Source organism: Nitrobacter sp. NHB1 (assembly GCF_036964665.1).
GTDB lineage: Bacteria > Pseudomonadota > Alphaproteobacteria > Rhizobiales > Xanthobacteraceae > Nitrobacter.
The window spans coordinates 2,130,062-2,187,335 of record NZ_JBAMDA010000001.1 but is presented as its reverse complement, the minus strand read 5'-3'; the positions used below and the strand labels follow the sequence as shown (position 1 = coordinate 2,187,335).

The 57,274-nt window shown below is 63.6% G+C and carries 51 protein-coding genes and 1 other RNA gene (2 of these 52 cut by a window edge); 22 read left to right on the top strand and 30 right to left on the bottom strand.

What is annotated here, in order from left to right; translation table 11 throughout:
* From V4R08_RS10170 to V4R08_RS10160, 3 genes are all read left to right on the top strand, one after another.
* Positions 1-889, top strand: the final stretch of a protein-coding gene (locus V4R08_RS10170; RefSeq protein ID WP_335579246.1) for an amylo-alpha-1,6-glucosidase. It extends 1,316 nt beyond the left edge of the window; 889 of the gene's 2,205 nt are visible here — the last part of the coding sequence; its start codon lies off the left edge, out of view; the stop codon is at positions 887-889.
* Between the two features lie 81 nt (positions 890-970).
* A complete protein-coding gene (locus tag V4R08_RS10165) occupies positions 971-1,480 on the top strand; it encodes a PRC-barrel domain-containing protein (RefSeq protein WP_442935648.1) in 510 nt (169 codons plus the stop codon).
* Positions 1,481-1,537: 57 nt separating this feature from the next.
* A complete protein-coding gene (locus V4R08_RS10160) occupies positions 1,538-2,815 on the top strand; it encodes an MFS transporter (RefSeq protein ID WP_335579245.1) in 1,278 nt (425 codons plus the stop codon).
* A 252-nt stretch (positions 2,816-3,067) separates the two neighbouring features.
* Here V4R08_RS10160 and V4R08_RS10155 read toward each other — a convergent pair whose 3' ends face one another.
* A complete protein-coding gene (locus V4R08_RS10155; protein WP_335579244.1) occupies positions 3,068-3,226 on the bottom strand; it encodes a hypothetical protein in 159 nt (52 codons plus the stop codon).
* Between the two features lie 343 nt (positions 3,227-3,569).
* On the opposite strand from V4R08_RS10155, the gene V4R08_RS10150 reads away from it, so the two are divergent.
* On the top strand, positions 3,570-5,195 hold the full coding sequence (locus tag V4R08_RS10150) for an FMN-binding glutamate synthase family protein (protein ID WP_335579243.1): 1,626 nt from the start codon (positions 3,570-3,572) through the stop codon (positions 5,193-5,195).
* 111 nt (positions 5,196-5,306) lie between these two features.
* Here the strand turns inward: V4R08_RS10150 and V4R08_RS10145 are convergent, their stop codons facing one another.
* Together V4R08_RS10145 and V4R08_RS10140 are read right to left on the bottom strand one after the other, a co-directional pair.
* On the bottom strand, positions 5,307-7,322 hold the full coding sequence (locus V4R08_RS10145; RefSeq protein ID WP_442935647.1) for a carbohydrate porin: 2,016 nt from the start codon (positions 7,320-7,322) through the stop codon (positions 5,307-5,309).
* A 464-nt stretch (positions 7,323-7,786) separates the two neighbouring features.
* Complete coding sequence (locus V4R08_RS10140) at positions 7,787-8,605, bottom strand: creatininase family protein (protein WP_335579242.1); 819 nt, start codon at positions 8,603-8,605, stop codon at positions 7,787-7,789.
* A 238-nt stretch (positions 8,606-8,843) separates the two neighbouring features.
* Between V4R08_RS10140 and V4R08_RS10135 the strand changes: the two genes are divergently transcribed.
* The 5 genes from V4R08_RS10135 (at position 8,844) to V4R08_RS10115 (ending at position 13,225) form a co-directional block, all read left to right on the top strand.
* Positions 8,844-9,866 carry an ABC transporter substrate-binding protein gene (locus tag V4R08_RS10135; RefSeq protein ID WP_335580238.1) on the top strand — a complete coding sequence of 341 codons (1,023 nt, stop codon included), beginning with the start codon at positions 8,844-8,846 and terminating at the stop codon, positions 9,864-9,866.
* Positions 9,867-9,878: 12 nt separating this feature from the next.
* Positions 9,879-10,685: an ABC transporter ATP-binding protein gene (locus V4R08_RS10130; protein ID WP_335579241.1), complete on the top strand. Its 807-nt coding sequence runs from the start codon at positions 9,879-9,881 to the stop codon at positions 10,683-10,685.
* Entirely contained in the window at positions 10,682-11,518 is an 837-nt protein-coding gene (locus V4R08_RS10125; protein ID WP_335579240.1) for an ABC transporter permease, read from the top strand. Before V4R08_RS10130 ends, V4R08_RS10125 begins: the two co-directional genes overlap by 4 nt.
* Positions 11,518-12,501 (top strand): 2-hydroxyacid dehydrogenase, encoded by a 984-nt coding sequence (locus tag V4R08_RS10120; protein ID WP_335579239.1) that lies wholly within the window; start codon positions 11,518-11,520, stop codon positions 12,499-12,501. Before V4R08_RS10125 ends, V4R08_RS10120 begins: the two co-directional genes overlap by 1 nt.
* 67 nt (positions 12,502-12,568) lie before the next feature.
* Complete coding sequence (locus V4R08_RS10115; protein ID WP_335580237.1) at positions 12,569-13,225, top strand: AprI/Inh family metalloprotease inhibitor; 657 nt, start codon at positions 12,569-12,571, stop codon at positions 13,223-13,225.
* A gap of 147 nt (positions 13,226-13,372) precedes the next feature.
* On the opposite strand, the gene radC is transcribed toward V4R08_RS10115, so the two are convergent.
* Together radC and map are read right to left on the bottom strand one after the other, a co-directional pair.
* Complete coding sequence (radC, locus tag V4R08_RS10110) at positions 13,373-14,083, bottom strand: RadC family protein (RefSeq protein ID WP_335579238.1); 711 nt, start codon at positions 14,081-14,083, stop codon at positions 13,373-13,375.
* Positions 14,084-14,212: 129 nt separating this feature from the next.
* Positions 14,213-15,037 carry a type I methionyl aminopeptidase gene (gene map / locus V4R08_RS10105; protein WP_335579237.1) on the bottom strand — a complete coding sequence of 275 codons (825 nt, stop codon included), beginning with the start codon at positions 15,035-15,037 and terminating at the stop codon, positions 14,213-14,215.
* A gap of 301 nt (positions 15,038-15,338) precedes the next feature.
* Here map and V4R08_RS10100 point away from each other — a divergent pair, with 301 nt between their 5' ends.
* Positions 15,339-17,132: a potassium/proton antiporter gene (locus tag V4R08_RS10100; RefSeq protein ID WP_335579236.1), complete on the top strand. Its 1,794-nt coding sequence runs from the start codon at positions 15,339-15,341 to the stop codon at positions 17,130-17,132.
* Positions 17,133-17,237: 105 nt separating this feature from the next.
* On the opposite strand, the gene modC is transcribed toward V4R08_RS10100, so the two are convergent.
* From modC to V4R08_RS10045, 11 genes are all read right to left on the bottom strand, one after another.
* Positions 17,238-17,903: a molybdenum ABC transporter ATP-binding protein gene (gene modC / locus V4R08_RS10095; RefSeq protein ID WP_335579235.1), complete on the bottom strand. Its 666-nt coding sequence runs from the start codon at positions 17,901-17,903 to the stop codon at positions 17,238-17,240.
* Between the two features lie 2 nt (positions 17,904-17,905).
* Entirely contained in the window at positions 17,906-18,601 is a 696-nt protein-coding gene (gene modB, locus V4R08_RS10090) for a molybdate ABC transporter permease subunit (protein ID WP_335579234.1), read from the bottom strand.
* Between the two features lie 224 nt (positions 18,602-18,825).
* Positions 18,826-19,650, bottom strand: coding sequence for a molybdate ABC transporter substrate-binding protein (gene modA, locus V4R08_RS10085; protein ID WP_335579233.1), 825 nt, complete (start codon positions 19,648-19,650; stop codon positions 18,826-18,828).
* A gap of 177 nt (positions 19,651-19,827) precedes the next feature.
* Positions 19,828-20,421: a hypothetical protein gene (locus V4R08_RS10080; RefSeq protein ID WP_335579232.1), complete on the bottom strand. Its 594-nt coding sequence runs from the start codon at positions 20,419-20,421 to the stop codon at positions 19,828-19,830.
* Positions 20,422-20,567: 146 nt separating this feature from the next.
* The gene (mepA, locus tag V4R08_RS10075; RefSeq protein ID WP_335579231.1) at positions 20,568-21,572 is read right to left on the bottom strand and encodes a penicillin-insensitive murein endopeptidase; all 1,005 of its coding nucleotides are present in this window, start codon (positions 21,570-21,572) and stop codon (positions 20,568-20,570) included.
* Positions 21,573-21,742: 170 nt separating this feature from the next.
* A complete protein-coding gene (gene lepA / locus V4R08_RS10070; RefSeq protein ID WP_335579230.1) occupies positions 21,743-23,575 on the bottom strand; it encodes a translation elongation factor 4 in 1,833 nt (610 codons plus the stop codon).
* Between the two features lie 247 nt (positions 23,576-23,822).
* Positions 23,823-24,164: an HPr family phosphocarrier protein gene (locus tag V4R08_RS10065; protein ID WP_335579229.1), complete on the bottom strand. Its 342-nt coding sequence runs from the start codon at positions 24,162-24,164 to the stop codon at positions 23,823-23,825.
* Positions 24,161-24,562, bottom strand: coding sequence for a PTS sugar transporter subunit IIA (locus V4R08_RS10060; protein ID WP_011509034.1), 402 nt, complete (start codon positions 24,560-24,562; stop codon positions 24,161-24,163). The genes V4R08_RS10065 and V4R08_RS10060 overlap by 4 nt, the downstream gene beginning before the upstream one ends.
* A 151-nt stretch (positions 24,563-24,713) precedes the next feature.
* The gene (locus V4R08_RS10055; protein ID WP_335579228.1) at positions 24,714-25,220 is read right to left on the bottom strand and encodes an HPr kinase/phosphorylase; all 507 of its coding nucleotides are present in this window, start codon (positions 25,218-25,220) and stop codon (positions 24,714-24,716) included.
* Entirely contained in the window at positions 25,217-27,052 is a 1,836-nt protein-coding gene (locus V4R08_RS10050; RefSeq protein WP_335579227.1) for a sensor histidine kinase, read from the bottom strand. Before V4R08_RS10050 ends, V4R08_RS10055 begins: the two co-directional genes overlap by 4 nt.
* Before the next feature lie 221 nt (positions 27,053-27,273).
* Positions 27,274-27,975, bottom strand: coding sequence for a response regulator transcription factor (locus V4R08_RS10045; RefSeq protein ID WP_335579226.1), 702 nt, complete (start codon positions 27,973-27,975; stop codon positions 27,274-27,276).
* 214 nt (positions 27,976-28,189) lie between these two features.
* Between V4R08_RS10045 and V4R08_RS10040 the strand changes: the two genes are divergently transcribed.
* The 3 genes from V4R08_RS10040 to bla all read left to right on the top strand — a co-directional run bounded on the left by V4R08_RS10040 (position 28,190) and on the right by bla (position 31,773).
* Positions 28,190-28,933: a HugZ family pyridoxamine 5'-phosphate oxidase gene (locus tag V4R08_RS10040; protein WP_335579225.1), complete on the top strand. Its 744-nt coding sequence runs from the start codon at positions 28,190-28,192 to the stop codon at positions 28,931-28,933.
* 174 nt (positions 28,934-29,107) lie between these two features.
* Positions 29,108-30,724 carry a phosphoenolpyruvate carboxykinase gene (locus V4R08_RS10035; protein ID WP_335579224.1) on the top strand — a complete coding sequence of 539 codons (1,617 nt, stop codon included), beginning with the start codon at positions 29,108-29,110 and terminating at the stop codon, positions 30,722-30,724.
* Positions 30,725-30,879: 155 nt separating this feature from the next.
* A complete protein-coding gene (gene bla / locus V4R08_RS10030; RefSeq protein ID WP_335579223.1) occupies positions 30,880-31,773 on the top strand; it encodes a class A beta-lactamase in 894 nt (297 codons plus the stop codon).
* A gap of 22 nt (positions 31,774-31,795) precedes the next feature.
* On the opposite strand, the gene rocF is transcribed toward bla, so the two are convergent.
* From rocF to V4R08_RS09995, 7 genes are all read right to left on the bottom strand, one after another.
* Positions 31,796-32,773: an arginase gene (gene rocF, locus V4R08_RS10025; protein ID WP_335579222.1), complete on the bottom strand. Its 978-nt coding sequence runs from the start codon at positions 32,771-32,773 to the stop codon at positions 31,796-31,798.
* Entirely contained in the window at positions 32,770-35,505 is a 2,736-nt protein-coding gene (gene ligD / locus V4R08_RS10020; protein ID WP_335579221.1) for a DNA ligase D, read from the bottom strand. The genes rocF and ligD overlap by 4 nt, the downstream gene beginning before the upstream one ends.
* A 65-nt stretch (positions 35,506-35,570) precedes the next feature.
* Positions 35,571-35,759: a hypothetical protein gene (locus V4R08_RS10015; RefSeq protein WP_335579220.1), complete on the bottom strand. Its 189-nt coding sequence runs from the start codon at positions 35,757-35,759 to the stop codon at positions 35,571-35,573.
* Positions 35,760-35,771: 12 nt separating this feature from the next.
* A complete protein-coding gene (ku, locus tag V4R08_RS10010; protein ID WP_335579219.1) occupies positions 35,772-36,746 on the bottom strand; it encodes a non-homologous end joining protein Ku in 975 nt (324 codons plus the stop codon).
* 185 nt (positions 36,747-36,931) lie between these two features.
* On the bottom strand, positions 36,932-37,495 hold the full coding sequence (gene pyrE / locus V4R08_RS10005) for an orotate phosphoribosyltransferase (protein WP_335579218.1): 564 nt from the start codon (positions 37,493-37,495) through the stop codon (positions 36,932-36,934).
* 256 nt (positions 37,496-37,751) lie between these two features.
* The gene (gene polA / locus V4R08_RS10000) at positions 37,752-40,835 is read right to left on the bottom strand and encodes a DNA polymerase I (RefSeq protein ID WP_442935646.1); all 3,084 of its coding nucleotides are present in this window, start codon (positions 40,833-40,835) and stop codon (positions 37,752-37,754) included.
* Between the two features lie 170 nt (positions 40,836-41,005).
* Complete coding sequence (locus tag V4R08_RS09995) at positions 41,006-42,052, bottom strand: acyltransferase family protein (RefSeq protein ID WP_335579217.1); 1,047 nt, start codon at positions 42,050-42,052, stop codon at positions 41,006-41,008.
* A 189-nt stretch (positions 42,053-42,241) separates the two neighbouring features.
* On the opposite strand from V4R08_RS09995, the gene hrpB reads away from it, so the two are divergent.
* From hrpB to V4R08_RS09975, 4 genes are all read left to right on the top strand, one after another.
* Positions 42,242-44,731 (top strand): ATP-dependent helicase HrpB, encoded by a 2,490-nt coding sequence (gene hrpB / locus V4R08_RS09990; RefSeq protein WP_335579216.1) that lies wholly within the window; start codon positions 42,242-42,244, stop codon positions 44,729-44,731.
* A gap of 87 nt (positions 44,732-44,818) precedes the next feature.
* On the top strand, positions 44,819-45,529 hold the full coding sequence (locus tag V4R08_RS09985; protein ID WP_335579215.1) for an MgtC/SapB family protein: 711 nt from the start codon (positions 44,819-44,821) through the stop codon (positions 45,527-45,529).
* Between the two features lie 156 nt (positions 45,530-45,685).
* The gene (locus tag V4R08_RS09980; RefSeq protein ID WP_335579214.1) at positions 45,686-46,213 is read left to right on the top strand and encodes a TIGR02281 family clan AA aspartic protease; all 528 of its coding nucleotides are present in this window, start codon (positions 45,686-45,688) and stop codon (positions 46,211-46,213) included.
* A 167-nt stretch (positions 46,214-46,380) separates the two neighbouring features.
* The gene (locus tag V4R08_RS09975) at positions 46,381-47,880 is read left to right on the top strand and encodes a phosphomannomutase/phosphoglucomutase (protein ID WP_335579213.1); all 1,500 of its coding nucleotides are present in this window, start codon (positions 46,381-46,383) and stop codon (positions 47,878-47,880) included.
* Between the two features lie 3 nt (positions 47,881-47,883).
* On the opposite strand, the gene V4R08_RS09970 is transcribed toward V4R08_RS09975, so the two are convergent.
* From V4R08_RS09970 to V4R08_RS09950, 5 genes are all read right to left on the bottom strand, one after another.
* Entirely contained in the window at positions 47,884-48,795 is a 912-nt protein-coding gene (locus V4R08_RS09970; protein ID WP_335579212.1) for a LysR family transcriptional regulator, read from the bottom strand.
* A gap of 10 nt (positions 48,796-48,805) precedes the next feature.
* Positions 48,806-49,846, bottom strand: a complete 1,041-nt coding sequence (locus tag V4R08_RS09965; protein WP_335579211.1) for a YeiH family protein — start codon at positions 49,844-49,846, stop codon at positions 48,806-48,808.
* Between the two features lie 164 nt (positions 49,847-50,010).
* A complete protein-coding gene (locus V4R08_RS09960) occupies positions 50,011-50,520 on the bottom strand; it encodes an Lrp/AsnC family transcriptional regulator (RefSeq protein WP_335579210.1) in 510 nt (169 codons plus the stop codon).
* A gap of 82 nt (positions 50,521-50,602) precedes the next feature.
* A complete protein-coding gene (locus V4R08_RS09955; protein ID WP_335579209.1) occupies positions 50,603-51,526 on the bottom strand; it encodes a sugar kinase in 924 nt (307 codons plus the stop codon).
* A gap of 90 nt (positions 51,527-51,616) precedes the next feature.
* On the bottom strand, positions 51,617-52,033 hold the full coding sequence (locus V4R08_RS09950; RefSeq protein WP_335579208.1) for an HIT domain-containing protein: 417 nt from the start codon (positions 52,031-52,033) through the stop codon (positions 51,617-51,619).
* Positions 52,034-52,171: 138 nt separating this feature from the next.
* On the opposite strand from V4R08_RS09950, the gene ffs reads away from it, so the two are divergent.
* The 4 genes from ffs to recR all read left to right on the top strand — a co-directional run bounded on the left by ffs (position 52,172) and on the right by recR (position 55,261).
* Positions 52,172-52,268: signal recognition particle sRNA small type (gene ffs / locus V4R08_RS09945), an RNA gene on the top strand.
* 107 nt (positions 52,269-52,375) lie between these two features.
* Entirely contained in the window at positions 52,376-54,217 is a 1,842-nt protein-coding gene (locus V4R08_RS09940) for a DNA polymerase III subunit gamma/tau (RefSeq protein WP_335579207.1), read from the top strand.
* A 16-nt stretch (positions 54,218-54,233) separates the two neighbouring features.
* The gene (locus V4R08_RS09935) at positions 54,234-54,554 is read left to right on the top strand and encodes a YbaB/EbfC family nucleoid-associated protein (RefSeq protein WP_335579206.1); all 321 of its coding nucleotides are present in this window, start codon (positions 54,234-54,236) and stop codon (positions 54,552-54,554) included.
* A 101-nt stretch (positions 54,555-54,655) separates the two neighbouring features.
* Complete coding sequence (gene recR, locus V4R08_RS09930) at positions 54,656-55,261, top strand: recombination mediator RecR (protein WP_335579205.1); 606 nt, start codon at positions 54,656-54,658, stop codon at positions 55,259-55,261.
* Between the two features lie 179 nt (positions 55,262-55,440).
* Here recR and V4R08_RS09925 read toward each other — a convergent pair whose 3' ends face one another.
* Together V4R08_RS09925 and gloB are read right to left on the bottom strand one after the other, a co-directional pair.
* Positions 55,441-55,851 (bottom strand): cupin domain-containing protein, encoded by a 411-nt coding sequence (locus V4R08_RS09925; RefSeq protein WP_335579204.1) that lies wholly within the window; start codon positions 55,849-55,851, stop codon positions 55,441-55,443.
* Between the two features lie 12 nt (positions 55,852-55,863).
* Entirely contained in the window at positions 55,864-56,631 is a 768-nt protein-coding gene (gloB, locus tag V4R08_RS09920) for a hydroxyacylglutathione hydrolase (RefSeq protein WP_335579203.1), read from the bottom strand.
* A 139-nt stretch (positions 56,632-56,770) separates the two neighbouring features.
* On the opposite strand from gloB, the gene V4R08_RS09915 reads away from it, so the two are divergent.
* Positions 56,771-57,274: the 5' portion of a methyltransferase domain-containing protein gene (locus tag V4R08_RS09915; protein ID WP_335579202.1), read on the top strand. 237 nt of this gene lie beyond the right edge of the window; only the first 504 of its 741 coding nucleotides appear in the window; the start codon lies at positions 56,771-56,773; the stop codon falls past the right edge of the window.

The window sequence follows — 57,274 nt, the reverse complement described above, 5'->3', positions numbered from 1 at the left end:
CAATCAGGGCTGGAAGGATTCGTTCGACGCGATCTTCCATGCCGACGGCGCGCTTGCGGAAGGCGATATCGCGCTGGCCGAGGTGCAGGGTTACGTCTTTGCCGCCAAGCGATCGGCGGCGCGATGCGCGCTTGCGCTCGGCCTGAGCGACCGTGCGAGGGAACTGGAGCGCGCGGCGGAGCGCCTGGCGTCGCGCTTCGAAGAGGCGTTCTGGCTGCCGGATCTGCGCACCTACGCGCTGGCGCTCGACGGGAAGAAACGGCCCTGCAAGGTACGGACATCGAACGCCGGACAGTTGCTGTTCACTGGCCTGATTCGCGAGGAGCGGGCGCGGATGGTCGCCGCCGACCTGATGCGGTCGTCGTTCTTCACCGGATGGGGGATCCGCACTGTTGCCTCCGGCGAGGCGCGTTACAATCCGATGTCCTATCACAACGGTTCGATCTGGCCGCATGACAACGCGCTGATCGCGCTCGGGCTCGCGCGATACGGCCTCAAGCATTCGGTCGAACATGTCTTCAAGGGACTGTTCGATGCAGCCACCTATATGGATTTGCGGCGGCTGCCGGAACTGTTCTGCGGCTTCCGGCGCGAACCGCGGCGCGGGCCCACGCTCTATCCTGTTGCCTGCTTGCCGCAGGCATGGGCGAGCGCGACGCCGTTCACGCTGCTGGAAGCGACGCTGGGTCTGGAGTTCGATGCCGCAAGGAGCGAGATCAGGCTGCGCAACCCGCGGCTTCCCGCATTCCTCAACGAGGTGATTCTGCGCGGGCTGCATCTTGGCGAATCCAGTGTCGATCTGCGGCTGCGCCGTCATGATGAGGACGTGTCGCTCGAAGTTTTGCGGACGCGAGGCCACATTCAGGTGTCGATCGTGCTGACGCGCTAGCGCCTCGATTCCGAAGTTCGCATAGCCTTGCCACACTGGATGGCGTTTCGCGCGGCATGGCTCATTTGGCAGCGAGGATTCATGTTTCGAAAAGGCTCGACCAATGCCGTTCTTTCGCTGGCCGTCCTGGTTTTTGCCGCCACGCATGTGATGGCTGACGACACGGCTCAGTCGCAGGCCAATCCCGTCCCCGCCAACCCGCCAGCGGCTGCCAAGCCCTCGGGCGAGAAGACAGCGCCTCCGCCCTCGATCACCGTGATCAGTCCAGCCGATGCCCACGGCGTGCTGGGACGCGACGTGCGGAGCATGAGCGGTCAGAACATGGGGCGGATCGTCGAGGTGATCGTGGACCGGGCGGGCGTGGTTCGCGCCGCCGTGATCGATTTCGGCGGCTTCCTTGGGGTCGGCAGCCGGAAGATCGCGGTTGACTGGAATGCGCTCCGCTTTGGCAAGGTAAAGGGCGCGAACGACAGCATCAGCCTCGAATTGACGCAGGACCAGGTGAAGGCGGCCCCCGAATACAAGGCAGGCGCGCCTGTCGTGGTGCTGGGCGCGTCGGGAACGCTTCAACCTCTCAATTTCGGTCCTTGATCAGGGAGGATATCCGATCTGCGCGACGGGCCCCGACGATCGTCCGATCCGGATAGCGTGCGCCAGCGGCGCGCGCGCGGGGGGGATGCGAATCCGCCGCCGGCCGGCGAGCAGGGCCGTCATCCTTCGGCGCAAAGCCAGCGCGGCCTCGACTGGTTCATTTTCTTCCTTGCCGACGTGCAGACCGGATTTGGTCCCTTCGTCGCGGTCTATCTCACCACGCAGAAGTGGACACAGTCCGAGATCGGACTGATCCTGTCGATCGGCGGGGTCGTCGGTCTGATCGGTCAGATGCCGGGCGGCGCCATTATCGACGCGGCCCGCTCGGAGCGTTTGGTCGCGGGGCTCGCCGTCGCCACGATCGGCGTCAGCGCGCTCGCCTACGCGGCCTGGCCGATCTTTCCGGTTATCGCGCTGGCGGCGATCCTGCATGCCGCCGCGAGTTGCGTGCTCGGACCTGTGATCGCCGCCATCAGCCTCGGCCTTGTGGGACCGAGAGCGATCGGCGAGAGGCTCGGACGCAATGCCCGCTACGCATCCCTTGGCAATGGCGTGGCGGCGGGCGTGATGGGTGTCGTCGGATACCTGCTGTCGAGCCGTGCCGTGTTCGTGGTGAGTTTTGCGTTTGCGGTCGCGACGCTGCTTTCGCTGACGCGAATCCGCGACCGGGAAATCGATCCGGAGCAGGCCCATGGGGCGATTGCGCGCGCGGAGCCGGATCCCGATGCGACCAGCGTGGTCCAGCTTCTGCATCAGCGGCCGCTGGTCATTTTTGCCTGTACGGTTTTCCTGCTCCAATTTGCCAATGCGGCCATGCTGCCGTTGATGGCGGGCATCGTGACCGAACGTTCAAGCCAGGGGGCGCCGGCGTTGATCGCGCTCTGCATCATCGTCCCGCAGGCGATCGTCGCCTTGGTGTCGCCTTCCGTCGGCCGCAAGGCGCAGCTTTGGGGACGTCGCCCGCTGCTCATGATCGCCTTCGCCGCGCTGGTGCTTCGGGGAGCGTTGTTCGCGATGGTCCACGATCCGTCGCTGCTGGTCGCCGTGCAGGTGCTGGACGGCATCACGGCCGCGGTCTTCGGCGTCATGACCCCGCTCATTGTCGCCGACGTCGCCTTCGGCTCCGGTCATTTCAACCTCGCGCAAGGCCTCATTGGCACGGCGGTTGGAATAGGCGCGTCGCTCAGCACCGTGGTTGCCGGCTATGTGAGCGATCATTTCGGACATGGCGTCGCGTTCATGGCGTTGGCTGCCGTCGCATTATCGGGTCTGCTGGTGGTCTTGACCCTTATGCCGGAAACCCGTCTCGCGGAGGGACCGGAGCGAAGGTCGTAAGCTGAAAATCCGATCCCGCGACGGAGACGCCCCTCGAACGCTGGCAAAGAGGTGCGCCTGGTAATGAACTGTAGGTCCCGGCAGATCAGATCGACCGGCGCCGTTTCCCCTTTTTTCGCCGTGTGAGTGCGAATAGCGCGGCGGGCCACTTAGAGCGTTTTCGAGCGAAGTGGGTACCGGTTCGCGTGAAGAAAACGCGTCAATTCAAAATCATAGAGCCTCGCTTCTGATTCCGTCAGAAGCGAAAAAGCTCTAATGGCTGCAGGGTTCTGGGCCGCGTTTCTCAAGCTCCTTGATCTGCGCTTCGTATTCTTCGGCGAGCTTAAGCAGGCGCTTTTCGGTGAATGGATCAGTCCCCTTTAAGAGACGGCGGCAGCGTTCTGCCTGTTGCTTTAGGAACTCGATATCCATGATGCCATCGAATCTTGTGAAGTTCCTGGAGTCGATCCGCCTTCAGTGCTCGTCATCAAAGCCCGTCGGCGACCTGAAACGAAAAAGGAAGGAAGGCTACGATCCCCGAAATCAATGCGCACGCTTGGTAACCCGCGCCGGGGTTTTGCGTTCCCGGTTATGCACAAGAGTTGCGGTGGCTTGAGGAAGGGCAGCGCGTCCAAACGCCGCGGATGTCGTGTAATATCCGGGAGACTCGGGGCCTGCAAACCGCCACCTTCGCGGCGCTGGCCGGACCCGAGGGGGCGTCGTCCTGCCGGCTCGCAGCGGATTTGCCAGCGAGGATTGGTTTCAGCGAGGACTCATGGAAACGTTACTGCTTCCCTTTTCGCCGCGCTTCATCGTCCTGACGATCTGCGCCGTGGTCACGGCGTTGCTGATCGGCCTCGGGATCGCGGACCACGAAATCCTCACCGTGGTCGTCGTTCCGATCTTGATCTTCGGCGCGCTGACCGTGCTCGGTGTCCACGACCTCCTGCAAAAGAGCCACGCTATCCTGCGCAACTATCCGATCTCGGCGCATATCCGGTTCCTGCTCGAGGAAATCCGCCCCGAAATGCGGCAGTATTTCTTTGAGAGCGAAAAGGACGGCATGCCGTTCAGCCGCGACACCCGTTCCGTAATCTACCAGCGCGCGAAAATGGTGCTCGACAAGCGTCCGTTCGGCACCCAGGAAAAGGTCTATGCCGAAGGCTACGAATGGATGCATCATTCGATGGCGCCGAAGCCCCATGCCGAGGAGACATTCCGCATTGCCATCGGCGGGCCGGATTGCAAGCAGCCCTATTCGGCGTCGATCTTCAACATTTCCGCGATGAGCTTTGGCGCGCTCAGCCCCAATGCGGTGCGCGCGCTCAACGCCGGCGCCAAAATGGGTAACTTCGCCCATGACAGCGGCGAGGGCGGCGTCAGTCCCTATCATCGCGAAAATGGCGGCGACCTCATCTGGGAAATCGGCTCCGGCTATTTCGGCTGCCGCAACCGTGACGGCAGCTTCAATGCCCGTGAGTTTGCCCGCGTCGCGGCCGACGACCAGATCAAGATGGTCGAGCTCAAGATCAGCCAGGGAGCCAAGCCCGGTCATGGCGGTGTCTTGCCGGCCGCCAAAGTCTCCGAGGAAATTTCCAGGATTCGCGGCATCGGCATGGGCGAGGATTGCATTTCGCCATCCCATCACAAGGCGTTCTCGACGCCGGTCGGCATGATGACATTCATTGCCGAGATGCGGCGGCTATCGGGCGGCAAGCCGGCCGGGTTCAAGCTCTGCGTCGGACACAAATGGGAGTTTCTCGCCATCTGCAAGGCGATGGTGCAAACCGGCATCTATCCCGATTTCATCGTCGTCGACGGCAATGAGGGCGGCACCGGCGCCGCGCCGCTGGAATTCATGGATCATCTCGGAATGCCGATGCGCGAGGGCGTCAACTTCGTCCACAATGCGCTGATCGGCATCGATGCACGCGGCCGCATCAGGATCGGCGCATCCGGCAAGATCGCGACCGCCTTCGACGTCGCGCGCGCCATGGCGCTCGGCGCCGACTGGTGCAATTCGGCGCGCGGCTTCATGTTCGCGCTCGGTTGCATCCAGTCGCTGAATTGCCACACCGATCGCTGCCCGACCGGGATCGCCACGCAGGACCCGACGCGCAACCGCGCTTTGGTGGTCCCGCACAAGCTCGAGCGGGTCTACAACTATCATCAGGCCACGCTGCTGGCACTGACCGAACTGATCGCGGCGGCGGGGCTGGAGCATCCGCAGGAACTGCGCCCGGTCCACTTCTCGCAGCGCGTGTCGAACACCGAGGTTGCGTCGTTCGACAAGCTCTATCCGACGCTGCGGCCCGGCGAGCTGCTCGACGGCACCGCCGATCCGCGCTTCCGCGACGCCTGGGCGCAGGCGCAGGCGGGTACGTTTGCGCCGGCTGGGTGAGGGGAGTGCTTTATCGCGATCACCGGGCGTCATTGCCGGACTTGATCCGGCAATCTATCAAACTTTCATGAAAGATGGATGCCCGGGTCAAGCCCGGGCATGACGAGGCCTTCAAAACTCCCCGTGCAGCCGCCCGGAGAACACATGCACGGGGCCGCGGTCGGCGTTGTAGGCGGGGTTGGCAATGAACTGATAGTCCGCGGTCAGCGTGAACTGCTTGTTGAGCGCATAGGCATAGTACGTCTCCAGCACGTGCTCGTTTCGGTAGTCGAGCTGGCCGTCGCCGACGAGAACGCCGAGGCCGCCGGCGGCGATGAAGTCGCGATGATCTCGTGACAGCGCGTTGATCGCGCCGCCGATGCCGATCACGTCGTCCGGCCGGCTCCAGCGCGTGCCCTTGATCGAGGTCCCGAGTGCGAGGCTGGCATCGATGTCGGTGAACGCCATGATCTCGGTCTTGCCGTCGTTCCAGCTCCAGCGGCCGAACAGCCCGATGTCGTCGGTGACCGCCTGCTCGACATTGACGACGTAACCGTACTTGATGCGGCCGGTGCGGGTCTGGGCGATGTCGAGATTGAAAGCAGGATTGTTCAGCGTGTCGCGATAGCTGCCCATGTAAGCGCTGTTGAGCCAGCCGAGGGTGCGGAGCTTGCCGGGTTGGCCCAGTAGCGAATAGCGCGTCTCCAGTTCCAGCACGTACTCGCCGCGCCGGAACAGGCGGGTGTCGAAGCTGTTCGAGTTCGATTCCGAATCCATCAGGAAATAGCCGCCGCGCAGCGCCCATTGTTTCTGGTTGAGCTCGGCGGTGACGCCGTAACTCAGCCCCACCCTGTCGGCGGAATAATCGAAGGCGCCGGGCGCCCACAGCGACCAGTTCATGAAGTCCGAGCGGGTATCCTTGGCATAGGCGTTGCCGTCGAACACGTCGGTGACGGCGAACTTGCCGGCCTGGATAGTCAGCCGCGAGATGTCGGCCTTGCCCGCGAGTTGCATCGGTCCGCTCGCCAGCTCTTCCTGCTCGCCGCCGAAGCCGAAGGTCTGGCGCACAAACAGCCGTGAGGTGTTGTAGTGCGGATAGGGGAAGTTGGACTTTTGCGCCTCGCCGCTCGGAAAGCCCGCGACTCCGACGGTGTCGCTGAGGCCAAAGCCCTGAAGCAGTTCGGGATTGTAGTAGACTTCGCCGCCGTCCCAGAGCCGCGCGTTCAAGAACAGGCTGTTGCTCCAGGTCGCCTGATACTGCGCGCCCGGCGTCAGGCTGTTGGCGCCGCTGTAGGGCGCGCGGAAGGACGGGTAGCCCTGGCCGAGATAGGTTGTCTGGCCATGAATCTCCCAGCGATCGGATTCGGGATCGGTCAGGGACTTCAGCGAGAGATCGGCGATGTCGGCCGACCCGCCGAGCTTGCGGTTGAGGCCGACGCGGATCGACTGCATGTCCATCGTCGCGGCGTATTGCGCGGCCGATGGAAACTGAACGTTCGTCTTGTCAAACTGGTAGTAAAGATATTCCAGCCGGGCGCTCCAGTGCGGCGCGAAGGCGTATTCAAGCCCTGCGCCGGCGGCCCAGCCAAGGCGCATGTCCAGCGCCTTCTCCTGCTCGCCCGACGGCAGATTGTTGAGATAGCGGCCGCCGGTAAAGGCGAGGCCGCCGCTGGCATAGGCGAGCCATGGGCCTGTTGCGTAGCCGATCCGTCCGCGCGCCGTTCCGATGAAGTCCCACTGCTGCATGACGTCGGAGCGTGCGGTCGCGAGCTTTGAGACGAGCGAATTGGACTCGATGTAGCTGGGGAATGAGATATCGGCTTCGAGGCCGAGCAGCAGTCCCGAGCGAAGCTGGATATTGTAGCCCGCCTGAACACCGCCGATCAGCCCGCCGAAATCGTTGCGGCCCATGGTCAATGCGGGATCGAAGAGCGTTGCTGTGGATCGGCCGCCGCCGAACCCGGCATGGGCGCCAAAATAGAGGCCGGTCCAGTCCATCACCGGGCGGGGCATGGCCTTGGCCGGCGGGAGAGATGCACCGACATCGGCGGCGACGGCCGGGCCATCCAGCGCCAGCGCGCTCAAGGCCATGCCGGCCAGCACAATATGCCTTCCGCACCGCAGCCGGAATGGCCGGATCGCGCTCATCGGACCGTCCGCTTGGACTGGCAAGGTCCCGTATTGGTCATTTGTCGCCCCGTTCGATCGCAACGTGTCACCTGGTTCTCCCGGTCCGCAGGGCGACCGCCGATCCGCGACCGGTTTGATATCGCCATTTCTCTCGTCGATCTGCCCGCGGATCAGGTCCAGGTGAGATTATTCCCGACTATTATTGCAACTAATTCGCAATTGCAACTGATATCGACAGGCGAACGGCACCCGCATCCCATTGCCCGATGACACCAGCGCGACAGCGGTCAGATGGCTGTCGCGCCACACCGGACGGATCGTTTTCCAGCGGAGGAGTGATGTGCTGTACGGCGTGTTCGGCTGCGGACAACCGACCGATTGATCGCAGATCCGAACGCGACCGGCGGCGTTGCCGAAGCCCTCATATTGGCGGACCCGGCCGCGGCGGCGATAGCTGTCGTGAGGTCGTCGCCGGTCGAGGTTCAGGCGCGGCCGCGCGGGCCGTCTGTCAGCGCCGCCGGATCGAACCTGGCCATGTCGGCTAGCAACTCGCAGAACGCACGCGCGCCGTGATCGAGCAGCCGTTCGCCCTTTTCCGCGGAGGCCTGTGTCGCATCGCCCACGGCGCCGCTCGGGTGCAGGTCCTGCGTCTGCCACGCAAACGGCGCGGGCCGTTGCGTGCCGAGCCAGCGATAGGTCTTCTCGATTGCGATGCTCGCGGGGCGGAAGTCGGCGATGCTGTCGCGCCGCACGTGTTCCGGATAGCGCGCCAGCATGATCGAGGTCTCAATGGCGCCGCCATGAATGCCGTGGCGCAACTCCTGCGCATCGAACAGGCCATCCGGCACGCCGAAGCGCGACCAGGCGGTGGTGACCGCGAGCATACGATGCCGCGCGCGCAAATCTTGCGCCACCATCGTCATTGCGGCGCTGTTGCCGCCGTGACTGGACACCATCGCGAGCTTTCTGATTCCGGTCCGCGCCACCTCTTCACCGAGCGCGGTCCACGCTTTGAGCGCCGCCTCGTTGGCCAGCGTTTGCGTGCCGGGAAAATCGGTGTGCTCGGTGGAAATGCCGATCGGCTGCACCGGCAGAAAGGTCACGGGCGTATCCTGCGGCAGCAACGCGCGAACCCGTGCGAGATAGGCCTCCGCGATCAGCACGTCGGTGGTGAGCGGCAGGTGCGGCCCGTGCTGCTCGGTCGCCGCCAGCGGCAGCACTGCGATCCAGTTCGCGGCGGTCTCCGGCGGCACACCGGGCCAGTGGATGACAGACCAGTCGAAAGGGGGTGTTCTGGTCATCTCACGCAGCGTTTCATTGAGCCGAAATGCGGATTATAGCGTTTTCGAGCGAAGTGGGTACCGGTTCGCGTGAAGAAAACGCGTCAAATCAAAATCATAGAGCTCCGCTTCTGATTCCATCGGAAGCGGAAAGGCTCTAGGTTGTCGCGTCCGACTGACCGCGGGCGTAAATCCCATGGGATTCGCGCCGATCCGGTCGCTTCCTATCATGCGCCGGAACGATCGAGGGAGTCCAATGATGCGCCTTGCCCTATCGCTGCGAACGTTGACGGCCGGACTGGTGCTGGCGCTCGGCCTTACCGGACCAGCCACGGCCGGGCCGGCGCTGGACAAGGTCTCCTTTGGTACGAATTGGGTCGCCGAGGGCGAACACGGCGGCTTCTTTCAGGCGCTGGCCGACGGCACCTACAAAAAATATGGCCTGGACGTGACCATCGTGCCGGGCGGCCCCAACGTGAACAACCGGGTGCTTTTGATCTCCGGCAAGCTCGATTTCTTCATGACCGCGAACACCCTGCAATCGTTCGACGCGGTGGCCAACAACGTGCCGGTCGTCGCGGTCGCGGCCATGTTCCAGAAGGACCCGCAGGTTTTTCTCGCGCATCCGGAATCGAAGGTGACGAAAATCGAGGACCTGAAGCCGCTCACCCTGTTCGTGTCAAAGGAAGGCATCGCAAGCTATTTCCAGTGGCTCAAATCCGAGTATGGATTCAGCGGGGAGAAGGTCAAACCCTACACCTTCAATGCCCAGCCGTTTCTCGCCGACAAGAACAGCGCGATGCAGGGCTATGTCACCTCGGAACCGTTCGCGGTGGAGAAGCGGGCCGGCTTCAAGCCGACCGTGATTCTGCTCGCCGATGCCGGGTTCAACCCGTATTCGACCCTGATCGAGACCCGCCGCGATCTGGTCGAGAACAAGCAGGATCTGGTGCAGCGCTTCGTCGACGCCTCGATCGTCGGCTGGTATACCTATCTGTACGGCGATAACACGGCCGGCAATGCCATGATCAAGAAGCTCAATCCCGAAATGACCGACGGCCTGCTGGCCTATTCGGTGGCGAAGTTGCGGGAGTATGGCATCGTCGATTCCGGCGATTCCTTGCGCGACGGCATCGGCGCCATGAGCGATGCGCGCTATGCGAGCTTCTTCGACAAGATGGTGCGGGCCGGCGTAGTGCGCCGGGACATCGACTTTCGCAAGGCCTACACGCTGCGGTTCGTCAACAAAGGCGTCGGCATCGATTTGCGGCCCGAGAACTAGAACCCGGCGCCGATGATCGAGCCCGCAACAGCGTTGTCCGCGGCCGGCACGGGTCTGTGCGCGGGAGACGCCGTGAATCTGAAGGGTGTCACGAAACTCTATGCCTGCGGCGTCGCGGCGCTGGGACCGCTCGATTTCAATGTGAGCGAGGGCGATTTCGTGTCGCTGCTCGGGCCGTCCGGCTGCGGGAAGTCGACCGCGCTGCGGATCATCGCCGGGCTGAGCGCGCCGACGTCCGGCACGGTTCGCGTCGCCGGCGGCGGACGCTCCATCGGCTTCGTGTTTCAGGAGCCGACCTTGATGCCATGGGCCAGCGTTCGCGACAATGTGGCGCTGCCGCTGAAGCTCGCGCATCGGCCGCGCGCCGACATCGGCGGACACGTCGAGGCCGCGCTGGCGCGGGTCGGGCTTGCCGAGTTCGCAGCCGCTTATCCGCGCCAACTGTCCGGCGGCATGAGGATGCGGGTGTCGCTGGCGCGCGCGCTGGTCACCGATCCGGATATTCTTTTGATGGACGAACCGTTCGCGGCGCTCGACGAGATCACCCGCTTCCGCCTCAACAACGATCTGCTCGCGCTGTGGCGCGACTTGCGCAAGACCGTCATCTTCGTCACCCATTCGGTGTTCGAGTCAGTCTATCTCTCGCGCCGCGTCGTGGTGATGACGCCGCGTCCCGGCCGCATCAGCGCCGAGTACCGCATCGACACCGCCGAGCCGCGGGACGAGGATTTCAGGACTTCGGCGGAATACGCCGCGTATTGCCGTGAGGTGTCGATCGGGCTGTCGCTGGCGACCGGCGAAGGAGCGTTCCGTCGATGACGGTATCCAGTCCACCGCCGCCGACCGGTAACGAGGCGTCGGAGCGCGATTCGCGAACACCGGCGGCACGCGTGCTGTTGCCGGTCACCGTGCTGGCGGCCGGCGTTCTGGTGTGGGATCTGGTGGTGCGAATCAACGGGATTCCGCCCTATGTGCTGCCGGGCCCAATGCTGGTGGCGGCGACGCTGGTGCAGGACTGGCCGATCCTGTGGCAATCGCTGCTGACGACCCTGCTGACCACGGTGGAGGGCTTTGCTGCCGCAACTGTGGGCGGCGTCGCGCTCGCGCTTTTGTTCAACCAGTCGAAATGGCTGGAACATGCGCTCTTGCCCTATGCGATCATCCTGCAGGTCACGCCGGTGATCGCGATTGCGCCGCTGCTTTTGATCTACCTGCCGCAGCGGACCGCGGTGGTCGTCTGCGCCTGGATCGTCGCGTTCTTTCCGGTGCTGTCGAACACCACGCTCGGCCTCAATTCCGTGGACCGCAACCTCGCCGGGCTGTTCCAGCTCTATGGCGCCTCGCGGATGCAGACGCTGCGATATCTGAAACTGCCGGCGGCGTTGCCATATATTCTCGGCGGATTGCGCATCGCCGGCGGCCTGTCGCTGATCGGCGCCGTGGTTGCGGAAATCGCGGCGGGTTCGGCCGGGGCGGGTTCGGGTCTCGCCTACAGGATTGCGGAGTCCGGCTACCGGCTCAACATTCCGCGCATGTTCGCGGCGTTGTTGTTGCTCTCGGTGGCGGGCATTGTCATTTATATGTGCCTCGCGGCGGTATCGCATCTGATGTTGCGGCGCTGGCACGAAAGCGCGCTTAGGAAGGACAACTGATGGCCGCGCCTGTCTCCCCGGACAAGATCGACCTGCTGGTGTACGGACCGCACAGGCCGATCGTCGACAACGGCTTTACCGACCAGTTCGTGCTGCATCATTGCGAGAAACCGGCCGATCTGGAACGCCTGACGCCCGCGGTCGCCGGGAAAATCCGCGGCATGGCCATCACCGATTCCGTTCCTTGCCGGAGCACGGTGCAGGCGCGCTTTCCGAAACTCGAGATCATGTCCTCCTTTGGCGTCGGCTACGACCACATCGATACGGATCACGCGCGCGAACACAACATCGTCGTCACCAACACACCCGACGTCCTGACCGAGGAGGTCGCGGACGTCGCGATCGGCCTGCTGATCGCGACGTTGCGCGAATTCGTCAAGGCGGATCGTTATGTGCGCGAGGGATTGTGGGCCACGCAGGACTTTCCCTTGAGCGTCGGCTCGCTGCGCGACCGCAAGGTCGGCATGGTCGGTATGGGCCGGATCGGTCAGGCGATCGCGCGCCGGCTCGATGCGGCGCGGGTGCCGGTCGTCTATCATGCGCGCAATCCCGCCGCGGGCGTGTCCTATCAGCACTACCCGAACCTGATCGAGATGGCGAAGGCCGTCGACACATTGATCGTCATCACGCCCGGGGGCGCATCGACCATGAGGTTGATCAATGCCGATGTCCTGGCGGCGCTCGGGTCGCGCGGCGTCATCGTCAACATGGCGCGTGGCTCCGTCATTGACGAACCGGCGCTGGTTCACGCGCTGAAATCCGGCGTCATCCTCGCTGCCGGTCTCGACGTGTTCGCCAATGAGCCGGACGTGCCGGACGAACTGCGCGCGTTGCAGAATGTCGTGTTGTTGCCGCACATCGGTTCTGCGTCGGTGGTGACTCGCAATGTGATGGACCAGCTTGTGGTCGATAATCTCAGGGCGTGGTTCGCAGGCAAGCCGCCGCTGACGCCGGTTCCAGAGACGCCGATGGAGGGACGCTAGTATGCGTTGTCCGGACGACGGCACGCAGGCATGGCGGACGCGGGGGTTCGTTCTCGCCACTGTGGTGATGCTGATGAGTGGCGGATCGGTCGTGTCGGCGCAAGACGCGTCGGCCTTAAAGAAAAACATGATCGGACAGTGGGAGCTGTCGACCACCGAACGCAGCAAGACCTGTGTCGTGACGCTCAAAGGCGATGCGTCGCCGCACGGTCTCAAGCTCGACCTCGAACCGGGCTGCGCGACGGCGCTGCCGTTCACAAAGGACATCGAGGCCTGGACCGTCGCCGGCCTTGATATCGTGCGCTTGCAGACCGCCACTGGAGAACCGGTGATCGATTTCACCGAAGTCGAGAGCGGCATTTTCGAGGGCCGACGGGAGAATGAGGGCATCTACATCCTGCAAAACCTCGCCGAGGCTCGCTCGCTCGCCAGATCGATGGATCAGATGATCGGAGACTGGGCATTCGTGCGCGGCAACGGTCAGACCATCTGCGGCATCACGCTGACCAACACCGAGGTCCCGCCGGACAATTTCCAGGCCTTCCTCAAGCCCAAATGCGATCCGGCGATCGCGAACTTCAAGCCCGAGGTCTGGCGGCTCGAGCGCGGCGAAATCCTGCTGATGTCGGCAAGCGGCGAAACCTGGCACTTTCAGGCGGACGACAACGCGCAGTGGCGGCTCGTCCCGGACAGCGCCAATCCGCTGATTCTTGTGAGGCAGTGAGAATGCTCCGGAGCATAATGAAACGAGGCTGGACCGATTTTTCCAGTCATTGCCAGGAGCGTTAGCGACGAAGCAATCCGGTTTGGTTTCGTGGCTGTGGATTGCTTTGCTTCGCTCGCAATGACGATTCAACCTTATTCCTTCGCTTTAAATCAGCCGCAGCCCTTTCAGGCTGGCGTGGCCGTTTTTGCCGACGATGATGTGGTCGTGCACGGAAATCCCGAGCGGGGCCGAGATGTCGATAATCGATTTGGTCATCTGGATGTCGGCCTGCGACGGCGTCGGATCGCCGGAGGGATGGTTGTGGACCATGATGATCGCGGTCGCCGATAGTTCGAGCGCGCGCTTGACGACCTCGCGCGGATAGACCGGCGTGTGATCGACGGTGCCGACCTGCTGCAATTCGTCCACGATAAGCTGGTTGCGTTTGTCGAGGAACAGGATGCGGAACTGCTCCTTGTCGGCGAACGCCATCGAGGCCCGGCAATAGTCGATGACCGCGGTCCATGACGACAGCATCGTCCGCGGCTTCAGTTGTCCCTTGGCAACGCGACTGGCGGTCGCCGCGATCAGCTTGATCTCGATGATCGCCGCTTCGCCGAGCCCGCTGATCTCGCGAAGCCGGGCGTCGGGCGCATGAACCACCTCGGCGAACGACCCGAATCGGCCGATCAAAGACTTGGCCAGCGGCTTGACGTCGCGGCGGGGCAGTGCGCGAAACAGCACCATTTCGAGCAGTTCGTAATCGCTGAGCGCATCCGGTCCGGCGTCGCGGAATCGCTCCCGCAGCCGCTCGCGATGGCCGTGATAATGCGGCGCTTCGGCGAATCCTGCGGGGTTGTCGGCATCGGCGGGCATTGGGTGCAGCGAACCATTTCTTGGCCCCCGCAACCTTGCCGTGGCCGGCGGCATTTGCAACCCCAATTCACCGGATGCCAGTTACGAAAGCCTGTGCGCTCCGGCGCGATCTTTGCCGGGGCTTGAGGCTCAGCTGCCGTAGGGCGGTTTGTCGAACTGGCGCGGCGACAGCGTGAAGATCTCGACTCCGGTCTGGGTCACGCCGACCGAATGCTCGAACTGCGCCGACAGCGAGCGGTCGCGCGTCACTGCGGTCCAGCCGTCCGACAGGATCTTCACATGCGGCTTGCCGAGGTTGATCATCGGCTCGATGGTGAAGAACATGCCCGGCCTGAGCGGCACGCCTTCGCCGGGCCGGCCGATATGGATGATGTTCGGTTCGTCGTGGAACATGCGGCCGAGCCCGTGGCCGCAGAAATCGCGGACCACGCTCATGCCCTGCGGTTCGACGAAGCTCTGGATGGCGTGGCCGATGTCGCCGGTCGTCGCGCCGGGTCTGACCGCGGCGATGCCGCGCATCATCGCCTCATAGGTCACCTCGATCAGCCGTTCGGCCTTGCGCGCGATCGGGCCGACCGGATACATCCGGCTGGAATCGCCATACCAGCCATCGACGATGAGCGTCACGTCGACATTGACGATATCGCCCTCTTTCAGGGTGCGATCGCCGGGCATCCCGTGACAGACCACGTGATTGATCGACGTGCAGGTCGAGTAGCGATAGCCGCGATACATCAGCGTTGCCGGATAGGCGTCATGGCTGAAGGCGAATTCGCGCACGAAGTCGTCGATTTGCGACGTTGGAAGGCCCGGTTTCACCAGATCGGCGAGTTCGTCGAGGCAGCGCGCCGTCAGGGCGCCGGCCTTGCGCATGCCGGCGAATCCGCTAGGGCCATGCAGTTTGATCTGGCCGGTCTTGCGCAGGGAGGTTTCGGAGGCTTCGACGTAGCTCATCAGACGATCTGGATTCCGGGAGGAAAGGAGTAGCCAACCTCTAATCTAATGGATGGCGCGGTGAGCGCAAGCTGGAGCACCTGTGCGGCACGCTCAGGGGCTGATGGGAAAAGTCCGGCCACAGGCCGGATCGATGTCGTCAGGATCGGCCCGGCTTTCGCGCACCGAGCCGACCTGCCGAATACGCCAGCTTGCGCGTTGCGCTCGCGGCCCGGAGAGACTGACGGACAGAAATCGGTTGGCGCATCGCGCCGGCGACGATAAGTATGAAAATGCAAGTGTTTACCGCTTCGGACCTCTGATGGCATCTCTGGATTCGGTCAGTCTGGCGATCCTGCTCGGCGCGATTCTGGTCATGGCCGGAATTCTGTCGAGTCTGCTGGCGCTGCGGTTCGGCGCCCCCTTGCTGCTCGTCTTTCTGTTCATCGGCATGCTGGCAGGCGATTCCGGGCCGGGTGGCCTGATATTCAGCGATGTCCAGAACACCTACCTTGTCGGGTCGGCCGCGCTGGCGCTGATTCTGTTCGACGGCGGTCTGAAGACACGATTCCAGAGCATCCGCACGGTCCTGGCGCCCTCCATGGTGCTCGCCACTTTCGGTGTGCTGCTGACCGCGCTCGTCACCGCGCCGGTGGCGAAATATGCGCTCGACCTCAACTGGACCGAGGCGCTGCTGATCGGCGCCGTCGTCGCCTCCACCGACGCGGCCGCGGTGTTCCTGCTGGTGCACGCGCAAGGGCTGCGGCTGCGCCCGCGCGTCGGTGCGACGCTGGAGGTGGAATCCGGCACCAACGATCCCTTCGCGGTGTTTCTCACGCTGATGCTGGTGGAACTGATCTCGGTAGGCGACAGCTCGGTCTGGCACGTGATGCTGGAATTCCTTCGGGAATCCATGCTTGGCGGCCTCGTCGGCGTGATCGGCGGGCGGCTTGTGGTCGCCGCGCTGAACCGTGTGGAGCTTCCGCAAGGGCTGCATGCGCCGTTCGTCACGACCGCGGCGCTCGTGATTTTCGGGGTGGCGCAGATATTCCACGCGTCCGGGTTTCTCGCGGTCTATCTCGCGGGAATTATCATCGGCAACCATCCGACCCGCGCCCACAGATCCGTGGTGACATTCCTCGATGCCGCAACCTGGCTGGCGCAGATCGTGATGTTCGTGCTGCTCGGCTTGCTGGTCTCGCCGCACCGCCTGCTGGACAGCGTCGTGCCGGCGGTGATCGTCGCGCTGGTGCTGATGCTGGTGGCGCGGCCTCTCGCGGTGTTTCTGTGCCTCGCGCCGTTTCGTTTCAACTGGCGGGAAAAGCTGTTCATCGCCTGGACCGGGCTGCGGGGCGCGGTCGCGATCTTCCTCGCCTCGATTCCGATGCTGGTCGGGTTGTCGAAGGCCTATCTGTACTTCGACGTCGCTTTCGTCGTGGTGATCATCTCGCTGTTGCTGCAGGGCTGGACGCTCGCCGCAGCCGCACGGCGGCTGCATGTGGCGCTGCCGCGCGCCGAGCGGGGCCCGCGCCGCGTCGAACTCGATCTGCCGGGGCAGCTCGAACAGCAGTTGGTCGGCTATGCGGTGAGACCGAAGAGCCTGTTCCTTCGGCGCGGGTTGATTCCGTCATGGTCGAAGCCGACGCTCGTGATCCGCAACGAGAAAATTCTGTCGCCGGCTGAAGCGGAGCCCATCGCGGCGGGAGACTACCTCTATCTGCTGGCGCCGCCGGAAAAGGCCGAGGCGCTCGATCGCTTCTTCGTCGACATGCAGCCGATGGCGTCGCCGGACCCGCATCTGCTTGGCGATTTCCTGGTCTCGGGCGAAACCACCGTTGAGGATATCGCGCAAATCTACGGCATCTCCGTCGATCCGGCCGCCGCGCGGCTGACACTGGCGGATTACTTCGACGTTCATCTCGACCGTGCGCCGAAGGACGGTGCGACCCTGCCGCTCGATACCATCGTCCTTGTCGCGCGCAATATCAGCGAAGGCCGCGTCAACGCGGTCGGACTTCGGTTGCCTGAAGACGAAGAGCCGCCGCCGCCGCCGACACGGATGAGCGCATTGAGGCAGAAAATGGCAGGAGCCTGGTCGTCGATTGCGGGGATTTGACCGGCATCAGAGCATTTTCCGGCTGGGCCGTAAGAAAATGCTCTCAATCAATAACTTGCGCGTATTCTGATCGCAAAACCGGTATCCACTTTTGCGATATACGCGCTAGGCGGGCAGGATGTCGATACCGCCGAATGCGGCGACCCGTCCGCGCTTGAGCATCACGATTTGCGACGCGAGCTGGCGCAACTCATCCGGATCGTGGCTGACGTAGACCATCGGCACGCCGGCTTCGTCGCGCAGCCGCATCAGGTAGGGCAGGATCTCCGCCTTGCGGCTGCCGTCCAGCGATCCCAGCGGTTCATCCAGCAGAAGGAGTCGGGGCCGCGCCAGCAGCGCACGACCGAGCGCCACCCGCTGCCGCTCGCCGCCGGAGAGCTGGCCGGGCCGGCGATCCAGCAGGTGACCGATGTTTAGCATCTCGTTGAGCCGGGTTTCCTGCGCGGTGTCGCGGGTCAGGCGGTTCATCCAGCGCCCGTAGTCGAGATTCCGGCGCACATCGAGATGCGGAAACAGCCGCGCGTCCTGGAAGACATAGCCGATGCGACGGCGATGCACGGCGACATGGAGATTTTGCGCGGTGTCGTCGAGCGTGTCGCCGTCGACGGAGATCATGCCCCGATCCGGTTTTCGCAACCCCGCGATCATGCCGACCAGCGATGTCTTGCCCGCGCCCGATGCCCCGAACAGCCCGGTGACGCGTCCTTCGCTCGCAAACGCGACATCGATCGAGAAATTGCCAAGCTGTTTTGCGACCTCGACACGCAGCATGGTCAGTTCCCGTGTATGCGCCGTGTCGCGCGCCGTGCGAACACTTCAGAAGCGATCAGCGCCGCCATGGACATGACGACCGACACGACCACCAGCCGCAGCGCCGCCGTATCGCCATCGGGCGTCTGGATCAGCGAATAGATCGCCGAGGAAATCGTCTGGGTTTCGCCGGGAATATTGGACACGAATGTGATGGTCGCACCGAATTCGCCGATCGCTTTCGCAAAGCCCAGCACCATGCCGGCCAGAATGCCGGGCAACGCCAGCGGCAGCGTCACGGTGGCGAAGACCTTCCACGGCGAAGCCCCGAGCGTGCTGGCGGCCTGTTCCAGCCGCCGGTCGATGGCTTCGATCGACAGCCGGATCGGCCGCACCAGCAGCGGGAACGACATCACGCCGCAGGCGAGCGCCGCGCCGGTCCAGCGAAATGCGAAAACGATTCCGAGGTGATCGGCGAGCCAGCCGCCGACCAGCCCGCGTCTGCCGAAGGTCAGAAGCAGCAGATAGCCGGTCACGACAGGAGGCAGCACCAGCGGCAGATGAATGGCGGCATCGATGATCGATTTGCCCCAGAACTCGTACCGCGCCAGCGCCCACGCCAGCATGACGGCGATCGGTGTCGCCACCAGTGTCGCGACCACGCCCACCTTGAGTGAGAGCAGGACCGCCGTCCATTCGGGGGGCGAGATATCAAACATGAGGTCTCGTTAATGTTTTTGTCGCTACGAGGTCGAGACAAAATTGGCAAAGCCGATTTTCAAGAACGACGCGTAGCGTCGTCCCGGCAGCGACGGAGCAATTGCCCCACCCTAATCCTCCCCCGCTTGCGGGGGAGGGAAGGAAGCGGGCCCCGGATCGCTTCGCGTCACGTGCAAACCGGCAACAGCCAGCCTTGTCGCGATCCCGCTATGACCGCAACCGTTCAGGTCGTGGGGCTGACCAGAAACGAGAAGCCGTACTTCTCGAAGATCGCCTTGGCGTCCGAGCTGCGCAGGAAGGCGAGGTAATCGGCTGCGCCTTGGTGAGCCGTGGAGGTCGCCGCGACCGGATAGATGATCGGCGGATGCGAGCTTGCCGGGAAGGTGCCGACGATCTTCACGCCGGGCTCGATCTTGGCGTCGGTGGAATAGACGATGCCGAGCACGGCTTCGTTCCGCGCCACCAGCGCCAGCGCTGCGCGAACGTTTTCCGCCATCGCCATTTTCGGTTCCGCCGCCTTCCATGCGCCGAGCTTTTCCAGCGCCGCCTTGGCGTACTTGCCGGCGGGCACCGCCTTGACATCGCCGGTCGCGACCTTGCCGTCGCCGGCGAGCTTGGCGAGATCAAACCCCTGTTCGATGGCGACGTGGTCGATCTTGGAATCCTTCGGGGCGATCAGCACGATGCTGTTGCCAAGCAGGTTGACGCGGGTCGATTCGTTGATGGACTTCTTGTTGTTCACATAGTCCATCCACGCCGTATCGGCTGATATGAAAACATCGGCCGGCGCGCCCTGTTCGATCTGCTTGGCCAGCGCCGAACTTGCCGCATAGCTCGCAACGATCTTGACGCCGGACTTGGCGGTGTAGGCCTTGTCGACATCGTCGAGCGCGTTTTTCATCGAAGCGGCAGCGAACACGGTCAGCGTCTTGCCCTGCGCGGCTGCGGGTGTCGTGGCCGAGGGCTTGGCGTCCTTGGCCGAGGCCGGCACGGCAAGGAAGGCACCGACCAACAATGCCGAGAACAATGAACGGGTGAATATCGTCATGGGGCGCTCCTAATCGGTCCGGCGCAAGTAATCGCGCGGACGATGCGAGGGATTGACAGGACGATCAGTGGAAGCGCCGTTCCAGGGATTTCCAGCGGGCTTACGGCCAGCCGGAAAGATCGCTCGGGAACAATACCAGCCGCACGACGCAGACGTAAAGGGCTGCGGCCACGGGTTTCAGGGGGTGGCGGGCGTAAAGGCGACGTTGATGGCGTTTTTGGCGGCGCCGCTGACCTGTATGGTAAGCGGGCCGGCCGAAAGATCGAACCGAACACTTTTCCTTGCTCCCGGGCAGCCGGTGACGCCGCTAAATCCCGTTGCCTTGAGATAGGCGTCGTTCTGGACGACGTCGATCCAGCCATAGTCCGAGATTGTCACGGTATAGAGTCCTGGGGATCCCGCCGTGGCGCGAATGAAGCCTGCGTAGCTGCCCGGCTTCTGGGGGCGCTCTGGCGGTTTGGGCAAATCCGCGTTGGCGATGGGACGCAGCGTCACCGTGAAGGCGGCGGGCGCCGGAGGCATTTCCGCCCCCACAGTCAGCTTCGGCAAGGAAGGCGCGGTGAGCAAGGCCAGTTCCTTGTCCATCGGCCATTTGAACTTTTCGCATCCGACGGGATCGGCAGCAAAAGCCGACGTCGCGGTGATCAGGAGCAGCGCGATGGGCAGGGACCATCGCATCGTCAGTTCACCGCGATCGTGTCGGGTTCGTCGACGGCTTTGTCGGTAATCGATGACGTCAGGATTGATCGGGTTGCGTGCACTGATGCGCATGATGGATCCTTCGCAATGATATCCCCGCGGCAAAACGCCGCGCCGGCGAACGGGGGATGAGAAAACGGGGATGAAAGGATCAGTCGCTCTGATCTGCAACCTCGCCGGCGCTTACGGCGCGGCGATAGCCGACATTAGCAGGTCTTCTAGCGGGGCGAAACGGCGTTCCGCGCGCCGGCTGCTGCACTGCTATTGTTGGCATCCGGTGCGGCCAGCACCTGACGGCAATCCGACGGCAGCTGCGCCAGCGTGAGCGGCGGCTTCGGCTTCGGCGGCACCTTCGGCGGCTTCGGATGCAGCACGGCGTCGCTGAACCAATAGGCCAGATCGTGGGCGCTGCACCCCTCTATTGGCTTTGGCGGAGTCTGCGATTCGCATTGAGGACTGCCCGGAGGACACTTGATGCGGATATGGAAGTGATAGTCGTGACCGTACATGGGACGGATCTTGGAGAGCCAGCTGCGGTCGCCCCTGGCCTCGCGGCACAGCGCCTTCTTGATCGCGGCATTGACGAAAATGCGCTCGACCGACGGCTCCTTCGCGGCGTCGCGGATGACGCGCAGATGCTTCGGCGTCCAGGCACGGGGATCGATATCGAGACGGTCGCGACGCACCATCATGACCGCCGACATATTCTCGCGCTCGTTGCGCGACAACAGCCTGTTCGGCATCGGCGTCAGCCAGACGTCGGCGTCGAGTCCGATCTGGTGGCTGGCGTGACCGGTGATCATCGGCCCGCCGCGCGGCTGCGCCATGTCGCCGATCAGAAGTCCCGGCCAACCGGCATCCCTGTGCACTTTGGCCGACAGCCGTTCGAGCAGCGCCACCATGGCGGGATGCGCCCAGTTGCGGTTGCGCGACGGCCGCATCACCTGCCACGTCGGCCCGGTGAGAGGCAGCGCCTCGGCACCGGCGATGCAGCCCTTCGCATAAAAACCGATAACGTGCGGCGGGCCGGCTGTGGGGAGCATTTTGCGGCCGAACAGTTGCTTGGCGGCGAGCGAGGGGTCGTCGGGATTGGCCAGCGGCGGCAGCGGCTTGGGGTGCAGCGTGCCCTTGTCCTGCGCGAACGCGTCGGGCGCCGGCGCGCCGCCGACCAAGACGGCGATGGCGGACACAAGAAGCAAAGGGAGAATCGCGCGGATGTTCATGAGCGGCGATTCTATAGCGTTTTCGAGCGAAGTGGCTACCGGTTCGCGTCAAGAAAACACATCAAAATAGGAATCTGGAGCCAGGCTTTGATTCCATTGCGGCTTCGGCCGGCGCGAACCGTGGCCGCCAGCTATCCAGGTCCAGCGCAGCTACAGGCAGACGCGGAGTATCAGCCGTCGACTTTCAAAGCAGCGATGAAGGCTTCCTGCGGAATGTCGACCTTGCCGAACTGCCGCATCTTCTTCTTGCCTTCCTTCTGTTTCTCAAGAAGCTTGCGCTTGCGGCTGACGTCGCCGCCGTAGCATTTCGCGGTGACGTCCTTGCGTAGCGCGCGCACCGTTTCGCGCGCGATCACCTTGCCGCCGATCGCCGCCTGGATCGGAATCTGAAACATGTGCGGCGGGATCAATTCCTTCATCTTCTCGACCATGGCGCGGCCGCGGCCCTCGGCGCGGCTGCGGTGCACCAGCATCGAGAGCGCATCGACCGGCTCGCCGTTGACGAGGATCTGCATTTTCACCAGATCGGCCACCTTGTAGTCGGTGAGGTGATAGTCGAACGAGGCGTAGCCCTTGGAGACGGACTTGAGCCGGTCGTAGAAGTCGAACACCACTTCGTTGAGCGGCAGATCGTATTTCACCATCGCGCGCGAGCCGACGTAGGTGAGCTCCTTCTGCGATCCGCGCCGCTCCTGGCACAGCTTCAGCACGCTGCCGAGATAGTCGTCGGGCGTGAGGATGGTAGCCTCGATCCACGGTTCCGCGATCTCGGCGATCTTCACCACGTCGGGCATGTCGATCGGGTTGTGAATCTCGATCTCGCTGCCATCGGTGAGTCGCATCTTGTAGATGACGCTCGGAGCGGTGGCGATCAGGTTGAGATCGAACTCGCGGGAGAGCCGTTCCTGGATGATCTCAAGATGCAAGAGGCCGAGGAAGCCGCAGCGGAAGCCGAAGCCGAGCGCCGCGGAGGTTTCCATTTCAAACGAAAAGCTGGCGTCGTTGAGGCGCAGCTTGCCCATCGCCGTGCGCAGCGTCTCGAAATCGTCGGCATCCACCGGGAACAGGCCGCAGAACACCACGGGGATCGCCGGCTTGAAGCCCGGCAGCATCTCTGTGACCGGCTTGCGGTCGTCGGTGATGGTGTCGCCGACGCGGGTGTCCGCGACCTCCTTGATGGCGGCGGTGATGAAGCCGATCTCGCCGGGGCCGAGTTCGTCCACCTGCTGCATCTTCGGCGTGAAGAAGCCGACGCGCTCGACATCATAGGCCGCATTGGTGCCCATCATGCGGATGCGGCTGCCCTTATTCATGACGCCGTCGACGATGCGGACGAGAACGACAACGCCGAGGTAGACGTCGTACCAGCTATCGACCAGCAGCGCCTTCAGCGTGGCGTCGCGGTCGCCTTTCGGCGGCGGCAGACGGGTGACGATGGCTTCCAGCACGTCGGGCACGCCGAGGCCGGTCTTGGCCGAGATCATCACCGCGTCCGACGCGTCGATGCCGATCACGTCCTCGATCTGCTGCTTGACTTTGTCCGGTTCGGCGGCAGGCAAATCGACCTTGTTGAGAACGGGCACGATCTCGTGATTATTGTCGAGCGCCTGATAGACGTTGGCGAGCGTCTGCGCCTCGACGCCCTGGCTCGCGTCCACCACGAGCAGCGAGCCCTCGCACGCCGCCAGCGAGCGCGAGACCTCATAGGCGAAGTCGACGTGGCCGGGCGTGTCCATCAGGTTGAAGACGTAGTCCTTGCCGTCTTTGGCGCGGTATTTCAGGCGCACCGTCTGCGCCTTGATGGTGATGCCGCGTTCGCGCTCGATGTCCATGGAGTCGAGCACCTGCTCCTTGCCCGCCATCTCGCGATCGCTCAGGCCGCCGGTCATCTGGATCAGGCGGTCGGCCAGCGTCGATTTTCCATGGTCGATATGGGCGACGATAGAAAAGTTGCGGATGTTGGAAATTGGGGTCGTGCCTCGCTTCCGAAGTTCGTCAGACATCGCGGTAACCTCTAGTACGAACTTCGGAAGCAAAGGGGCACGACCAACTCCAACGAGCCAGTGCCGGCTTTTCGATTTGCAGTTCCTGAAAGGAAGCGCGTCAACTGCTGCAGGAACTGCAAATCGGCGGCATTGGTCGTCATGGGGCGCGGGATAGCACCGGCCCGAACGGTGGGCAAGCAAGGGCCAACCGCAGAAAGCGCTTTCCGGACGTTTCCGTACTACAGGCTCGGGCGATCGATGCCGGCTACTCTTCCTCGTTGAATCTGTCGCCGACGAGCGCGGCGATTGCGGCGACCGCGGCCTTGGCCTCGGGGCCGGTTGCGGACACGGTGATTGTTGTTCCGATTCCCGCCGACAGCATCATCAGTCCCATGATCGAATTGCCGCCGACCGTCTCGCCGTTGCGCGTCACGCTGACCTCGGCGTTGAAGCGCTCGACCATCTGCACGAATTTCGCGGAGGCCCGGGCATGGAGGCCGCGCTTGTTGATGATCGAAATTTCGCGGGAGACCGCGACGGCGGGAGATGCTTTCTTCGCCGTCGGCGCGTCGGTCGACGAAACTGCGTCGTCAGGTTTTCCGGTCATTTCCCGGCAAGCACCCGGCTGGCGATCGTCACGTATTTACGTCCGGCTTCCTGCGCCATCGCGATGGCGTCGGGCAGCGAGCGTTCCTCGCGTACCTTGGCGAGCTTGACCAGCATCGGAAGATTGATTCCAGCGAGCACCTCGACCTTGGGCCGGCTCATGCAGGAGATCGCGAGATTCGAAGGCGTGCCGCCGAACATGTCGGTGAGAATGGCAACACCGTCGCCGCTGTCGACGCGGTTGACGGCTTCGATGATATCGCCCCGGCACAGATCGGCATCGTCTTCGGCGCCGATGGTGATGGCTTCGATTTGCTTTTGCGGGCCCATTACGTGTTCGAGCGCTGCCTTGAATTCATCGGCGAGGCGCCCGTGGGTCACAAGTACCAGACCAATCATTGACAACTCCTCGCGGGTGCTTTTGGTGCACCGCACGAAAGGGCCACTTTGACCATCCGGAGCCCTCACGCAAGGGGGAGCGGTGGCTTTATTCCCTGAAAAGCGGGCCCGCTCCGAAAGTCGCGATGATCTACTCCGTGGCAATAGTGGGCTATATATGGTTACCAGATTCCTCCCGGCAATTGGTGGCGGAGCGTGTGCCGCTGCAACCCGGAGCGGTCGTCAGCGCGGCGATGGCCATCGGAAGTGGCGAAAAACCGGCTGCGACCGGGATTCGGGCCAGTTCGATCTCCAAAATGGTGGTCCGCAGCGCTTTTGGCGGGGGCAGGCGCTCTCCATCGGGCGCGTCGAGATCGATCACGAGGCCGACCGGCGCCTCCGCGACAAAAGCGCATCGGCGAATGCCGAGCCCGCGGATTTCCATCAATCCCTCAAGTTCAGGCGGCGGCCTGACGAGGAGCCGGTCGCGCACCGGCTCCAGGTAAAGGCGGTCATCGCCGACCAGCGTCGCCGCGGGAATCTGGCCGCTGCGGCCGGCCAGGATGAGATCGAAGGCGAGACGCGACTTGCCGGCGCCGGAGGGCCCGCGGATCAGAACGGCGCGGTCTCCCACCAGCACCGCGGAGCCGTGGATCGTCGGAGCGGACGATGCGGTCATGGCGCGGGAAGCCGGACCACGAAGCGCGCACCTGCGATCCGGGTGTCGCCCTGGGCGTCGGTCGGGCCGGGGCGGTTTTCGGCCCAGATGCGTCCGCGGTGCGCTTCGATGATCTGCTTGGAGATCGACAGGCCGAGGCCGGAGTTCTGGCCAAAACCCTGGTGCGGCCGGTCAGTGTAGAAGCGCTCGAACACGCGCTCCAGCGCGTCGGGCCGAATGCCGGGGCCGTCGTCGTCCACCACGATCTCGATTTCGGATTTCAGGCGCCGGCACACGATGCGCACACGGCCGCCGGATTTCGAGAACGATTGCGCATTGGTCAGGAGATTGGAGATCACCTGGCCGAGCCGCGAGTCATGCCCCGGCACCGAGAAGGTATCGGCCCGATTGCCCTCGAAGCGCACGTCGACGCCGATGTCGTGGCCGAGCTTGGTTTCGTTCGCGACCGAGGTCAGCGTGGTCAGCAGACGCCGGATATCGATCTGGGCTTCGTCCTGGCGCTGCAATTCGGCGTCGAGACGGCTTGCGTCGGATATGTCGGAGATCAGGCGATCGAGCCGGCGGACGTCGTGCTCGATCACCTCGAGCAGGCGGGCGCGGCTGGTATCGGTCTTCGCAAGCGGCAGGGTCTCCACCGCGGAGCGCAGCGAGGTGAGAGGGTTTTTCAACTCATGGGAGACGTCGGCCGCGAAAGTCTCGATCGCCTCGATGCGGTTGTAGAGGGCGTCGGTCATGTCGCGCAGCGCGCCGGACAGGTGGCCGATTTCATCGCGGCGGCGGGTAAAGTCGGGGATCTCGATGCGCGTCTTGATGCGGCGGCGAACACGCTCCGCGCTGTCGGCGAGCCGCCGCACCGGCCCGGCGATGGTGCTGGCCAGCAGCAGCGACAGCACGATCATGACGACAACGGCGACGCCGAACACTTTCAGGATCGCCAGCCGTTCCGCCATGACCATCTGGTCGATGTCGTCGCCCTGCGTGGACAGCATCAGCGCGCCGAAAATGGTGGCGCGAGGACGCTCCACCGGAACGGCGACCGAGACGATGATTTCGCCGCGGTCGTTGATGCGCACCATGCTGGACTTCTCTCCCTTGAGCGACTGCGCGACCTCCTGGTAGCCGTTACCGTTCTCGGGACCGAGTTCGCGGTAAAGCGGGAGATCGCCGCGATTGAGCCAGGTGCGGATCGCGATCGTGGTGCGCTCCAGGAAGCCGGGCTTGACGTCGGTCGGTGGCGGCAGTTCGAAACGGATGACATCGCCGCGACGAAAAAGGCTGCGGCTGTCGAGGGTCAGCACGCCGTCGCGATCGTAGATGCGCGCGCGGGTATTGGTCGGAGAGATCAGCCGCCGGAGTACGGGAGCGACGCGCTCGGGGTTGATCGGGAAATCCAGCCCGGAAAATTCGTCCGGCGCGCCGAAGCTCTCGCCTGGCTTGAGATCGAGCAGGCGATCGGGGTCGATGGTGATGGTGTTGGTCTCCACCGTCGCCGAAGCGGCAATGGCGCTTGCGATGATCTCGCCCTGCACCAGCAGGCTTTGCGCGCGCGCATCGATCAGGCCGGCGCGAAATTGCGAGAGATACAGAATGCTGGCGACCAGCGCGATCAGGCCCGCCAGATTCAGCGACACGATGCGGCGGGTCAGACTTGAAAAGCTGAGTGTGAAAAAAAACTGTCCGACGCGGCGCAACCAGCCCAGCGGCCGCTGCCAGAGCGGTGTCAACTCGACATGATCGGCAGAAGTTTCCGGATCGGCAAGGGTTTCCGGCGCGAGGACCTGCGAGGTGTCCTCGGTATCCGGATTGAGATCAGGCTGCGTTCGATCAAGCAATGACTGGAACTACCCGGTTGTTGGTCTCACCCAACTCACTATCATCGTCGTCCCCGCACAAACGCCTCCGCGCTTGTCGCTGAAGATGCACCCTGGGCGACGAACGTTTCATGTTCACGTCGGTGGCGCAGGCCTCGGATGTACAACCGCACGTCGGGGAATCCATGCTCATTGACGATGAATTCGGCTCGCGGGCGGCGCGCCCCGAAAATGACAGTTTATCAGGTTTCCTTGAAGCGGTAACCCACGCCGTAGAGAGTTTCGATCATCTCGAAGTCGTCGTCGACGACCTTGAACTTCTTGCGCAGCCGCTTGATGTGGCTGTCGATGGTGCGGTCGTCGACATAGACCTGATCGTCATAGGCGGCATCCATCAGCGCGTTGCGGCTCTTGACAACGCCGGGACGTGTCGCCAGCGCCTGCAGGATCAAAAATTCCGTGACGGTCAGGGTGACGGGCTCGTTCTTCCAGGTGCAGGTGTGACGCTCCGGGTCCATGCGCAAAAGGCCGCGGTCGAGCGCCTTGGCGTCGCTCTCCTTGGGCGCTGCTGCCGGGTCTTTCGGGGAAGCGCGGCGCAACACCGCCTTGACGCGTTCCACCAGCAACCGCTGCGAGAACGGCTTGCGGATGAAGTCGTCGGCACCCATCTTGAGACCGAACAGTTCATCGATCTCTTCGTCTTTGGAGGTAAGGAAAATAACGGGCAAGTCGGATTTCTGACGCAGCCGTCGCAGCGTCTCCATTCCGTCCATGCGCGGCATCTTGATGTCGAGGATCGCGAGATCGGGCTGGCTGGTGCGGAAGCCGTCGAGCGCCGACGCACCATCGGTGTAGGTCATGATGCGATAGCCTTCGGCTTCGAGCGCGATCGAGACCGATGTGAGAATGTTGCGGTCGTCATCGACCAAAGCGATTGTGGGCATATGCCTGCTTTCCGAAGCGGATGGCGAGAGGCGAACAATTCGACCGTCTGCCGTTGGAGTGGCTTTAAGAACGCAGTCAACGAGCAATGCAAGCTGGGCTGAAGTGTGACCGAGTTCCCGGAAACGCGCGAAGGGCGCCGTCCGCTCCATGCCTCTTCGGATATCTATTTAGCCTGAGAGAGTGGTTTTTTCAAATAAATTGAGGAATTAAGCCATGCAGCCGACCGCCAATTTCACAGCCGCCAACCTTGCCCGATCGCTGCTGCGCCGGAGTCGGCAGGGCGCGCTGGCAACCCTGATGACCGGCGGCGGCGATCCTTATTGCTCACTCGTCAATGTCGCAAGCCATTACGATGGCTCACCAATTCTTCTCATCTCGCGCCTTGCGGTGCATACCAAAAATGTGATCGCCGATACCAGGGTGTCGCTGATGCTGGACGAGCGCGTCGAGGGCGACCCGCTGGAAGGCTCGCGGATCATGGTCGCGGGAACAGCCGAGGAAGCGGACGGGGAACTCAGGGCAACCCTGCGCCGGCGTTATCTGAACGCTCATCCGTCGGCGGAATCCTTTGCGGATTTCAAGGATTTTTCGTTCTTCCGGATTCGGCCGACAGGTGTTCATCTGGTGGCCGGCTTCGGGCGGATCGTCGATCTCAAGCCGGAAAAGATTCTGACCAGCCTTGAGGGCGCGGAGGCATTGCTCGAGGCCGAGCAGAGTGCGGTCGATCACATGAACGCCGATCATCGCGACTCCTTGAATCTTTATGCGACGCGATTGCTCGGCGCGGAGGCCGCCGACTGGTGCTGCACCGGCTGCGATCCTGATGGCCTGGACATGAGTGCCGAAAAGCATGATGCGCTGCGGCTGGATTTTCCGCGGCGGATTGTCACTCCGGCCGAGCTTCGCGTTGTTTTGAAGGAACTGGCGGAAAAGGCTCGCGCTGCGACCCGGCACTGACCTGGATTCGCCCTGGAATAAACCGGGTTATCCGGGATCGGCTTGGCAGGTCCGGCGTTCATCAATATCGGGTCGCCGGCCCGGGGCCGGATGGCTATGATGAAATCATTGCGGCCGAGGTGCGATCGGCTGTGATCGCGCCCGGTGATGCGCGGGTTTGAGGAGGAGTTTTCCGTGCCTGAGACGGGCGTTTGTAACGGCGCCTTCGGCGCCGACAAGTTCGGCTTGAAGAATCTCAAGGCCGTATACTGGAACTTGGGCGCGCCGCAACTCTACGAGTACGCGCTGCGCGAAGGCGAAACGATGGTGAACGCGGACGGCGCACTCTGCGCCGATACCGGCGTGTTCACCGGCCGCAGCCCGAAGGACAAATTCACGGTCCGCGACGCGACCACCGATCAAGGCGTATGGTGGGCTGGCAACCAGTCGATCACGCCGGAGCAATTCGCCGCGCTGTATGCCGACTTTCTCGAACACGCTGAAGGCATGACGCTGTTCGCACAGGATCTCTATGGCGGCGCTGACCCGACATTCCGTATCAGGACGCGGGTGTTCACCGAGTTGGCCTGGCACTCGCTATTCATCCGCACGCTGCTGCGCCGGCCGGACACATCGGAGCTCGCGGGTTTCGTTCCCGAACTGACCGTCATCGACCTGCCGAGCTTCCGCGCCGATCCCGAACGGCACGGCGTCCGCTCGGAGAATGTCGTGGCTATCGATTTCGTCCGCAAGATCATTCTGATCGGCGGCTCTCATTATGCCGGGGAGATGAAGAAGAGCATCTTCACCACGCTGAATTACTATCTGCCCGACAACGGCGTGCTGCCGATGCACTGCTCGGCCAATGTCGGTCCCGACGGCGACAGCGCGATCTTCTTCGGCCTCTCGGGAACGGGGAAAACCACGCTGTCCGCCGATCCCAAACGCACGCTGATCGGCGACGACGAGCATGGCTGGAGCAAGGATGGCATCTTCAATTTCGAGGGTGGCTGCTACGCCAAATGCATCAAGCTGTCGGAAGAGGCCGAGCCCGAGATTTATGCGGCCTCGAAACGCTTCGGCGCGGTGCTTGAAAATGTCGTGCACGACGAATCCACCCGCGTGCCCGATTTCGATGACGGCTCGAAGACCGAGAACACCCGTTCGGCCTATCCGCTCGAATTCATTCCAAACGCATCGCCGACTGGCCGCGCCGGTCAGCCGAAAAATCTGGTCATGCTGGCCGCCGACGCCTTCGGCGTGCTGCCGCCGATCGCCAGGCTGACGCCGGCGCAGGCGATGTATCATTTTCTCTCCGGTTATACCGCGAAGGTGGCGGGAACCGAGCGCGGCCTCGGCAACGAGCCGCAGCCGGAATTCTCCGCCTGCTTCGGCTCGCCGTTCCTGCCGCGCGATCCCAGCGTTTACGGCAACATGCTGCGCGAGCTGATCGCGAAGCACAACGTCGATTGCTGGCTGGTCAACACCGGCTGGACCGGCGGCAAATACGGCACCGGACGTCGCATGCCGATCAAGGTCACGCGCGCACTGCTTGGCGCGGCGCTCGACGGCTCCCTGCGCGAGGTCCAATTCCGCACCGACAGGTATTTCGGGTTCGCGGTGCCGACATCGGTGCCCGGCGTCGAGCCGCATATCCTCGATCCGATCAAGACCTGGGCCGACAAGGCCGATTTCGACAAGACCGCGCGCGCCCTGGTCGGCATGTTTCAGAACAACTTCGCCAGATTCGAGAATGACGTCGATGCCGAGGTCAAGGCGGCGGCGCCCGAGGTGAGGGTGGCAGCGGAGTAGGCCCGTGTATCAATTTCGTGAAATCAAAGCGCGGCTCGATCGGCCGCCCTTTTTTATCCCGAGTCTTCCTGTTGATGCCGGGTCTTGAGCAATGGATGTTTTGACGCTGCATCGTAGACAGCGTCGGCGCAGCCGAACATGAGGGTGGTTCAAAAATGATCGGCAGACGGCGATTGTTGCGCGCGGCGGGTGCGGGGCTGGTCGGGCTTGTCGTCATGGGCCGCGCCGGTCGGGCTCGGGCGGCTGCGGTATTGCAGCAGAGGTTTGTCGACGAATTGAAGCGGCTGGAGACCGAAAGCGGCGGACGGCTGGGTGTCGCGCTGCTCGATACCGGCACCGGTCAGTGCGTCGGCCATCGGATGGATGAGCGATTTCCGATGTGCAGCACCTTCAAGGTGCTGGCGTCGGGCGCCGTTCTTCACGGAGTCGATGCCGGCAAGGAAAGTCTCGCGCGGCGGATTTATTTCAGCGAAGCCGATCTCGTGGCGCACTCGCCGGAGACGCACGAGCGTGTCGGCCCGGTTGGCATCACCGTTGCTGAACTCTGCAAGGCCGCCATTACGCTCAGCGACAACACCGCGGGAAATCTGCTGCTCGCCAGCCTCGGCGGCCCGCAGGGTCTGACCGCCTTCGTGCGCAAGCTGGGCGACGACGTGACGCGCCTCGACCGCATCGAGACCGCACTCAACGAGGCGGCGCCGGGCGATCCGCGCGACACCACCACGCCGAACGCGATGGCCTCCGACCTGCGCGCGCTGGTGGTGGGCGATGTGCTGTCGACGAAATCGCGCGCGCAACTCGTGGCCTGGCTCGCCGCCAACACGACCGGCAGCAAACGCCTGCGCGCCGGATTGCCGGCCGGCTGGCGTGCCGGCGACAAGACCGGAACGGGCGAGCGGGGAACGGCGAACGACGTCGCTGTGGTCTGGCCGCCGGACCGGGCGCCGATGATTGTAACGGCCTATCTCACCGGCGCCGCGGTCTCGGCGGACCGGCAAAACGCCGTCATGGCGGCCGTGGGGCGTGCGGTCACGACCGCACTCGCATGATTTTCGCGACCGCGCGCCGCTTTCAGCTACTGCTCGGCATCAGCGTATTGCTGGGGGTTGGACGGTCGGTGATCTGCTGTCCGAACAGGCTCGCGATCAATTCGACCGCGACCCGCGCGGTCCGCCCGCGCTCGTCGAGAAACGGATTGAGTTCGACGATATCGGCCGAATGGACCAGTCCGGAATCGTACAGCAGTTCCATGATGAGATGCGCCTCGCGATAGGTCGCGCCGCCGGGAACGGTGGTGCCGACACCGGGTGCGATGCCGGGATCCAGCATATCGAGGTCGAAGCTGAGATGCAGCACGCCGTTGCGCGCTTTGACCCGCTCGATGACGCTGTGCATCAGTACCGCTACGCCGAACTCGTCGATCGCGCGCATGTCGGCAATGGCGATCCGCCGGTCATGCACCAGTTTCTTCTCGAGCGGGTCGATCGAATGGACGCCGAACAGGTCGAGATGCGCTGACGTGATCGAAGCGCGTGGCTCCTCGCCGAGCAGATCGTCGAGTCCGGGCTCGCCGCACACAAAAGCAGCAGACATTCCGTGCATGTTCGCGGTCATCGTCGTCAGCGGCGTGTTGTAGTCGGCGTGGGCGTCGAGCCAGAGCACGAACAATTCGCGTCCCTGTTCATGCCAATAGCGCGCGACGCCGTTGATCGAACCCATCGACAGGCTGTGGTCGCCGCCGAGAAAGATCGGTATGGCGCCGGACTTCGCCAGATCATAAGCGCGCGGGCTGAGCGTGCGGGTCCATGCCTGAATGTCGCGGTAGTGGTTGGCGTTCGCGGGTATCCGATCGGTCGCCGGCGCGGCGTGAGCGATGGAAATATCGCCGTGATCCGACACGTCGATGCCCAGGCTTTCCAGCACCGGCTTGATGCCCGCTGTGCGCAGCGCCGCCGGTCCCATCAAGGTGCCGCGTTGCGCCGCGCCCATGTCGATGGGAACGCCGAGCAGCGCAACGCTTCCGACCCGGCCGCCGGTTGTGTCGGTCATCGGACGAGCTTTCCGATCGCCGTCTGCAGCGGCCGCGCGGCTTCGTCATAGCCCGACCAGGCCTTGCTCTTTTTCAGGAGGTCCGGCGCGGTGCGGAGCGTGAACCGCTTCGGATCGAGGCCGGCTTTCACCTGCGACCAGTTCAGCGGCATCGACACGGTGGCGCCGGAGCGCGCGCGCGGCGATAGCGGCGCGACCGCGGTCGATTTGGTGTCGTTGCGAAGATAATCGAGAAAGATTTTGCCCTCGCGCTGCTGCTTCGACATGGTGATGAGATATTTGTCGGGTGCGTCGGTTGCCATTTGTTCGCAGACGGCCTGCGCGAACATTTTGGCCTGCTTCCAGTTCAACCTGTTCTTCTGCGTGATTGCAAGCGGCGTGACCACGTGCAGGCCCTTGCCGCCGGTGGTCTTGCAGAAGGTTTCAAGCCCGAGCGCCTCGAGGCGTTGCTTCATCTCCTTGGCCGCCGCGATCACATCCGGGAATGCGACCTCCGGCGCGGGATCGAGGTCGAACACCAGCCGTCCCGGCACCTCATACTGATCGGGCGCGCAATTCCACGGATGCAGTTCGAGCCCGCCGATTTGCGCCACGGCGATCAGGCCTTCGACGCGGTCGATCTGCAGATAAGGCTTGCGGTCGCCGGACACCTTCACTTCGGTGACGAGATCGGACAGGCCCGGCATGGCGTGACGCTGGAAGAAGGTCTCGCCGCCGATGCCGTTGGGAGCGCGCACGATTGAACACGGCCGCCCGCGGATGTGGCCGATCATCCAGCCGCCGGTCGTTTCCATGTAGAGGGCGAGGTCGCGCTTGGTGACTGGCTGCTTGTCGCCGGCATCCGGCCACAGCGCCTTGTCCGGGTGCGAGATCGCAACGCCCATGACCGTCGAGCGATCCCGCGCCGCAGGTGCGCGCGGCTGGCGCGATGTCGTCGTATCGGTGCGCGCTGCGGCTGCGGCTCTCGCGTCAAGCCTTTTAGCGTCGAGCTTTGGGACCGCCGCACGGGCCGGCGTCTCCGCCTTGATCTCGCGGGCCGGCTTGTCCGCGCGCAATCCCTTGAAGGCGGCCTGTCGGACCAGGCCGCCGTCGGTCCAGCCGGCGAATTCGATCTCGGCGACGAGTTCAGGCTTCAGCCAATGCACCTCGCGACCGCCCGGCGGCGCGTTCTTGCCGGAGAACGGGCTTTTCGATGAGGCGGCGGCCTTCAACGCCGGCATGATGCGCTTGACGGTGTCGCGGCCGTAGCCGGTGCCGACGATGCCGGTATAGACAAGGTGGTCGCCGTTGTAGACGCCGGCCATCAGTGAGCGGAATTTCCCGTCCGTGGTTTTCCAGCCGCCGATCACCACCTCATGGCCGGGGCGGCTTTTGATTTTGAGCCAGCTTCCACCGCGGCCGGCGCGATAGGGCGCATCCGCCTGTTTCGAGATGATGCCTTCGAGGCCGGCGTCGCGGGCCGATGCGAACATCTGTTCGCCGCTCACGTCGAAATGCTCGACGTATCGGACTGGAGCGCAAGCTGATTTTGCAGAACGTCCAAGCAATTTGCGAAGCCGTTCCTTGCGCGTGAGCAGCGACAGCGGGCGCAGATCCTCACCCTCGGCGAACAGCAGGTCGAATGCAAAGAACACCAGTTCACCAGTGTTGCCCTCAGACAGCGCGGCCTGCATAGCCGAAAAATCCGGATCGCCCTTGCCGCTGAGCGCGACGATCTCGCCGTCGATGATGGCGTCGGCCAGTTTGGCGGCAGCTTTTGCGATGATCGGGAATTTTTCGGTCCAGTCGAGGCCCTTGCGCGTCTTGAGCGTCACATTGCTGTTCTCGATCCGCGTCTGAATGCGGTAGCCGTCGAACTTGATCTCATGCACCCAGCCCTCGGCCGAGGGCGGAGTTGCGGAGGCTTCGCAGAGTTGAAAGCCGACGAAATCCGGCATGGCGCCTTTGATTGCGTGGGCCTTGTGGCCATGAGTCTTGGAAGCTTTACGCTTCGGTGCCCGCTCTCGGGTCGAAGCCGGCTTGGCGCTCGTCTTTGCCACCGGTCGTTTCGCGCCGCGGGCGCGTTCTTCGGCGGCAACGCCTTTGTTCGAATCCCACACCGCGTCAGAGCCCGCGATCCGCCTGGTCATCATGAAAGGCTTCGGCGCCTTGCCCTTGCCCTCCGCGATCTGGTTGAGCCTGCGCCCCGAGGCGACCGAGCGATCGTGCTTCAGCACGTCCTCGCCGCTGCCGGGCTCGGCATAATCGTCGCGGTGCTTGATCAGCAGCCAGTTGGTGCGCTTGCCGCCGCTGCGGTCGTGCTTCATGCGCACCAGCACCCACTCGCCTTTGAGCTTCTCACCCATCAGCGCGAATTTGAGGTCGCCCTTGGCGAGACCCTTCGCCGGGTCCTCGGCATACCAGTAGCCGCGGTCCCAGATTTCCACGGTGCCGCCGCCATACTGACCCTTCGGGATCGTGCCCTCGAAGTCACCGTAGTCGAGCGGGTGATCTTCGACCTCCACCGCCAGCCGCTTCTCGGTTGGATCGAGCGACGGGCCGCGCGTCACCGCCCATGACTTGAACACCCCGTCATATTCGAGGCGGAAGTCGTAATGCAGCCTTGTGGCATCGTGCATCTGGATCACGAAGCGCCGCTGCTTCGAGGTCGCGATGCGCGCCTTGCCGCTCGGCTCGGCGGTTTTGGAGAAGTCGCGCTTGTTGCGGTAGGTGCTGAGCTTGCGGGAGGGCACGGCGTTGGTTCCAAATTGGATCAGACGATGTGCAACGCCCACAAGGGCGCGCAAGTGCCCCGAATTCACGATTTTTTTCGTTTGGCGCCGGCACTCTTGCGCAACGCGTCCTTCAAGTCGATCGGGACGCCGTGCTTCCCCAAAAGGTCGGCAAAAGCCTCGTCGGCCAGCTCCTGAATCGTCGCCATGCGGTCGCGGCCGAGTTGCGTCAGCGCGGCCATGGTTTCGTCGTCGAAGGCGATCAGCTTGCGCATCGGCGCGGCCGGCTAACCGGTCTTGCGTTTCGCAGTCGATGCCTTCGCAGCCGGTGTCTTCGCAGTTTTGGCCGGTCGCTTGGCAGGCTCCCGCTTAGTCTCCTTCGCGGCGGTCTTCTTGCCCTCGATCGGAAACAGCATCTCGCGCTGCCCTTCGACGCGCTTCCTGGACTTCTTGCCCTTCGCCGGAACAGCCGCGGCCGGCCCTGCCTTGCCGCCCTTCAGGCTCTGCCGCAAGGCGTCCATCAGGTTGATGACGTTGCCTTCGGTCCTGACCTTGGCTTTCGCGATCGGATGCCCCGCCTTCTTCTGCTCGATCAGGTCGAGCAGCGCCGCCTCATAGTGATCCTCGAAAGCGGTCGGCTCGAAATGGCCGGACTTCTGCTCGACGATATGCCTGGCGAGATCGAGCATGTCCTTAGTGATCTTCACGTCCTTGATGGCGTCGAAATAGTCCGATGCCTCGCGAACTTCGTAAGCGTAGCGCAGAAGCAGACCGACCAGCCCGTTGTCCCGTGCCTCCAGCGCAATGACATGCTCACGATTGGTCAACACCACTCGCGCCAGCGCGGTTTTGCCGGTGGCCTTGATAGTGTCGCGGATCACAGCATAAGCGTCGTGGCCGACCTTGCCGTCCGGCACCAGATAATACGGCCGCACGATATAAAGATCGTCGATCTCGGCGCGCGGCACGAACCGGTCGATCTCGATGGTATGGGTAGAATCAATCGCGACGTTGTCGAGTTCGTCCTTGGTCACCTCGAGATAGGTATCGGTATCGATCTTGTAGCCCTTGACGATGTCGTCATTATCGACATCCTCGCCGGTTTCGGCATCGACTTTCTGATACTTGATGCGATGTCCGGTCTTGCGATTGATCTGGTTGAAGCTGACCTTCTCCGACTCCGAGGTCGCCGGAAACAGGGCGACCGGACAGGTCACGAGCGAAAGGCGCAGAAAGCCTTTCCAGTTCGCACGCGGGGCCATGGGACAAACTCCATACTGGCCGGGGACGGCAGAATAAGATCAATATCACGAGCGGCGAAACGTTCCGAGTCGGGAACGTGGTAAACGCGGGGCGTCAGCGTCGCAGGCCCGAGGTGTTCCGGTTGTGTTCTTGGCGAGCTTGTGGTGTTTTTTGAAACCGACATCTGCTGCGCGGCCGCAGGCGATTAGGGTTTTAGGAATTCGCTCGCCTTATACAGCGCGCGGAACGGCACCCCGGCCTGTGCGAAGGTTTCCGCCGCGCCTTCCTCGCGATCCACCATGGTGAAGACCAGCACGATCTCGCCGCCGGCCTCGCGTACGGAGTCCACGGCCTTGATCGCCGAGCCGCCGGTGGTGGTGACGTCTTCCACGATGACGACGCGCTTGCCCCTGAGGCTTTCGGTCTTGGTGAGGCCTTCCACCGCCAGCCGCGCGCCATGCTCCTTCGGCTTCTTGCGCACGAAGAATGCGGCGATCGGTTGATTTTTCAGCCACGACAACTGCGCGATGGCGCCGGCGAGCGGCACCGCGCCCATCTCAAGGCCGCCGATGTAGTCGAGCCTGTCGTCCTTGAGCGCCTCGAAGCTCAGTTCGGCGAGCAGCGCTGCGCCCTCGGGATCGAGCATGGTCGGCTTCAGGTTGAAGTAGAAATCGCTCCTGCGGCCCGAGGCCAGGGTGATTTCGCCGCGCCCGAACGAGCGCGTGCGAATGATCTCGGCAAGGCGGGCGCGGGAAGCGGACGTCGGCACTGGCGCTAGTCTCTCTGGTGAACCGCCGCGCAATCTATCGGGCGAGCCGGCTGGATTCCAGTACCATGTGGGACCGTCAACAGTGCAACTATGAAGGTAGGTCTCGTATGAAGCCGTCATCGTCCGCCAGCGGGTCCGGCTTTGCCGGCCCGATGACAGGCTCCGGCGGACAATCCAGTATACGCCCAAGTCTGCGATCACCGATTGACGTTTCGGAATACTGGATGCCCGCTTTCGCGGGCATGACGACAAAAGATCAATGCGCCTCGTCCCAGTTGTCGGCGGCGCGGGCGTCGACCTGCAACGGCACCGACAGCAACACCGCCGGGAACGGCGCGTCCTGCATCACATGCTGCACCACCGGCAGCGTCGCGGCCACCTCGTCGTCAGGCACTTCAAAGATCAGTTCGTCGTGGACCTGCAGCAGCATCCGCGCCGACAGCTTTTTCGTCGCGAGCGCATCGTCCATCCGCACCATGGCGCGGCGGATGATGTCGGCGGCGGTGCCCTGCAAACGCGCATTGATCGCGGCGCGCTCGTTAAAGGCGCGGTGCGACGGGTTCGGCGACTTGATGTCCGGGTAGTGGCATTTGCGGCCGAACAGCGTTTCGACATAACCGTGCTCGCGGCAGAAGTCCCGGGTCGCGTCCATGTAGGCGCGGATGCCGGGAAAGCGCTCGAAATATTTCTTGATGTAGGCGCCGGCTTCCTCGCGCGGGATGCCGAGTTGGTTAGCGAGGCCGAACGCCGAAATGCCGTAGATGATGCCGAAGTTGATGGCCTTGGCGCGGCGACGGATTTCGCCCGGCATTCCCTGGACCGGCACGCCGAACATTTCCGACGCCGTCATGGCGTGGATGTCGAGCCCGTCGCGGAATGCCTGTTTCAGCACGGGGATGTCGGCGATCTCGGCAAGCAGTCGCAGTTCGATTTGGGAGTAGTCGGCGGAGACCAGCTTATGGCCCAGCGTTGCGATGAAGGCGCGGCGGATTTTGCGGCCCTCTTCATTGCGTACCGGAATGTTCTGCAGGTTCGGCTCGTTCGACGACAGCCGCCCGGTGGTGGTGGCGGCGAGCGCATAGGTCGTGTGTACACGGCTGGTCTGCGGATTGACGTATTCCGGCAGCGCGTCGGTATAGGTCGATTTCAGTTTTGAAACCTGCCGCCAGTCGAGGATCTTGCGCGGGAAGTCATGACCCTGCTCGGCGAGGTCGTCGAGGATTTGCGCCGAGGTGGACCATGCGCCGGTCTTGGTCTTGCTGCCGCCCGGCAACCCCATCTTGCCGAACATGATCTCGCCGATCTGCTTCGGGCTGCCGACATTGATCGGCTCGCCGGCAAGCTCCTGGATTTCGGCTTCCAGCCGCGTCGCGGACTGCGCGAATTCACCCGACAGCCGCGACAGCGCCTGGCGGTCGATGGTGATGCCGCGCCGCTCCATCCGCGCCAGCGTCGCAATCATCGGCCGTTCCAACGTCTCGTAGACCGCATTCATGCGCTCGGCGACCAGCCGGGGTTTCAACGCTTGCCACAGCCGCAAGGTCAGGTCGGCGTACTCCGCCGCGTAAGCCGTGGCGCGATCGATCGTCACCTGATCGAAGGTGAGCCTGTTCCTGCCGCTGCCGATCAGTTCGCCATAGCTCAAGGCCGTGTGGCCGAGCCAGCGCTGCGCCAGCGATTCGAGATCGTGGGAGCCACGCCCGGCATCGAGCGCGTAGGACATCAGCTCGACGTCGTCGTGGTTCTGCATGACGATGCCGTGTTGCGCGAGCAGCACCGCGGTGAACTTGACGTTGAAGCCGATCTTCAGGTGGCCGCCGGATTCGAGGAGCGGATTTAGCAGATCGAGCGCATCGCGAATCGCGATCTGATCGGGCGCAAGGCCGGCGGCGAACAGACCGGCGCTGTCGCCGGCCTGCTTGTGGTTGAACGGGACGTAGCACGCGTCGTTCGGCGCGAGCGCCAGCGCGAGGCCCGACAATTCCGCCTGCATAGGGTCTATTGTCGGCGCCAGCGCTTCGACGACGAAGCTGTCATGGCTCTCGATGCGGGCTATCCAGTCCTGCAGTCGTTCGAGCGTGCCGATGGTTTCGTATTTGTCTCGCTGAACCGGCAGCGCGCGTACCGCCTCAAGGCGGGTCGCGGCGAGGATTTGCGGTGTTCGGGGTGGAGCATCTGCCGGAGCTTGGCTTCGCCCGGCAGGTAGGACGTTCCCTCCTCCCTTGTGGGGGAGGGGTAGGGAGGGGGGTGAGCCGAAGAGGTCGCCTGTGGCCCCCCCACCCCGGCCCTCCCCCATAAGGGGGGAGGGAGCAGAAAGAGCAGCGCCGCTGGCGTTTTTCCTGTCCGGCTCGATCTCGGTCGCGTTGACCTCGGAATAGTCGGCGACTCGCTTCGTCAGCGTGGTGAACTCCATGGCCTTCAGGAAGGCGATCAGCTTGCGGGCGTCGGGCTCCTGCACGGCGAGGTCGTCCAGCGGCACGTTGAGCGCGACCTTATCGTCGAGCAGCACAAGTTGCCGCGAAATGCGCGCCTTCCCCGCGTTCTCGATCAGCGTTTCGCGCCGCTTCGGCTGCTTGATCTCGCCGGCGCGCGCCAGCAGCGTTTCGAGGTCGCCGTATTCGGTGATGAGCTGCGCCGCGGTCTTGACGCCGATGCCCGGCACGCCCGGCACGTTGTCGACGCTGTCGCCGGCCAGCGCCTGCACCTCGACGACCTTTTCGGGCGGCACGCCGAATTTCTCGATCACCTCGGGGATGCCGAGGCGGCGGTCCTTCATGGTGTCGAACATGGTGACGCAGTCGGTGACGAGCTGCATCAGATCCTTATCCGAGGATACGATGGTCGCGGTCGCGCCGCGCGCGCACGCCTGCCGCACATAGGTGGCGATCAGGTCGTCGGCCTCGAACCCGCCCTGCTCGATGCAGGGCAGATCGAACGCCTTCACAGCCTCGCGAATCAGCGCGAATTGCGGAATCAGGTCGTCGGGCGCGGGCGGCCGATGCGCCTTGTAGTCGGGATAGAGCTTGTTGCGGAACGTCACCTCGGACTTGTCGAAGATGATCGCGAGATGGGTCGGCTTGTCGCCCTTCGGCATGTCGCGCAACAGCTTCCACAGCATGTTGCAGAAGCCGAGCACCGCGTTGACCTGCAAACCGTCGGATTTACGGTTCAGCGGCGGCAGCGCGTGATAGGCGCGGAAGATGTAGGAGGAGCCGTCGACCAGAAAGATGTGCTTGCCCTGCATGTCTGATCTGGTTGCGGCAGCGGACTCTACGGTCACAGCTTCCACGGCGGGGGTGGTGGGTACGGGCGTGGTGGCAGGGGTGGGCTTCTTGGGCATGGCCCGCAACTTAAGGATTTTTGCGCCGAAAGACAGCCTCCGAGAAGGATTGCGATCGGTATTGCAGGGCATATCGCCATGCGCTTTGAGTCATCGCCCGGCTTGACCAGGCGATGACTGGCTGCCCGCTTTCGCGGGATGACGCCTTTTGGCGCGGCGACCGTGTTGCGTTACTCGGCGGCCTGAATCGCGGCCGCGCGTTTCTTAGGCGCGATCCAGAAGGCGTCTGGACGCTCGAACAGGAAATTCGCCCGCGTGTTGCGGCAGGCCCACCAGATCAGCACCGCGCCGATCACGCCGACGATGGTGACGATCAGCGACACCAGGCCGATATCGTGGATGAAGCCCGCTTTCAGCAGAATCGTGCGCGAGGCGGCCATGGGCAGGAAGAAGGCGAGATAGATGACGATGGAATGCTCGCCGCAATAGCGCACGGCGTCCAGCCAGTGCATTTTGGCCAGCAGCGTGCCGATGGTGATGATGGCGCAGGCGCCTGCCAGACCCAGCGCGAGCGAGACGATGGGCCATTCGCTAGCGCCGGTATAGACGAGGCCGGCATTGGTGACCGCCCACAGCGCCAGCGCCGCCAGCGCCAGTGCCGGATAGGCGCGGGCGCGGTTCGACAGCGCGAACACATAACTTGCGAACAGGTAGCCGGAATAGATGTAGACGAAGCGCGCGGCGAATTCGTCGATCGCGGTCCAGCCGGTGGAGATATGCGCCATCTCGAGTACTGCGGCAACGCCCCAGATCACCCACGGCGAGATCCGGCGCGTGGCCTTGATAACCACGAAGAACACCGGCAGCAGATAGATGAACCACAGCGTGCCGAACGGATCGATGAACGACATCAGATAGAGATGGATGACGCCCGGCCAGCCCACCTCGGCGGCAAAGTGGGGTGCCTTGAAGCCGAACTGGATCGCGGTCCACAACAGGTAAAAGTAGGCGAAATGCACGACCTTGCGGTCAAGATAGGTGCGCCAGCCGCGATCGATGACGAGCGGCAGGAACAGGCCGGAAATCAGGAAGAAGTCCGGCATCCGGAACGGTTTTGCGAATTCGACCACCAGATGCATGAAGCCGTCCTGCCCGACGGCCTTTTCGACACCCTGCACCGAATGCATCATCACAACCATGATGATGCAGATGCCCTTGGCGTAGTCGACCCAGTCGACCCGTTCGTTCTTCAGTGCGGCTGTGCCGTTTCCGGTCATGGGTGTCTCTTTTCGGCGCGATTGGGCGCGTTTACAGGAGGATCGGTTTCATTCTCCTTTCCCCAATCAAATAATGTGCCGTGTTTAGGGGATATGATCGGGCGGAGGTATCGCTTTGCCCGGGTGCTGGCCGTGCGCTAAGAGGCAGCCCGGCACCCCCGTTAACCATGCCGCGAGCGGGATTATTCTTTGACGAAAACGTTTGCCACACCGCTTCCGATCGACGCCGTGCTCGACGAACTCGCGCGCACGCTCGCCGCGCATAATACGGCGGTGCTGGTGGCGCCGCCCGGCGCCGGCAAGACGACGCGGGTGCCGCTGGCGCTGCTCGATGCGTCCTGGATCGCCGGCAAGAAGATCATCGTGCTGGAGCCGCGCCGGATCGCGGCGCGCGCCAGTGCGGAGCGGATGGCGAAGACGCTGGGCGAGCGCGCCGGCGAGACCGTGGGCTATCGCGTGCGCTTCGGATCAAGAGTCTCGCGCGCAACCCGCATCGAGGTCGTCACCGAAGGAATCTTTGCGCGGCAGATTCTCGACGACCCCGAACTGACCGGCGTCGCGGCGGTGCTGTTCGACGAGTTTCACGAACGCTCGCTCGACGCCGATTTGGGGCTTGCGCTCGCGCGTGACGTGCAGACCGGCCTACGTGAGGATTTGCGCATCCTCGTGATGTCCGCGACCATCGATGGCGCGCGGATAGCAAAGCGTCTCGGCGACGCGCCGGTGATCGAAAGCGAAGGCCGCGCCTTCCCGATCGAGACGCGCTATCTCGGCCGCAAGGTGGATGCGCCGCCGGAGCGGCAGATGGCTGACGCGATTGCTATGGCGCTGCGCACTGAAGCCGGGTCGGTGCTGGCGTTTCTGCCGGGCGCGGCCGAAATCCGTCGCACCCAGAATTTTCTCGGCGAGCGCGTGCATGATGCGAGCATCGAGATCGTGCCGCTGTTCGGCGCGCTCGACCCCGGTACGCAGGATCGCGCCATCGCGTCGGCCCCGAAAGACCATCGCAAGGTGGTGCTGGCGACCTCCATCGCGGAGACCTCGCTGACCATCGAGGGTGTCCGCATCGTGGTGGATTCCGGCATGGCGCGGGTGCCGCGCTACGAGCCTGATATAGGGCTGACGCGGCTTGAGACGATCCGCGCCTCGCGCGCCGCAGTGGACCAGCGTCGCGGCCGCGCCGGCCGCACCGAGCCCGGCGTCTGCTATCGGCTGTGGGACGAGCCGCAAACCGCCTCGCTGGCCGCCTACACGCAGCCTGAAATTCTCAGCGCGGATCTCTCGACGCTGGTGCTCGATCTGGCGCAATGGGGCGTCGGCGATCCGGCGGAGTTGACCTTTCTCGATTCCCCGCCCGCGCCGGCGCTGAACGAGGCCCGCGCCCTGCTGCGCGAACTCGGCGCGCTCGATGCCGACGGCCGCATCACCGACGAGGGTAAGAGCCTGCGCGCGCTGGCGTTGCCGCCACGGCTCGCGCGCATGATCGTGGATTCACATCGACTCGGCGCGGGCCGCGAGGCCGCCGATATCGCGGCGGTATTGACCGAGCGCGGCCTCGGCGGCGACAGCGTCGATCTCGATGCGCGGCTCGACGGTTTCCGCCGTGACCGCTCGCCGCGTGGAGCCGGCGCAAGGCAGCTCGCGGAGCGATGGGCGTCGCAGGTGGCGGCCCCTCTTACCCCTCCCCACCAGAGGGGGCAGGGAGAAGCCATTCCTTCCACCGGCGTGATGCTGGCCTTCGCGTTTCCCGATCGCGTGGCGCGCAACCGCGGCACCGGATCGTTCGTGCTTGCCAACGGCCGCGGTGCGGCGGTCGATCCGGCTTCCGCGCTGGCGCGGGTGCCCTATATCGCCGTCGCCGAACTGACCGGCACGGCCGCCAACGGCCGCATTCTGCTGGCTGCGCCGATCGCGCAAGCCGACATCGAGTTGCGCTTCGTCGACCAGATCGAGACCGACGACGAGGTCGTGTTCGACCGCGTGGCGATGGCGTTGCGGGCACGGCGCCGGAAGCGGCTTCATGCGATCACGCTCTCCGAGGCGCCGCTGGCGGTCGTTCCCTCGATTGTGACGGCGCGCATCCTCGCGGAAGGATTGACGGATGCGGGACTGGATCGCCTGCCGTGGTCGAAATCGCTGAAGCAGTGGCGCGACCGCGTGATGTTCCTGCGCGCGGCGGAGGGTGAGGAGTGGCCCGACCTGTCCGACACAGGACTGGCGGCGGAAATCGAAACCTGGCTGGTGCCTGCGCTATCGGATACAACATCGCTGAAGGATTTTTCCGCCGGCGATCTGTCGGACGCGCTGATGGCGCTGTTGCCGTGGAATTTGCGGGCGCGGCTGGAGCGCGAAGCGCCGACGCATGTCGAGGCGCCGACCGGCACGATGCTGGCGATCGATTATGCAGCGGAGCAGGGGCCAACCATCGCTGTGCGATTGCAGGAGCTGTTCGGCCTGACGGCGCATCCGTCGATCGCGAAAGGCAAGGTGCCGCTGGTTCTGGAATTGCTGTCGCCGGCGCATCGCCCGGTTCAGGTGACGCGCGACCTGCCGGGCTTCTGGCGCGGCAGCTATGCCGCCGTTCGCTCCGATCTGCGTGGGCGCTATCCCCGGCATCCCTGGCCGGACGATCCGGCGAACGCGCCGCCGACGCGACGGGTCAAGCCGCGCGGGACCTGAGGAGCGTTGACGTCTCGCCGCCTGTTTTCGCCGGAACCCGTACCGGCCTCGCAGCGTTAACACCGGTCTCGCTCCGAGGCCTCTCCCATGGACATGCCGTTGCAACCGACCTGGTCCGACATCGCGATCCGTCTCGCCTTGACGATGGTCGCCGGCGGCATCGTCGGTTTCGATCGGGGCGCGCGGGGGCACGCGGCGGGATTTCGCACCACCATTCTGGTTGGGCTCGCCGCCGCGGTCGCCATGATCCAGACCAACATCCTTCTGGCAGCCAGTGGCAAGACGCCGGAGTCGTTCGCTGTGATGGACGTCTTGCGTTTGCCACTCGGCATCCTCACCGGCGTCGGCTTCATCGGCGCCGGGACCATCGTCAAGAAAGGCGATCTCATCACCGGGATCACCACCGCTGCGACGTTGTGGCTGATGACGGTGATCGGCCTCTGTCTGGGCGGCGGTCAAGTGGTGCTCGGCCTGGTGGCGACTGCACTGGCCGTCATCACCCTGTGGGCGTTGCAATGGGTGGACCGCGCGATTCCCCGCGAGCACCGCGCCAGATTGACCGTGACGGCCGACAAGGAGATGCGTGCGATGATCGAACTGCCGCGCCTGACCGGCGGACTCGGCTATCGCGCGCGCTTCGCGGAGGCCGAGCGGCGCGATGACGGGTCGATCGATTGCTCATTCGATATATCGTGGCGGCGTGCCGAGCGATCGACACCGCCGGCCGATCTGCTGACGCTGATTCGGCAGCACTATGAGATCAAGGTGTTCGCCCTGACCACCGAAAACGGCCGCTAGAATCGTCTCGATTGCCTCACTGCCCCGCGCCAAAGACGCCCGCGTTAACGCTTCGCTCATCGTTTTCCCAAATAACGAACCTCACCGCCGCCGTGGCCGGCTGGCGACCGTCGTGAGATCGCAGTCGTCGTCGTCGTGTGTCAGTGAGTATGCGCCATGCGTAATCTGATGATTTTTGCCGCGCTTCTGATCGGTTCCGGAACCTATATGGCGCAACTGGCCGACAAGATGACCGCAACAGCAGCGGCACGGGCGACGACACCCGCGCAGCAGACGGCATTCGAAGCGATTCAGGATAACACCCAGGCGGGTCACCGCAGCGTCAGCATCGCACGCGACGGCCGCGGCCACTTCCAGACCGAAGGCCGGATCGACGGCCAGCGCATCGGCTTCATGGTCGATACCGGTGCGTCGGTGATCGCGCTCAACGAAACCTCGGCGGCGCGGATCGGCGTGCGGCCCTCGCAAAACGACTACACCACGCAGGTGACCACGGCCAACGGCAAGATCAAGGCGGCGCGCACCCGGCTCGCCATGGTCGACGTCGGCGGCCTCATCGTGCGCGATGTCGATGCCATGGTGTTGCCTGACGAGGCGCTGTCTGAAAACCTGCTTGGCCTGTCGTTTTTATCCAAACTCAAACGCTTCGAATTCGCGAACGGGCGGATGGTGCTGGAACAATAGTCCGGCGTCGCCGTTGACCGAGGTTGCGGCGACGCGCGCGGGTGCCGTTGTGAATTATGCCGCAATTGCCGTTCACTGACCGGCTCCCCGCATTTCCAGCAGCCATGGCATTCGCCAGGGCTGCACTTTCCGTGTATTCATGCCCTTCCCCTAACGAGGCCATCTGCATGTTTCCGAAGCCGAAACCCGTTCTGGCGCCGAACACCTATGCCTATGAATCCGAGCCGATGGTGAAGGCGACCGGCTTTCGCGAATATGACGCGCGCTGGCTGTTCGAAAAGGAAATCAACCTGATGGGCATTCAGGCGCTGGGCATGGGGCTCGGGACGCTGATTGCCGAACTCGGCCAGAACAAGGACATCGTGACCGGTCATGATTTCCGCAGCTATTCGTCGTCCATCAAATACGCGCTGATCTCCGGCCTGCTGGCGTCCGGCTGCAAGGTCCACGATATCGGACTGTGCATGACGCCGATGGCGTATTTTGCGCAGTTCGAACTCGACGTCCCCTGCGTCGCCATGGTGACGGCGTCGCATAACGACAACGGCTGGACCGGCGTCAAGATGGGGGCCAACCGGCCGCTGACCTTTGGGCCCGACGAGATGACGCGGCTGAAGGAGATCGTGCTCGACGCCGCCTTTACCAACACAACCGGCGGCTCCTATCAGTTCCACGAGAATTTTCCGGCGCGCTATATTGCCGACCTGACCAGGCGTCCGAAGCTGAGGCGCAAGCTCAGAGCGGTCGTGGCATGTGGCAACGGCACCGCCGGCGCCTTCGCGCCTGCGGTGATGGAGGCGATCGGCTGCGAGGTGATCCCGCTCGATACCGAACCCGATTACACCTTCCCGAAGTACAATCCGAATCCCGAAGACATGAAGATGCTGCACGCGATCCGCGACGCGGTGCTCGAACACAAGGCCGATGTCGGCCTCGGCTTCGACGGCGACGGCGACCGCTGCGGCGTGGTCGACAATACCGGCGAGGAAATTTTCGCCGACAAGGTCGGCGTGATGCTGGCGCGCGACATGTCGGCGATCCACAAGGATGCGCACTTCGTGGTCGATGTGAAGTCGACCGGCCTGTTTGTCACCGATCCGGTGTTGCAGCAGCAGGGCGCCAGCACGACTTACTGGAAAACCGGCCACTCCTACATGAAGCGGCGCACCAACGAACTCGGCGCGCTGGCCGGTTTCGAGAAATCCGGCCATTTCTTCTTTAACGCGCCGATGGGCCGCGGTTACGACGACGGCCTGGTCTCGGCGATCGCCGTGTGCGAGATGCTCGATCGCGCAGCCGGCAAATCGCTGGCCGATCTGAAGAACGCCTTGCCCAAAACCTGGTCGTCGCCGACCATGTCGCCGCATTGCGCCGACGAAGCCAAATACGGCATCGTCGACAGCGTTGTGAAGCATTTCGAGGCGGCCAAAACAAACGGCGACAAAGTGGCGGGCCAGCCGATCCGCGATCTCGTCACCGTCAACGGCGTCCGGGTGACGGCGGAAGACGGAAGCTGGGGGCTGGTGCGGGCGTCATCCAACAAGCCCGAGCTCGTGGTAGTGGTCGAAAGCCCGGTTTCTGAGCAGCGGATGCGCGACATGTTCGAGGCGATGGACAGCGTGCTGCGTACCCATCCCGAGGTCGGCGAATACAATCAGAAGATCTGAGGGTTACGTCCGGCTTCGCGACTGCGGCTTGCTGCTGTTTTCGGCGATCATCTTTTCCAGCTCACGCTCGGCCTGCGTCACATGGCGTTCCTTGTGACGCAGCAAGAAGAAGCGGCGCGACGGCAGCGCGATCTTCAGCGCGGTCAGCGTGTGCGATGTCAGCAGGTTGGCAGCGACCAGTTTCGACAGGATGGTGGCACCCGCGCCTGCGGCCACCGCTGAACGAACGGATTCGTTGGACGGCAGTTCGAGCGCGATGTTGATGTCGCTGCGTGTCAGCCCGAAGCCAGCCAGCACTGTCTCGAAAATCTGGCGCGTGCCCGATCCCTTTTCGCGGGCGATCCACGCTGCACCTTTCATCTGGGCGGGTTTCACGGTGCGCAAGGAGGCCCAGGGATGCTTTGCGCCGACCGCCAGCACGAGCTCGTCCTCTGCGATCAGTTTGACGAAGAGCACCGGATCGTCGATCTGTCCTTCGACGAATCCGAGATCGGCCATACCGTCGCGAACCCGTGCTGCGACCTGATCGGTGTTGCCGATCGTCAGGTCAAGCGCGATGCCGGGATATAGCGAATGAAAGCGGTGGATCAACGGCGGCAACCAGTAATTCCCCACCGTCTGGCTTGCCGCGAGCGACAACGATCCCCGTTTCAGTCCTGCGAAATCCGCCAGCACGGATTCCGCAGCGGCACTGCGGGCGAGCACGGCACGGGCTTCGACCACGAACTGTTTTCCAACATGGGTCAGCTTGATGCTGCGCCCCACGCGATCGAACAGCCGAATCGCATAGCGCGCTTCGAGCGCGGCGATCGCTGCGCTCGTTGCCGATTGCGTGAGGTTGAGCGCATCGGCGGCGCGTGTCATATGCTCCCGCTCCGCGACAGCAACGAAGATGCGAAGCTGCTCCAGGGTCATGCCGTGATCCTCATGTCGTGATCTTCACAAGCAACAGGCTGAAGCACGCGATGAAGAGGAAGGCCGCAGCGCCCAGCATCAGTGGCCGCAGGCCCTTGGCGCGCAGCTTGCGGATGTCGGTTTCCAGTCCCATCGCCGCCAGCGCCATCGACAGCATGACGGTGGTTACGGTGACGATGACGCTCCTTGCTTCCGGCGGGATCGTGACGACACTGTTGAGCCCGACCAGCGCGACGAAACCCAGCACGAACCACGGCATCGGCGCGCGCCCGGTCGCATTCGTCACGCCCGCCTTGCGGTTGTTCCGCGCTGCGATCAGCCCGAGTCCGATCACCATCGGCGCTAGCATCGCGACACGGGAGAGCTTGGCGATGGTGCCGAACTCGCCGGCTTGCTGGCCGTCCTGGAAGGCTGCGGCCACCACCTGCGCGATTTCGTGGATCGAAGCGCCGCTCCATAAGCCAAAGGCGCGGGGCTCCAGATGCAGCAGCCCTGGCAGCAGCGGGTAGGCGAATATCGCGATCGAGCCGAATACCGTAACGCAGGCCACAGCATAGGCGACATCCTCGTCATGCGCGTTGGTCACGGTGTTGGTGGCGATCACAGCGGAGGCTCCGCAGATCGACGTGCCTGCGGCGATCAATTGCGTGAGCTTCTTTTCCACACCCAGCAGGCGTCCGGCCCAAGTCGTGAATACGAACGTCGCGATTAGCGTCAGCGCGATGACCGCCAGTCCGGTTGCGCCGACCTCGGCGATCTGTGCGGCGGTGAGTTGCAGTCCGAGCAGGATGATGGCGAAGCGCAAAACCCTGCGGAGTGCGAAGGTCACCCCTGCCTTGGCGCGGGCGGGTGTACCGATGGCATTGTGAAACAGCATGCCCAGTACAATGGCGAGAATCAGCGGGCTGAATGTGCCGATGTCGGGCATTTCACGCAGGCCAAATGCCGCGGCTGTGATGAGTGCGGTCAGCAAAAGGCCCGGCATAATTCCGGATGCGGCGGGCGCGCACTGATGACGGCTTTCCGTTGCGGCGAGTGTTTGAGCGGTCATGGCCGAATCTCCTGTTCCGGCCGGCAAAATCGCAAATCATTATCAATCAATCCAATTGATTGTATGTGTAAATTCAATCGATATAATCGATTATACCAGCCCTAGAAAAGCCCGCCGGCGTTTCCCCAGGCGGGCTCTTTGAAACGAACGCAGTCTTGCGAACGTCAGGCGCCGGAGAGGGCAGGCACCGGGAGCGCCGTCACCGATTTGATCTTCTCCATCGCGAATCGCGAGGTGACGTTCTTCAGCGCCACGGCGCTGATCAGCTTCTTGTAAAAAAGGTCGTAGCTCGCCATGTCCGCAACCACGACGCGCAGCATGTAATCGACGTCACCCGCCATGCGGTAGAGTTCCATCACCTCGGGCATCGCGCTGACTGCATCGGCGAACGTCTTTAGCCATGCGTCGGAATGGTCGCCGCTTTCCACCGACACGAATACCGAAATGCCGAGTCCGATCTTGTTCTGATCGACCAGCGCCACTCGACGCAGGATGATGCCGTCCGCTTCGAGCCGCTGGATACGTTTCCAGCAGGGAGTCGAGGATAACCCGACCCGGTCGCCGATCTCGGCTACGGACAGGGATGCGTCCTCCTGGAGCACGGTCAGGATCTTGCGGTCGATGGCGTCGAGGCGACGGCCGGACTCAGGGGGCTGGAGGGCGAGGTCGCTCATGATTAGAACGTTATTCCAACATGGAAGTTGTTCAACCTCATATATAGAAAAATATTCCAATGCAAGAGCAGTCAGTCCCGGACTATGCCGAGGGTGAGACCGCCTGCCGCAAAAGCGCTTCCACTTCAGGGCGTTGCGGGCAGGCGAAAGCCCCGCCGAAGCGGGTGCATTTGATAGCGGCCGCGGCCGAGGCGAACCGGAGCGCCTCCCGCACGTCCCGCTTTTCGGTCATGACGAGAGCGAACGCGCCATGGAACACGTCCCCGGCGCCCAGTGTGTCCACAGTGTGGACCGGAAAGGCCGGAGTCTGCCGGAGCGCGCCGTTCGGATCGAGCCATACCGTGCCCTGCGCCCCGCGCGTTACGGCAAGGAAAGACGAGGTGACCCTGGCAAGCTTCTGCAACGCCGCCGCATCGTCGGCGACGTCGGCCGTGGCCTGCAGGGCTTCGCTTGAGAAAATCAGATGTGACGATGCGGTGAGCAAACCCTCCCGCATCGACATGGCGGAATCGACATCGATCACGACGGGGATGCCGCGCCGGCGCGCTTCGGCGCAGAGACCGGTGCAGAAGGCGGCGCAACGACTTTCTGCGAGGATGGCGTCGCAGTCTTCAAGCAGCCTGTCGGTCTCCGGCAAACGCACTTTCCAGAGTTCGGGATCGCGGAAGGTGATGATGGTGCGTTCGCCGCGAGGATCGATCATGATCGCGGAGATCGGCGTCACCAGGCCCGGCATGGGGACGAGGTCGCGGGTCTCGATGCTCAACTCCGTCATCCTGTCGAAGATATAGCGGCTGGATGTTTCGCCGGCATCGCCCATCGGACCGCAGATTGCCGCGCGGCCACCGAGCCTGGAGATGGCGACCGCCGCGTTGAGCGCATTGCCGCCGGCGATCTCCTCGAAATGCTCGGCGCCGATCTTGAATCCGCGTGCCGGCAGGTCCTGCACGCGAAAAGTCAGGTCACGCACCGGCAGGCCGATACACAGGATGCGGGGCTTTTTCATGCGAGAATCCTTGCCGATGCGGAAGGTCGAGACAAGCGGTTAATCGGCAGGTTTGGCCAGTCGGAAAGCGCATCGAATGCGGTCATTGGCCTAGCCGAACCCCATCCTGCGCCGGATTGCATTGATGAATGCCTCAAGTCCTGCCGCATCGTAATCGCGCGCGGGCACAGCGCCCCAGACCGGACGAGGCCATGCGGCGTCGCCTTTTCGACGCGCGATGATATGGACATGGAGCTGCGGCACCTGATTGCCGAGTGCCGCCACGTTGAGCTTGTCGCAATCGGCGATGTCCTTGAGCGCTTCCGAGACCTGACCGATCTCGGTCATTAGGCGCGTACGCGCGTTCGGATCGAGGTCGATGATCTCGACCGCGTCGGGCTGTCGCGGGACCAGAATGAGCCAGGGATAGTTGCCGTCCTTGCTGAGCAGGAGCCGGCTGAGTGGCAGGTCGCCGATTGCGACCGTGTCGGTGCGGAGCTGCGGATGAAGCGACCAGGTTGCGGACATTGTTTGCGAACACTTTAATGAAGGAGCGCCGGTGCAAGCTGGCCCGGCGACCTGCACAGGTCAATGGCCGGAATCCGGAGCGCCGGAGACCTTCGCGCCCGCTTGCTTTCCGGTCCTTTTGGCCCCAAATAGGGATCGGGAGATTGGCGGTGGACGAGCCACTCGCCAATCGGGTCAGGTCCGGAAGGAAGCAGCCCTAACGAGGTCCGGATCGGGTCGCTCGTCAGTCTCCTACCTGTTTTTTGGACGAGCCATGCCAGCGCCGGATTTCGGCCTGGCCCGAAAGGCCGCTCCAGTTGTTCCGCAAACCGGCTTCGCGAGAGAAAAATTGCGGATCGCTCAATGACCGATGCTGGCAATCCCTCGACATCCACCGATAGCGTCGCTGGCCAGACCGGCTTCGATCTCGGCGCGGCGGCGTCCTCCGAAGTTGGCGCCGCCTATCGCGTGCTGGCGCGGAAATACCGTCCCGCCAGCTTTGACGATCTTATTGGGCAAGAGGCGCTGGTGCGCACCGTGTCCAATGCTTTTGAGACCGGACGGATCCCGCAGGCCTGGATCCTGACCGGTGTGCGCGGTGTGGGAAAAACCACCACCGCGCGTATTCTCGCCCGCGCGCTGAATTACGAATTGCCCGATGGCTCGGTGAAAGGGCCGACCATCCGGATGCCGCGGCCCGGCGTTCACTGTCAGGCCATCATGGAAAGCCGGCATATCGACGTGCTGGAAATGGACGCCGCGTCTCACACCGGCGTCGACGATGTCAGGCAGATCAACGACAGCGTGCGCTATGCGCCTTCGAGTGCGCGCTACAAGGTCTACATCATCGACGAAGTTCACATGCTGTCGACGGCGGCCTTCAATGCGTTTCTGAAGACGCTGGAGGAACCGCCGGAGCACGCAAAATTCGTGTTCGCCACCACCGAGATCCGGAAAGTTCCGGTCACGGTGCTGTCGCGCTGCCAGCGCTTCGATCTGCGGCGTGTCGATGCGGATGTCCTGGTGACGCACCTCGGCAATATCGCGGCGAAAGAGAATGTCGAGGTCGAGCCGGAAGCGCTCGGCATCGTGGCGCGGGCGGCCGAAGGCTCGGTACGCGATTCGCTATCGCTGTTCGACCAGGCCATCGCCCACGCCGCCGGCGTGGTGCGGGCCGATGCCGTGCGGCAGATGCTGGGTCTTGCGGACCGCACGCGGGTCATCGATCTGTTCTATTCGCTGGCGCGGGGCGATATCGCGAGCGCGTTCCGCGAATTTCGCGACCAGTACGATACCGGCGCCGATCCGGTCGTGGTGCTCAGCGATCTGGCCGAGTTCGTCAACTTCGTGACCCGCATCAAGATCGTCCCCGCGATCGCAGACAATGTCGCATTCGGTGAAACCGAGCGTCTGCGCGCTCGCGATTTCGCCGCGAAACTGTCGATGCGGGTGCTGTCGCGGATGTGGCAAATGCTGCTGAAAGGCATCACCGAAGTCCAGGGCGCGACGCGGCCGGCGGCCGCGGCCGAGATGGTGCTGGTGCGCATCGCCTATGTTGCAGACCTTCCGACGCCCGATGAAGCGATCCGGATGCTGGATCGCGACGGCGGCGAATCGCCGGTCGTCCCGAACATCGCCGCGCCGCAAAGGCCGGCTCCCGGATCAGTGTCATCCGCCCAATCGTCGGCCGCGCGCGCCTTGTCGGCGCCGCGCGCCGCCGCAGAGCCGGTGTCCCGCCCGCAAGCGATCACGCCGATGATCGATCCGACGGGTGCGGTGCCGGCGGTATGGCTCGAGAGTTTTACCGCGCTTGTGGCGCTTGCCGGCGAAAAGCGCGATCTGATCATCAAGGCCGCGCTCGAGGCCGACATGCGTCTTGTCCGCATGGAGGACGGCCGGCTCGAGGTCGCGCTCGAACGCAGCGCGTCGCGCACCCTGGTGAACGAACTCGCGCGCAAGCTGGAGCAGTGGACAGGCCGGCGCTGGACCGTGATCGTTTCCAACGAGCCGGGCCAGCCGACGCTGCGCTCGCTGGCGCTGCTGCAAAAGAACGAGCGGGAGCGCTCCGCCGAGGCCGATCCGCGCGTGAAGGACGTGCTGGCGCGTTTTCCCGGCGCGAGGGTGGTCGAAGTGCGAAAGCTCGCTTTGTCGTCACCGGACTCCGATGCCGTTCCTGACGATCCGGCCGACGGCTTCGACGAATAGCAAAGAGGAACGTTTGATGGCTGACTTTCTTGGCATGATGAAGCAGGCGGCTCAATTGCAATCCAAGATGAAGGCGATGCAGGACGAACTCGACCATGTGGAGGTCGAAGGCGCTTCCGGCGGCGGCCTCGTGACCGTGCGGATGACCGCGAAGATGGAAGTCAAGACGATCTCGATCGATCCGTCGCTGATCAAACCGGACGAACGCGAAATCCTCGAGGACCTTGTGGTGAGCGCACTAAGCGACGCGCGCCGCAAGGCGGAGGTCGCGATGCAGGAGAAGATGCAGTCCTTGACGGGGGGGCTTGGTCTGCCGCCCGGCCTCGGTTTCGGCTGATGCCGCGGTCTATTTGTCGTTCTGCCGCGGAGTGGCGCGAAGCGCCTCGCAGTGGCGGCACCTGATTCCGTCTAAGGTCTAAGTATGAGTGGCTTCAGAAGATGCCGTCCGCCGTCACCGGACCCGAGATCGACCGTCTGATCCAGTTGCTGGCGCGGCTGCCGGGGCTTGGCCCGCGCTCGGCGCGCCGGGCAGCGTTGCATCTGATCAAGAAGCGCGAGGCACTGATGACACCGCTGGCAGGCGCGCTTCAGGTTGTGATCGACAGGATCCTGGTCTGCGAAACCTGCGGCAACATCGACACGCGCAGTCCATGCACGGTGTGCACGGACACGCGGCGCGATCCCTCCATCATCGTCGTGGTTGCGGACGTGGCCGACCTCTGGGCGTTGGAGCGCGCCGGCGCCACCAACGGATTCTATCACGTGCTCGGCGCGACGCTGTCGCCGCTCGATGGCGTCGGTCCACAGGATCTGACCATCGACGCGCTGGTGTCGCGGGCGCACGATCCGCGGGTGACGGAAATCGTCCTGGCGCTGAATGCGACCGTCGACGGCCAGACTACGGCGCATTACATCACCGATCTGCTTGGCGATGCCAACGTGAAGGTGACGCGGCTCGCCCATGGCGTTCCGGTCGGAGGCGAACTCGATTATCTCGATGAAGGGACGCTGTCGGCTGCGATGCGGCAGCGCACGCTTTTTTAGAGTCCTTTCAGCTCCTTGGCGGAAGCGCACTCGTTCATACGTCATTGCGAGATCGCGACAAAATGGCTTTGCCAATTTTGCACTGAGCGAAGCAATCCAGTTCCTTCGTCGCGGTTTCTGGATTGCTTCGGCGCGATGCGCCTCGCAATGACAATAATTCCTGCAAGTATGGACTGCTTCTAACCCAGTTCGAAGCCGGAGAATTCAAACCCCGGCGCAACCGTGCATCCCACCAGCGTCCAGTCGCCGCTGCTCTCCGCCGTCTGCCAGGCATAAGCGGGCACCAGCGCCTGCGGTACCTCGCCCGCTATGAGATTTGCGCCGAGACGGATTGTGCGCGTGATGGCGCTGTCATCGATCTGCAGCAGCAGCGGACTGCCGGCGTAGTAGTGCCAGACCTCCACCGCATCGATGCGATGCCGGCGCGAGCGTTCGCCGCGCACCAGCAGGAAATAGATCGCGGTGGAGACGGCGCGGCTCTGGTCGTCGGTGCGGAAGTCGCGAAAGGTTTCACGATAGTGGCCGCCTTCCGGGTGCGGCTTGAGACCCAGCCGCGCGATGATGTCGGCGGCGGAGAGCGTCATATCCATCAGAGCGCCATCTCAGAACTTGTTCTTGCGCTCGCGCAACTCGCCGAAAACATCGGCCCCGCTGGCTCCCTTCATGTGGACTCCGGCCGCCACCGCCGGATCGTCGGCGCGCAGGAATACGTTGGCCTTCTTCTCCTCGCCCATCAGGGTCGGCACCGTCGGCTTGCCCTCGGCGCGGAACCGCGCGACGTCCTCGGCACGGGCCTTGAGGGCCGTGTTGTTCGGCTCAACGGTCAGCGCGAATTTCACGTTCGATGCGGTGTATTCGTGGCCGCAAAAGAGCCGGAAATCGTCCGGCAGCGCGCGCAGTTTCAAAAGCGAGTCCCACATCATCGGATAGGTGCCCTCGATCACCCGCCCGCAACCGATCGAGAACAGCGTGTCGGCGGCGAACACCACCTTGTCGTCGTCGAACACGTAGCTGACGTGGTCCAGCGTGTGACCGGGCGTTTCCAGCACGCGCCCCAGCAGCGTTCCGACCTTGACGATATCGCCCTGGCCGACGCGCAAATCGACGTTGGCGATCCGGCTGCTCTTGTCATGCGGCGCGACCACCCGGCAGTTGTATTTCTGCTTCAGTTCCGCGATGCCGCCGACATGATCGGCGTGGTGATGAGTGACCAGAATGTCGGTCAGCATCCAGCCTTCACGCTCCAGCGCCTTGACGATCGGCCCGGCCTCCGGGGCATCGATCGCGGCGGTTGCATTGGTCGCGGGGTCGTGAATCAAGGCGCCGAAATTATCGGTGAGGCAGGTGAACAGGCGAATTTCGGCGGTCATGTCGTCTCCGTGAACCCGGGAGTTCGACGCTAGCACAGGCATGTATACGGTGAAACATGCCGTTAAGGGTGGTTTACGATTGCAGAAATCGGGGCGGGGCAGGGGTGCCGTCCTGCTGGCTACATGGTAGATGTGGGCCATGGCGATCGACGTCATTGACCTCCGCGATTTCTATTCGCAGCGCCTCGGCATCGTGGCGCGGCGGCTGATCAATCGCGGCATTCATGCGCATTGGCCGAGTATGGCAGGTCAGTGCGTGGTCGGCCTCGGCTACCCGACGCCTTATCTCGGCCTGTTCCGCGAGGACTGCGAACGCTGTATTGCCTTCATGCCGGCGGCGCAGGGCGTATTGAAATGGCCGACGGCGCGGCCGGCGCTGGCGACCCTGGTCGACGAGCTTTCATTGCCGTTGCAGGATGCGGCGGCGGACCGCATCCTGCTGGTTCATGCGCTGGAAATGTCGGACGATCCGGAAAGCTTGCTGCGTGAAGTGTGGCGCGTCCTCTCGCCGTCAGGCCGGATGATGGCAATCGTTCCCAATCGCCGCGGTATCTGGACCAGGACCGATGCTACGCCGTTCGGCTACGGCCGGCCGTATTCGCGCTCGCAGATCACCCAACTGCTGCGGCAGACATGGTTTACG

Excerpts from the sequence above, each read along its gene's own strand:
- V4R08_RS10130 (WP_335579241.1), top strand. The coding sequence starts at position 9,879 with ATGATCGAGCCCGCAACAGCGTTGTCCGCGGCCGGCACGGGTCTGTGC.
- polA (WP_442935646.1), bottom strand. The coding sequence starts at position 40,835 with ATGCCCAAGAAGCCCACCCCTGCCACCACGCCCGTACCCACCACCCCC.
- V4R08_RS10045 (WP_335579226.1), bottom strand. The coding sequence starts at position 27,975 with ATGCCCACAATCGCTTTGGTCGATGACGACCGCAACATTCTCACATCG.
- V4R08_RS10100 (WP_335579236.1), top strand. The coding sequence starts at position 15,339 with ATGGCATCTCTGGATTCGGTCAGTCTGGCGATCCTGCTCGGCGCGATT.
- V4R08_RS09965 (WP_335579211.1), bottom strand. The coding sequence starts at position 49,846 with ATGACCGCTCAAACACTCGCCGCAACGGAAAGCCGTCATCAGTGCGCG.
- V4R08_RS10145 (WP_442935647.1), bottom strand. The coding sequence starts at position 7,322 with ATGAGCGCGATCCGGCCATTCCGGCTGCGGTGCGGAAGGCATATTGTG.
- V4R08_RS09940 (WP_335579207.1), top strand. The coding sequence starts at position 52,376 with ATGACCGATGCTGGCAATCCCTCGACATCCACCGATAGCGTCGCTGGC.
- modC (WP_335579235.1), bottom strand. The coding sequence starts at position 17,903 with ATGCTGCGTGTCGAGGTCGCAAAACAGCTTGGCAATTTCTCGATCGAT.
- V4R08_RS10015 (WP_335579220.1), bottom strand. The coding sequence starts at position 35,759 with ATGCGCAAGCTGATCGCCTTCGACGACGAAACCATGGCCGCGCTGACG.
- ku (WP_335579219.1), bottom strand. The coding sequence starts at position 36,746 with ATGGCCCCGCGTGCGAACTGGAAAGGCTTTCTGCGCCTTTCGCTCGTG.
- V4R08_RS10060 (WP_011509034.1), bottom strand. The coding sequence starts at position 24,562 with ATGATTGGTCTGGTACTTGTGACCCACGGGCGCCTCGCCGATGAATTC.
- V4R08_RS09960 (WP_335579210.1), bottom strand. The coding sequence starts at position 50,520 with ATGAGCGACCTCGCCCTCCAGCCCCCTGAGTCCGGCCGTCGCCTCGAC.
- V4R08_RS10040 (WP_335579225.1), top strand. The coding sequence starts at position 28,190 with ATGCAGCCGACCGCCAATTTCACAGCCGCCAACCTTGCCCGATCGCTG.
- V4R08_RS09970 (WP_335579212.1), bottom strand. The coding sequence starts at position 48,795 with ATGACCCTGGAGCAGCTTCGCATCTTCGTTGCTGTCGCGGAGCGGGAG.
- V4R08_RS10125 (WP_335579240.1), top strand. The coding sequence starts at position 10,682 with ATGACGGTATCCAGTCCACCGCCGCCGACCGGTAACGAGGCGTCGGAG.
- modB (WP_335579234.1), bottom strand. The coding sequence starts at position 18,601 with ATGTTTGATATCTCGCCCCCCGAATGGACGGCGGTCCTGCTCTCACTC.
- rocF (WP_335579222.1), bottom strand. The coding sequence starts at position 32,773 with ATGACCGACACAACCGGCGGCCGGGTCGGAAGCGTTGCGCTGCTCGGC.
- V4R08_RS10140 (WP_335579242.1), bottom strand. The coding sequence starts at position 8,605 with ATGACCAGAACACCCCCTTTCGACTGGTCTGTCATCCACTGGCCCGGT.
- V4R08_RS09975 (WP_335579213.1), top strand. The coding sequence starts at position 46,381 with ATGTTTCCGAAGCCGAAACCCGTTCTGGCGCCGAACACCTATGCCTAT.
- V4R08_RS09985 (WP_335579215.1), top strand. The coding sequence starts at position 44,819 with ATGGACATGCCGTTGCAACCGACCTGGTCCGACATCGCGATCCGTCTC.
- V4R08_RS09980 (WP_335579214.1), top strand. The coding sequence starts at position 45,686 with ATGCGTAATCTGATGATTTTTGCCGCGCTTCTGATCGGTTCCGGAACC.
- modA (WP_335579233.1), bottom strand. The coding sequence starts at position 19,650 with ATGACGATATTCACCCGTTCATTGTTCTCGGCATTGTTGGTCGGTGCC.
- recR (WP_335579205.1), top strand. The coding sequence starts at position 54,656 with ATGCCGTCCGCCGTCACCGGACCCGAGATCGACCGTCTGATCCAGTTG.
- V4R08_RS10120 (WP_335579239.1), top strand. The coding sequence starts at position 11,518 with ATGGCCGCGCCTGTCTCCCCGGACAAGATCGACCTGCTGGTGTACGGA.
- mepA (WP_335579231.1), bottom strand. The coding sequence starts at position 21,572 with ATGAACATCCGCGCGATTCTCCCTTTGCTTCTTGTGTCCGCCATCGCC.
- V4R08_RS09995 (WP_335579217.1), bottom strand. The coding sequence starts at position 42,052 with ATGACCGGAAACGGCACAGCCGCACTGAAGAACGAACGGGTCGACTGG.
- gloB (WP_335579203.1), bottom strand. The coding sequence starts at position 56,631 with ATGACCGCCGAAATTCGCCTGTTCACCTGCCTCACCGATAATTTCGGC.
- V4R08_RS09955 (WP_335579209.1), bottom strand. The coding sequence starts at position 51,526 with ATGAAAAAGCCCCGCATCCTGTGTATCGGCCTGCCGGTGCGTGACCTG.
- lepA (WP_335579230.1), bottom strand. The coding sequence starts at position 23,575 with ATGTCTGACGAACTTCGGAAGCGAGGCACGACCCCAATTTCCAACATC.
- V4R08_RS10080 (WP_335579232.1), bottom strand. The coding sequence starts at position 20,421 with ATGCGCATCAGTGCACGCAACCCGATCAATCCTGACGTCATCGATTAC.
- V4R08_RS09950 (WP_335579208.1), bottom strand. The coding sequence starts at position 52,033 with ATGTCCGCAACCTGGTCGCTTCATCCGCAGCTCCGCACCGACACGGTC.
- map (WP_335579237.1), bottom strand. The coding sequence starts at position 15,037 with ATGAGCTACGTCGAAGCCTCCGAAACCTCCCTGCGCAAGACCGGCCAG.
- radC (WP_335579238.1), bottom strand. The coding sequence starts at position 14,083 with ATGCCCGCCGATGCCGACAACCCCGCAGGATTCGCCGAAGCGCCGCAT.
- V4R08_RS10155 (WP_335579244.1), bottom strand. The coding sequence starts at position 3,226 with ATGGATATCGAGTTCCTAAAGCAACAGGCAGAACGCTGCCGCCGTCTC.
- V4R08_RS09925 (WP_335579204.1), bottom strand. The coding sequence starts at position 55,851 with ATGGATATGACGCTCTCCGCCGCCGACATCATCGCGCGGCTGGGTCTC.
- V4R08_RS10065 (WP_335579229.1), bottom strand. The coding sequence starts at position 24,164 with ATGACCGGAAAACCTGACGACGCAGTTTCGTCGACCGACGCGCCGACG.
- V4R08_RS10055 (WP_335579228.1), bottom strand. The coding sequence starts at position 25,220 with ATGACCGCATCGTCCGCTCCGACGATCCACGGCTCCGCGGTGCTGGTG.
- V4R08_RS09935 (WP_335579206.1), top strand. The coding sequence starts at position 54,234 with ATGGCTGACTTTCTTGGCATGATGAAGCAGGCGGCTCAATTGCAATCC.
- bla (WP_335579223.1), top strand. The coding sequence starts at position 30,880 with ATGATCGGCAGACGGCGATTGTTGCGCGCGGCGGGTGCGGGGCTGGTC.
- V4R08_RS10115 (WP_335580237.1), top strand. The coding sequence starts at position 12,569 with ATGCTGATGAGTGGCGGATCGGTCGTGTCGGCGCAAGACGCGTCGGCC.
- V4R08_RS10135 (WP_335580238.1), top strand. The coding sequence starts at position 8,844 with ATGCGCCTTGCCCTATCGCTGCGAACGTTGACGGCCGGACTGGTGCTG.
- V4R08_RS10150 (WP_335579243.1), top strand. The coding sequence starts at position 3,570 with ATGGAAACGTTACTGCTTCCCTTTTCGCCGCGCTTCATCGTCCTGACG.
- V4R08_RS10165 (WP_442935648.1), top strand. The coding sequence starts at position 971 with ATGTTTCGAAAAGGCTCGACCAATGCCGTTCTTTCGCTGGCCGTCCTG.